Below are 42,091 nucleotides of genomic sequence, written 5' to 3' on the forward strand. Positions count from 1 at the left end.
ACGCGACGGTTGATTTCCTTGATGTCGGCCACGTCCAGATCCACTTCGGTCTGCACGTTCTGGATGCGCTTCTGCAGGCGAACAATCTCGTCAATACGCTCGGCTATGGGGGCTGCGTAAGGCTTCTTGCTCTTGGCGATCTTCTCGGCCCAGTCCAGATTGGTCTCGTTGCCCGGGAACGACTTGATGAAGTCCTTACGAGGCATTTTGCATTCGCGAACACAGATCTGCATGATCGCGCGCTCGTTCTCACGAACCAGGTCATTGGTGGAACGAACCACGTTGACCAGCTCGTCGAAGGCCTTGTTGGCGAGCTTGAACGGTGCGAAGACCTGGCCGAGCTCGTTCAGCGCTTCCTGGGTTTTCTTGTCGGAACGGCCGTGCTTGGCCAGCGCCTTGTTGGCGGCATCCAGCTTTTCGTTGAGCAGTTCGAAACGGAGACGGGTCTCTTCCGGATCCGGGCCGTTGTCGGTTTCTTCTTCCGAGGAGTCGTCGTCATCGTCAGAGGAAGAATCGGAATCGTCTGTACTCTCTGTGGTGGTGTCCTCGCCCATGAACGGCTCGGCGTCGTCCGGATCAAGGAAGCCCGTTACGATGTCGCTGATGCGACCTTCGTTTTCGAGAATACGGTCATAGGCTTGAATCACGGTGCCGGCGGTGCCCGGGAAGTGGGCAACGGCGGCCATGACATCGCGGATGCCTTCTTCGATGCGCTTGGCGATGACGATTTCGCCTTCGCGGGTCAGCAGCTCAACGGTGCCCATTTCACGCATGTACATGCGCACGGGGTCCGTGGTGCGGCCGGCATCGGTTTCTACGGCTGCCAGAGCGGCGGCGGCTTCAGCGGCAGCGGCTTCGTCGGCGGTAGAATCGCCCTCGGTCATCAGCAGGGTATCGGCGTCTGGTGTTTCTTCGCACACCTGGATACCCATGTCGTTGATCATGCGAATAATGTCTTCGACCTGATCCGGGTCAGCAATATCTTCCGGGAGGTGGTCGTTTACCTCGGCGTAAGTCAGGTAACCTTGTTCCTTGCCTCGTGCAATGAGGTCTTTCAAACGTGATTTTTGCGAATTGCCTGACATAGACACCCTGTAAACTCGCTTTTAGAAGGAAAAAAGTTAAACAGCCATTATAGCTGCCGCTTAGTTGCTCTGCCACCGAATGGTTAGATGGTGATCAGTGCGTCAAGTTTCAAGTGCTGCTAGTCCCCGGTGCCACTGCTCAGGGCTCTCAGCTCCTGTCGTTCCTCACTCGTGAGGTTGGACAGGTTTCTCAATAGTGTGGCAAGCCGCTGCTGGCGGGATGCCTCTTCGTTCGGGCTCAGGAGCTCACGAGCAGCGGCCAGTGTGCTTTCCCGCGCCGGAATATGTTCAATCCCGTCAAACAGGTGGTAAAACCGCTCCCGAGCGGTCGTATCCAGTGCCAGCGTGCGCACCAGTGTTTTCCGGTCGCGGATGTCGTTTGCCAGAATCCATTCGGCAAAGTTCCGGGCCTGGTTGAACTGCCGGGAGCTGCGGGCCAGTTCGGTCACCTCGGTGGCCAGGTCCGGTGCTTCCAGCAGGGCAAGACACAGAATGCTGTCCTTGCTGAGCTTTACGTCAATCCGGTCTTCGGAAACCCGGTCCCTTCGCTCGCCGTTCCATCGCCCTTTCTGGCCCTGCTGGCGGCTCTGCCACTGGTTCCGGCCACCGCAAAGACGGAGCATTTCGTGCCACATGGCATCCCGGAGAGTGCTTCTGGGCATCTTGTTGAGCAGAGGTTCAACCCTGGCTCTCAATTCGCCCCGGTGCTCTGGCAGCTGCAGGTCAAGCCCTTCGCTCTGTCGGTCAAACAAATACCGTGACAGAGGCGTAGCCCCTTCAACGCGCTTCTGGAACGCTTCTGGCCCCTCCTTGCGCACGAGGGTATCCGGGTCCTCGCCCTGGGGCAGCATCAGAAACTGAAGGTGCAGTCCGTCGGCCATCAGTTCCAGTGCATTCTCCATGGCCCGGTCGGCGGCACGGAAGCCAGCCTGGTCGCCATCAAAGCAGAACACAATGTGCCTCACCTGCTTTAGTAGCGCTGTCAGGCTGTCCTGGTTTGTCGCCGTGCCCAGTGTCGCAACCGCATAGTGAATGCCGTGCTGGGCGAGGGCGATCACATCCATGTAGCCCTCAACCACCAGCAGTTTGTCCAGCTGCCGGATGGCCTGTTTGGCTTCGAACAGGCCGTAGATCTCGCGGCTTTTGTGGAAAACATCCGACTCCGGAGAGTTGATGTATTTCGCCTTGTCATCTCCAAGCGTACGGCCACCGAAGGCAACGGTTCTGCCCCGGGTGTTCCGAATCGGGAACATCACCCGGTTGCGAAACAGGTCTCTCGGTCTGCCGTATTTGTCAGACACCGTCCCGGTTTCAATCAGTGGACCCTGCAGATCCTTGCTGGCGGCATCAAACAGCGCGGTACCGGTCGAGGGGGCATAGCCCACCCGGTACTGCTCGATGATGGTTTTGTCCAGGCCTCGTTGCTGCAGGTAGTCCCGGGCATAGGCGCCTTGCTGGCCTTTTAGCGATGACTGGTAGAAGCGGCTGGCAAAGTCCAGGGCGTCGGTTAATGTTCGCGCCTGCTGGATTTCCTGCTTTGCCGCCCGGTCGTAGGGCACTTCAAGCCCCACCCGTTTGGCCAGTTCCTCGACTGCCTCGGTAAATCCCAGGCCTTCAAACTCCCTGACAAAGCTGATGGCATCGCCGTGGGCGCCACAACCGAAACAATGGTAAAAGCCCTTGTCTGGCCGGACATTGAACGAGGGTGTTTTCTCGTCGTGGAACGGGCAGCAGGCCTTGTAGTTGGCCCCGGCTTTCTTGAGCGTAATGCGTGAACCGATCAGTTCCGCCAGATCGATACGATCCAGCAGGTTTTCAACAAACTGTTGAGGGATCAGTCCGCTCATGGGGGCTCCACATCAGGCCGTCATCGGAGTTGGCCAATAGCCAAAAATGCCGCCGAAGCCAGGCCTCGGCGGCATTTTTGAGTCGCTCTGTGCAGCCTGCGGCTGTACAGGCAATCAGTGCTTTGCAGTCAAGCGGCGTCAGATAAAACTTAGTACAGACGCTCGAACTTGCGCTGTTCCCGCTGAAGCTTCTTGAGATGACGCTTAACGGCAGCGGCTGCTTTGCGCTTACGAACAGCGGTCGGCTTCTCGTAGTGCTCACGACGACGTACTTCAGAAAGTACACCCGCTTTCTCGCAGGAACGCTTGAAGCGACGCAGTGCTACGTCAAACGGTTCATTCTCTTTCACTTTAACAGCTGGCATTCGAAAATCACCTACCTGATAGATTCGGTTTCAATTTTGTCCGCCTGGCGTGGCCAGACCGGTTCTCGATCCCTGGTCAGATTGGCTAAAACTCGACCAGTGCATATTTTAGGGCGGCAATGATAGCGCCTGCCTTATGGCAAGGTCAATGTTTGTTCGATGAATCTGCCAGTGGGTTTCGGGTTTCTGCTAAAATGCGCGTCGTTTTCATTTCTGCCAACCAATATGGCCCGACATTATGCTGATTCTAGGTATTGAAACCTCCTGTGATGAGACCGGCGTAGCGCTGTATGACACCGAAACGGGGTTGCTGGGGCATGCCCTGTTCAGTCAGATCGATATGCACGCAGATTACGGCGGTGTCGTGCCGGAGTTGGCGTCCCGGGATCACGTTCGCAAGCTCCTGCCCCTGTGCGATCAGGTGCTGTCAGAGGCGGGCAAGCGTCGGGTAGACATAGAAGGTATCGCCTACACGGCGGGCCCTGGCCTGGTGGGCGCCTTGATGGTGGGTGGCTCTGTGGCCCATGCGCTGGGCTTCGCATTGGGTATTCCTGTGTTGGGTGTGCACCACATGGAAGGGCACCTCCTGGCGCCCATGCTGGAGGACAATCCGCCTGCGTTTCCGTTCGTCGCATTGCTTGTCTCGGGTGGTCATACCCAGTTGGTAAGGGTTGATGGCATCGGCGAGTACAAGATGCTGGGTGAGTCGGTGGACGATGCCGCCGGTGAAGCCTTTGACAAGACCGCCAAGATGCTCGGCCTGGACTATCCCGGTGGCCCGCGGGTGGCGGCGCTGGCGGAAAAAGGTACCGAGGGCCGTTATCGATTCCCGAGGCCAATGACCGACCGGCCCGGGCTGGATTTCAGCTTCAGCGGTCTGAAAACCTTCACACTCAACACCGTCAATGCTGCCCGTGAGGCGGGCGGTCTGGATGACCAGACCCGGGCGGATATCGCCCTGGCATTCGAAGCCGCTGTGGTCGACACTCTGACCATCAAGTGCCGTCGGGCCCTGGAGCAGACAGGCTGCAAGCGTCTTGTCATTGCCGGAGGAGTCAGTGCCAACAAACGGTTACGGGCGGGCCTGGAAAAAATGACTGGCAAGCTCAAGGCCAGGGTGTTTTACGCCCGCCCGGAGTTCTGTACGGATAACGGTGCGATGATTGCCTACGCGGGCGCCCAGCGCATGAAGGCTGGCCAGCAGGACGGTGAACGTATTGTGGCGGTGCCCCGGTGGCCGATGAACACGCTGCCGCCGATCAACGAACCTCGATCCACCGGATTAGTGGACTGATAGTTAGAGTCCGGCCTCACGGCCCTGGGCGAGTCGGATCAGATTGTTGCGGTGGCGAACCACGATCAGCAGCGCGAGCAGGCCGAACAAAGGCAGGGTTTCCGGTTCAAGGAAGGCGCTGATCAGCGGGCCGCTGATGATGGCGACCAGTGAGGCGAGGGCGGAAATTCGCCAGCGCCAGATCACCAGCATCCAGATAGCCGCCATTATCAGTGTTGTGGCGGGCGCCAGGGCAAGGCCGGCGCCGAGAGCGGTTGCGACCCCTTTGCCGCCCTTGAATCGATAGAAGATCGGGATCATGTGGCCGGTGACGGCGCACAGGGCAACGACGGCCTGAACCATCACCGAAAGGCCGGCGGCATGGGCCAGCCATACCGGCAGCCAGCCTTTGGCCGCGTCCAGCGCAAGAGTCAGCAACGCCGGTGGCCAACCGCCGGTGCGGTAGACGTTGGTGGCACCGGGGTTGCCAGAGCCCTGGGCCCGCGGGTCTGGAAGCTTCCAGAGCTGGCAAACCGGCAGGGCAAACAGCACCGAGCCTGCCACATAAGCGGCGGCGCAAAGCAAAACCGTTAACACCGGGTCACTGGGAAGCATGCTGTGGGCTCGGAAGCAAAGACGACTATGGCCAATATGTGCGAAAATGCCCGCCCTGACAACGCGGGCCAGCTTACTCACAGTATCCTCTGGTTGTGCGTTGTTCAATCACCAAAGAGTGGAAGAATCCGGGAGCACCCTTGGCAGACACCGTATTGATCGAAGGCCTGGTTGTGGAAACTGTGGTTGGCGTTTACGACTGGGAGCGGGAAGTCACCCAGAGCCTGGTGATTGATCTGGAAATGGCGTGGGATAACAGCATACCGGGCAAGACAGACGATGTTGCCGACGCCCTGGATTATGCGGCTGTCAGTACCCGGGTCGAGTCCTGCCTGCAGGCGCTCAGGCCGAAACTGCTTGAGCATGGGGCGGAGGTCCTTGCCGAAACCTTGCGGGAGGAATTCGGTATCAAGTGGTTACGACTGGCGATACGCAAGCCGGGCGCCGTACCCGCGGCGCAGGCGGTGGGCGTTCGGATCCAGAGGGGAGCGCGGTAATGGCAGCGGCTGTCCGGGTTTACATCAGCATTGGCAGCAATGTGGACAGGGAGCGTTATGTCACGGCCGCGCTGGATGCCCTGTCTGCGTGGTTTGGCGAACTGCTCATCTCCCCGGTCTATGACAGCGAGGCTGTCGGATTTGACGGGTCTCCGTTTCTGAACCTGGTGGTGGGCGTGGACACATCCTTGCCGGTGGCTGAGCTTTCACAGCGTTTCAAACAACTGGAAGCCGACAACGGCCGGCGTCGGGATGTGCCGAAATTCAGCGCGCGAACCCTTGACCTGGATATTCTCACCTATGGCGATGCGGTCGGCCGGATAGAGGGTGTCGAGCTGCCCCGGGGGGAGATTCTGAAAAACGCCTTCGTGCTGCGACCTCTGGCTGACATCGCGCCGGAGGAAACGCACCCGGTGTGCGGTAAATCCTTTGGTCAGTTGTGGCGGGAATACAACACCGGCCAGAAGCTCTGGCCGGTGAATTTCAACTGGCAGGGCAGGCAGATCTCAAGCGCCGCCGGTTGAGCGGAACCGTTCAATGAGGTGATCGGTCGAGCTGTCGCTGGCCTGATTGCCGCCTTCCTCGCCAAGCAGCCGCGGCAGGATCCCCTTGCCCAATTGTTTTCCGAGCTCCACGCCCCACTGGTCAAACGAATCCACATTCCAGATCACCCCCTGCACAAAGGTGCGATGTTCGTAGAGGGCAATGAGCGCGCCAACGGTCTCCGGCGTCACCTTTTCCATGGTCAGTGTATTGCTCGGCTTGTTGCCCGGGATGACCTTGTGGGGGGCGAGCTGTTCAATCTCGGTGTCGGCTCGCCCTTCCGCTTTCAATTCCGCCCGCGCTTCCTCCAGTGATTTTCCGGCCATCATGGCTCGGGACTGGCTCAGGCAGTTGGCGAAAAGGTCTGCGTGATGAGTGGCGACCGGATTGTGGGTTTTCAGGGGGATGATGAAATCCGCCGGAATCAGACGTGTACCCTGGTGGATCAGCTGGTGATAAGCGTGCTGGCCATTGGCGCCGACCCCGCCCCAGATAACCGGTCCGGACTGCCAGGCCAGCGCGTCGCCAGCCTGGGTCACACTCTTGCCGTTACTTTCCATGTCCAGCTGCTGGAGGTGGTCCGGCAGGCTGCGCAGATAGTGATCGTAAGGCAGGATCGCGTGGGTCTCGGCACCCCAGAAATTGTTGTACCAGATGCCCAGCATGGCCATGATCACCGGCAGATTCTCCGCCAGTGGCGCTGCACGGAAGTGCTGGTCCATAGCATGGGCGCCGGCCAGCAGTGCCCGGAAGTTGGCCATGCCAACGCTCAAGGCAATGGGAAGCCCGATGGCAGACCACAGTGAATAACGACCTCCCACCCAATCCCACATCGGGAAGACATTGTCCGGATCGATGCCGAATTCCTGCGCTGCAGGCACATTTGCGGTCACCGCCATAAAGTGGTTGGCAACGGCCTGCTCGTCACCGCAGTGTTCGAGGAACCATTGCCGCGCCACCTTGCTGTTCTCCAGGGTTTCCTGGGTCCGGAACGACTTGGACTGGATCAGGAACAGGGTGGTTTCCGGGTTCACCTGGCGGAGTGTCTCGCAGATTTCGGTGCCATCAATGTTGGCTACGTAATGGCAGCGGATGCCCGCTTGGGCATAGGGCTGAAGCGCTTCGCCCGCCAGCTTGGGCCCCAGGTAGGAGCCGCCGATTCCGATGCTCACCACATCCGTGAAGGCTTGGCCGGTGTACCCGGTGCGCCGTTGCCCAAGAACGTCGTCAACCAGGATTTCCATGCGTTTGAGCGTTCGCTGAACCTCGGCGACTACGTCGTTGCCGTCCACCGTTATTTTGTCGGTTCCCGGATTGCGCAGGGCCGTGTGGAGAGCGGGGCGATCTTCGGTGACGTTTACCCGTTCCCCCTGCAGCAGTGCCTCTCGCCTGGCTTCCAGCATGCAGCTGCTGGCCAGTGCCAGCAGTGCGTCCAGCACATCATCGGTGATCCGGTTCTTGGAAAAATCCAGTGACAGCCCTGCGCCTTCGATAAAGTAACGCCTTGCCCGCCCCGGATCCTTATTGAAAAGATCCTTCATAAGAACGCCGTCCAGGCGTTTCCGGAGTTCCTTCAGTCTCTGCCATTCGGGTTTCGAGGTCAGTACTGCAGGATGTGCGGGCATCAGAGTTTCCTTTTCTGTTGGCTTATCGGGTCAGGGAAAGGTTGTCGATCAAACGAGTGGTGCCCAGGAAGGCCGCTGCCAGAAGCGTAATGTCCCGGTCCTCGGTTCTGGCCGGCTTAAGTGTCTGGCTGTTGACGATATTGAAGTAATCCGGCCTTAACCCGGCATCCCCGAGACTTTGCTCAGCTTCGCTTTCCAGGGCCTGGAAGTCTGTACGACCATCGGCGATTTTTGCGGCTGTGGCCTGCAGGGTCCGATAAACCGCTGGAGCAATTTGTCGCTCCTCGGGGGTCAGGTAGCCATTACGGGAGCTTTTTGCCAGACCGTCCTCGTCCCGCACGGTGGGCGCTCCGACCACATCCACAGGTATCATCAGGTCTCGCACCAGTTTCCGGATCACGGCGAGTTGCTGGAAGTCTTTTTCGCCGAACACCGCAAAGTCGGGCTGAACCATGTTGAACAGCATGGTGACCACCGTGGCCACGCCCTCGAAATGGCCTGGCCGGCTGGCGCCGCAATGGCCATCGCTGACCTCCGGCACAACCACCTGGGTCTGCTTTGCCAACCCTTCCGGGTAAATTTCTTCGGAGGTTGGGGCGAACACCAGGGTGTTACCGGCCGAGGCAAGCTTGTCCTGATCTTCGGCCAGGGTTCTCGGGTATTTGTCGAGGTCTTCGCCGGCGCCGAACTGCATCGGGTTCACGAATATGCTGGTAACGACAACATCCGCCATTTCGGCTGCTTTGCGAACCAGCGAAATATGACCTTCGTGCAGGTTGCCCATGGTGGGTACCAGGCCGATGGTTTTGCCCTGCTGGCGATAGCCGCGGAGGATGGTTCTCAGTTCTTTCAGGGAATGTACGGTTCTCATGCCTTGAACGTATGCTCCTCGGCGGGGAATGTGCGATCACTGACGGCCTTTACGTAGGCTTCAATGGCTTCCTGCACAGAGTTTGTTTCGGCAAGGAAGTTTTTCACAAATCGGGGCTTGCGGCCGGTGGTGATGCCCAGCATGTCGTGCAGTACAAGAATCTGTCCGTCCGTGTCCGGGCCTGCTCCTATCCCGATGACCGGTGCTCTGACGGTCTGGGCAATACGGGCCGCCAGCGGGGCCGGCACACACTCCAGCAAAATAACATCGGCGCCGGCCGCTTCCAGTTCGCAGGCATGCTCGATCATCATTTCGGCCGCTTTTTCATCGCGGCCCTGAACTTTATAGCCGCCAAACTTGTTGACGAACTGTGGCGTGAGTCCCAGGTGTGCGCACACGGGTACCGCTCGCTCCGTCAGAGCGGTAATGGTTTCTTTCATCCAGTCCGTGCCCTCAAGTTTCACCATGTGTGCGCCTGCCCGCATCAGTTCTGCGGCGTTTTCCAGGGCAGACTCGACGGTGCCGTAACTCATAAAGGGCATGTCAGCCATGATCAGCGAACCGCGGTTACCCTTGGCCACACAGCTGACGTGGTACACCATCTGATCCATGGTCACCGGCAATGTGCTGTCATGCCCCTGCAGCACCATGCCCAGGGAATCGCCGATCAGAATAACGTGAACGCCCGCTTCGCTGACCACCTGAGAGAAGGTAGCGTCGTAGGAGGTAAGGGCAGCGAAGGCTTCGCCCTTCTGCTTGAACTCACGCAGGGTATTGATGGTAACAGCCATAGAATCCTTGCCTTTTGGGTGGATGGGCCTGGGCGCGCCGGGGTGCCGGCCTTGCAGTGTTAAGGGTAATCCGCCGGCGGAAGCTTGCGCAAGCCGTTGTCGGGGCATTGGCTGCGCAATTCGGCAATGGGTGTGCCATCCGGCAGGGTCAGGTCGGCTTTCAGGTCCAGTAGAGGCTGGAGCGCAAAATCCCGCGTCCGGAGCTCCCGATGGGGAATGGTAAGCCGCTCATCGTCCAGAATCTGGTCGCCGTAAAGCAGTATGTCCAGATCGAGCGTGCGGGGGCCCCAGTGCCGGAGCCGCTCCCGACCATGGGCCTGCTCAATGGCCTGTAATTGGTCGAGCAGCTGGTGAGCTGGCAGGGATGTTCTTAGCCACACGGCACCGTTGACGAAATCTGGCTGGTCTTGTGGGCCTACCGGCCGGCTGGCGTAAAAGGCCGATTGGGCGATCAGAACCGTATCTGGCAGTGCAGCGAGCCCGGATACGGCCCGGGCCAGTTGGGCAGCCGGGTCTTTGAGATTGCTGCCGAGGCCGATAAATGTATCCGTCGTCATTGCTGAGCGGGGCGTTTGACCGGTTTGCGACGGCGCCGGCGCTTTTTCGGAGCATCGCTGCTCAACTGCGACAGCATCCGTTCCTGACCTCGTTCGTCTTCCTGCTGGAACTCGGTCCACCACTGGCCAAGGCCGGGTTCGATCTCGCCCGACGCCTCGCGAACCAGCAGAAAGTCATAGGCAGCCCGGAACCGGGGGTGGGTCATGGTGGCAAAGGCCCGCTTACCCTGTCGGCGGGGCAGGCGCATCTGAAGTTCCCAGATTTCTTTCATGGGTCCGGAGAAACGTTTGGGAATCGAGGTTGCCTGCACCTGCCGCCCAATCACCTTTCCGATAGCGCCGTGCAGTGCCGGTTGCACCGGATCACCGTTGTCCTGTCTGCGATGCCACTCGGCCTGGAGTGCCGGCCAGAGCATGGCGGCAAACAGGAAGTAAGGCGTAACCGACTTGCCCTGGGCAATTCGGGCATCGGTGTTTCTCAGGGCCTGGCGAATGAGCTCGTCCGGCTCGCCGGCCTCAATGGCCCGGACTGTCTCCGGAAACAGGGGTTCCAGCAGGTTGTACCGGGTCAGCAGGTCGTAAGTGGCTTCACCATGGCCTGCGGAAAACAGTTTGAGAACTTCATCAAACAGACGGGCCGGTGGGATATGGGTCAACAGTGGGGCCAGTTCTCGAATGGGGGCCTCGGTCTCCGGTTCAATGTCAAAGTCGAGTTTGGCCGCGAACCGAATGGCGCGGAGCATGCGTACCGGGTCTTCCCGATATCGGGTCTCTGGATCGCCAATGAGGCGCAGCTGCCGGTTGCGAAGATCCTCAATGCCGTTGGCAAAATCGATAACGGTAAAGTCACGGATGCAGTAGTACAGGGCGTTGACGGTGAAGTCACGACGCAGGGCGTCTTCTTCCTGGTTGCCGTAAACATTGTCGCGTAGCAGCAGGCCGTGTTCGCTGGTTCTGCGATCGTCATCATCCGTGTCGGTGTCCGCCTCCGCGGCGTTGCCCCGGAAGGTGGTTACCTCGATGACTTCGCGGCCAAACACGACGTGGACGATTCGGAATCGCCGTCCGATCAGGCGTGAGTTACGGAATAGGTCATGAACCTCTTCCGGCGTGGCATTGGTTGCAATGTCGAAATCCTTGGGCTGTCCGCCCAGCAGGATGTCTCTTACGCCGCCACCCACCAGGTAGGCTTCATAGCCCGATTTATTCAGGCGATGCAGGACTTTCTTGGCGGGCTCGCTGATCACCGAGCGGGAGACGTTGTGCTGGTCCCGGGGGATTTCCCGTCGCTGGTAGGTGCGGGCTTTCTTTTTTCCGTTGCCGGACATGAAGGAACGGAGTTTATCGACAAGTCGTTTAGGCATTGAAATCCGTGGTTGCGATGAGCAAAAACCGAGAGTTTAACGGTTTGAGCGGGATTTGCACACGTTTGCCGTGGATTACCGTTACGGGGCCCAGAAAATCAAAAGGCGGATCCGTTTTCACGAATCCGCCCTGAAAGCGTTGACGATCTGCATTGTTTTTATTTTTGCCGGGATTTTTCTTGGTTTTTGTACCCCACTGCATATCCCCAAAAACGGGGCATCTCAGCAGTGCAAACGGAAAGCTTTGAATACACAGAGCGGTCAGAGACATCGGGCGGGTCTGTAGTAGCTGCAGCGTCACCTGGAAGGTGATTCTTCTCTACATCTACAACTCGCACGTGCCGTGGGACCACTAAAAAGCAAAGTACCCAAAACACTCAGTTCGCTCACGTTCTATTGTTGTTTTTGTTACCGAACGTTTTCCGCAGCTTTTTGTTCTTGTTGTTGGCGCTGCCTTGTCACTCTTGTTTTTGTTGTTGTGCGCTTAATAGACTGCAGACCGTGTGCCAGTTTTTTAATTTCCTTGATTAACAGTGCCTTACGATTTTGTAGGCCATAAGTGTTACCCCGTATTCAACCTAAGTGTTACTGAGATCACGTTACTTGCACGAGGAGTGTTACCGAGAGGAACATGAGGTAACAACTGAGTGTGGGTTCAGACTTTGCTCAGGTCAGTTGCCCGAGGATTTCTTCCGGGGAATGCCGAGGCGCTGTCGCCGTTCCCATAGGGATTTCCGGCTGATGCCCAGCTTCTGGGCCAGTTCCGTCTCGCTCATACGGTCCTGGTTTTCAAGAACAAAATGCTGGAAATAATCCTCGAGGGAGAGATCGTTGGCGGAGTCCACCTCGCGCGTTCGGTTTTGCTCGTTGTTGCCTTCCACCAGGGTTTCGGGGATGTGCTCTTCACCTCCTTCGCTGTCGAGGTCCAGCAGTGCCGGTGTAATCACATCACCGTCGCAGAGGATGGTGGCCCGCTCGATGGCATTCTCCAGTTCCCGCACGTTGCCGGGCCAGCGGTGACGCTCCAGGGCTCGCATGGCCTCGGGGCTCAGGTTGAGGTCGGGCTTGCCCATTTTCTCGCCCTGACGTTTCAGGAAGCGACGGGCGAGTCCGAGAATGTCACTCTGGCGCTCACGTAAAGGCGGGATCCGGATCTGCATTACGTTTAACCGGTAGTACAGGTCTTCGCGGAATTCCCCGGTTCGTGTCATGGCTTTGAGGTTGCGGTGGGTGGCCGCAATCATTCGCACATTCACTGTGCGGCTCTGGGTTGAGCCGACTTTCCGGATCTCGCTCTCCTGCAGCACCCGCAGCAATCGGGCCTGGGCTTCTGCAGGCAATTCGCCGATTTCGTCCAGGAACAGGCTGCCGCCATCCGCGGCTTCAATCAGGCCGGTCCTTGCCGAAACCGCGCCGGTAAAGGCGCCTTTTTCGTGGCCGAACAGTTCCGATTCAATCAGGCTTTCCGGGATGGCTGCACAGTTTACCGAGATCAGCGGCTTGGCTGCGCGGGGGCTGAGCAGATGCAGGGCGCGGGCCGCCAACTCCTTACCGGTACCGGATTCGCCCTGAATCAGTACGGTGGTTTCGGTGGGTGCAACCTTCCGTATCAGGGTGAATACCCGCTGCATCGGTTCGCACTGACCGAACATGATGTTGGCGGGATCGCTGCTTTCGGGTGTTTCTGGTGACGTCGCCAGGTCATTGTCGTCGCCCCGGGCGGCGGGTTTTCGTGCCAGAATGTTTTCAACAGCGGCCAGCATTTCATCGTGGTCAAACGGTTTGGCGATGTATTCAACTGCGCCCATTTTCATGGAATCCACTGCGGAGCGCAGACTGGCATAGCTGGTCATGATCAGCACCGGGGTATTGGGTGCCCGGTTGATCAGTTCGGTGCCTGCTGCGCCCGGCAGGCGAAGATCAGAAATGATCAGATCGAACTGGTCCGGCTCGTGGTTCTGCTCGGCTTCCTCGACGGAAGAAGCGTCGGCGACCTCGTAGCCGGCATGCAACAACAGTTTGCGCACTGCCGAGCGAATAATGTCTTCGTCTTCCACGATCAGAATGCGAGGCATAACAGTCTCAAGACCTTTGGTTCTGGCTAATGGCAACGTTGCCGGTTTCCGGTTCGTAGGCTGGCAGTCTCAACCTTACGCAGGTTCCCCGGCCAGTGTCCGCGTTTGCAGGGCTGTCTACCTGGATGTTGCCATAGTGCTCTTCAATAATGCTGTACACCAGCGACAGGCCAAGGCCGGTTCCCTTGTTGGGGGCTTTGGTGGTGTAAAACGGCTCGAAGATATGATCGAGCTGATCCCCCGGAATGCCGGAGCCTTCATCAACCACTTCGATAATAGCGGAGTAGCCATCGCCCTTTCCACTGACCCGGATTGTGCCACCTTCCGGTGACGCATCCCGGGCATTGGCCAGCAGGTTCACGAACACCTGGACCAGGCGTTGTTCATCGCCGAGTATCTGCAGTGAGGGTGGGCAGTCATTGATGTAGTGAATGCCCAGCCCCTTGTCGCTCAGAGAGAGCAGATTGATCGATTCTTCAACACATCGGTGTATCGTCACCGGCTCGTACCGGTTTGCCTGGGCATGGTTACCGGTGCGGGCAAAGTTCATCAGCGATTGCAGGATGGTGGAAATGCGCCGGGTCTGTTGCTGGATCTGGTCTGCCGTGTCGAGTATATCCGGGTTGTCGGTTTCCAGCTTCAGGTTCTGGGCCAGCGAGGAGATGCCGGTCACGGGGTTCCCGATCTCGTGGGCGACACCGGCTGCCAGCCTGCCGACCGACGCCAGCCGTTCGCTGTGCATGAGCTCATCCTCCAGCAGGCGGGTTTCGGTCTGATCTTCGACCAGAATGATACTGCCGCCCTCCGTGTGGTCCGGCCCGCTCAGGGCCGCTTTGTGAAGGTTGAGCCAGTGGGGCTTGCCGCGAAGGTCCAGTCTGTGCTTGTAACGATGCAGGTCTTCGCCCCGGTTGAAATCGTCCAGCAGCACATGCCAGTGCTCCGGCAAGGCCATCAGCCTGGCGCCCACTACATCGTCGGCGGTAATGCCCGTCAGGGCCTCCATGGCGTGATTCCACATCAGGATTTCACCGTCTTCACCCACGGAACAGGCTGGAATGGGCAGGTTCTGGAGGGTCTGTCGGTAATGCCGGCGCAGGTTGTCCAGCTCACCGGCAAGGCCGGTCAGGCGGTTCTGGTAGTCGCCAAGGGCGCGTTCGACATAGCGGATATCCTGGGCGGTGCCGCCCTGGGCCATGGGCTTGAAGCCGAGATGGCGCTTGACCATATCCCGGGCGACAGAAGGGCCGAGCAGGCCGGAGAGGTTGATTTCCACCTGGTCCCGTAGTCGTCTGAGCTGGTAGGGCCGATACTCCACATTAGGCAGCTTCAGTTGGCCAAGCGCCCGCTCCACTTCCCGCCGGGCCACGCCATAGCCCAGGGGCTCTGCCAATTGGCGGACAAAGTCTGAGGAGGATGTAGCCAGCAGTTCACGGCGCTGCGGGCGTGACAGGGCGCCCAGTGAACAGGCCTGGGCTGCGCTGTTCTCTTCACTGGTACTGGTGCTGAGGATGGATATCAAGGCGAACACGGTAATGTTGGCAGTCAGGCTGACGAACGTGAAGATGTGCCAGTTGCTGTAATCCGGTATCAGCGGTGCGTCGAGCCAGGCCAGCAGGTTGGCGGTGTGTGAGAACGGCAATACCAGGGTAACCACCCAGATCGTCAGCCCGACAATCAAGCCGGCAATCAGGCCTCGGCGGTTGCCCTCCGGCCAGTAAATCACGCCCAGGGCACCCGGCAGCAGTTGCAATGTGCCCGAGAGAGAAATGGCGCCGAGAATCGACAGGTCGAGGTTCTTGCCGACGGCCTCATGAAACAGCAGCGCCAGGAAAATAATGACGGCGATCAGCAGTCGTTTGATCCACTGCAGCCAGCGATAGATATCGCCCTGGTCTTTCGGGGTTTTCAACGGCAGCACGACATGGTTCAGGGCCATGCCTGCCAGTGCCAGGGTGCTGACAATCATCAGGCCGCTGGCTGCGGACAGACCGGCGATGTACATGAGCAGCGTCAGTGCGGGGCTTTCCAGCGCCTGGGCAGCGCCGATGGCGAAGAAGCCGGGCCCTGTCGTCACGGCCAGTTCCTGGCCACCCCAGAGGATGAGGGGCACCGGCAGGCCCAAAAGTAACAGGTACATGGGCAGGCCCCAGCTGGCTTTTGCCAGAGCCTTGGGTGACGGGTTTTCGCTGAATGTCATGTGATACATGTGCGGCAGTACCAGCGCGCCGGCAAAGGACATCAGCATCAGTGCCCGCCAACTGCCGTCGTCAATGCTCAGGGTCATGGTGGTGGCTGGCGAGGTGCGGTTATCCAGCCAGCGCTCCAAGCCGCTCATGCCGTCAAAGACTCCAAACAGTATCACGCCCCCGAGCACCAGCAGCGCCACCAGCTTGACCAGCGAATCAAAGGCGATGGCCAGCACCAGCCCCTGGTGATTGTCGGAATTCTTGTCACGGCGAGCCCCGAACAGCATGGCAAACAACACCACAATCATGCTGAACATTACGCTGATCAGCTTGGGAGAGGTGTCTGGTGCGAGAATGCTGGCAGAGGTGGCGACGGCCTGAATCTGCATGCTCAGCAAGGCCAGGATCGCTCCCCCTGAACAGAGGGTGACGAGGGTTCCGGCCCATTGGCTGCGGTAGCGGTAGGCGAACAGATCGGCCAGAGAGGTTAACTGATAGGCGCGGCCGATCCTCATGACAGGGTTCAGCAACACCGGGGCCAGCAGGAAGGCGCCGCTGATGCCCAGGTAGTAGGCCAGGAAGCCGTACCCGGATTCGGCAGCCATGCCAACAGCGCCATAGACTGCCCAGATGCCGGCGTACACACCCAGGCTGAGTACGTAAACCAGGGGATGACGAACCCATCGTCGCGGAACCATGCCCCGCTCGGTAAACCAGGCAATGCCGAACAGCAGAATCAGGTAGAGCAGGCTGGCCAGTAGCAGGCCGGAGGCACTAAAACTCATTGGGGTCCCGCCGCCATTCCAGCCAGAAGCCGATGGCAATCAGCCCGGCCCAGATAATGTAGGGGCTGTACCAGACGTTTCCCGGCGATGTCCACCAGTCAAGGATGTTGGGCGAAAATATATAGATGGCCAGTACCAACAGGAAGACCAGACGGTAGATATACATCAGGCATGCTATCCGCGCTGAGGTGTGAGAAGGGCTTTATACCATGTCCCTCACCGGGATGTCAGGTGGATGGCGCCCCGGTGCCAGTTCTCCTGTCCCCACTCCAGCAGTGATTCCGGTGAGCCGTTTGCCAGATCAGCCGGCGGGTTCTGGCCAAGAGCGGCAAGTGCCTGGAACAGATTGCCTGCAGGGGTTTCATCGTTGAGTGCGGGCGCGTGGGTTTGCTTGCTGAGCTTCTGACCCTGCTCGTTGAGTATGACCGGGATGTGCAGCCAGCGCGGAGGAGTGGCGCCCAGTGCCCGGTAAATCTGCTGCTGTTGCGCCGTCATGTCCAGCAGGTCCGAGCCGCGCACCACGTCTGTGATGCCCTGGTCAATGTCGTCAACAACCACGGCAAGCTGGTAAGCGTAGAACCCTTCCTTGCGGAGGATCACCGGATCATCAAGCTCTGCCTTCACGATCTGCTGTTGTGGCCCCAGCAACAGATCCTGCCAGTGGCAATCCTCGTCTTCGAGCGCAAATCGGATGGCGTAAGGACGGTCACCGTCCAATGCTGTGCGGCTGCGGCACTGATTGGGGTGGCGGCCGTCGTTGACCTGCAACTCCTTGCGTGAGCATTGGCAACGATAGGCATAGCCGTTGTCGAGCAATCGCTCAATAGCGTCCTGATAGGCATCGTGACGTCTGGACTGAAAGCGCACTGGTTCGTCGGGAAAAAGGCCGTGGGCGTCCAGGCTGGCGAGGATCTGGCCGGTGGCTTCCGGCGGTTCTCTCAGAGGATCCAGATCTTCAACGCGGATAAACCACTGGCCACCCTGACTTCGGGCTTCCAGAAAGCTGGCAAGTGCGGTAACCAGAGAGCCGAAATGCAGCGGGCCAGTCGGAGAGGGCGCAAACCGGCCCCGGTATTGAGGGTTTTCCATGGCGATCAGTCAGCCGGCGGGGCGGAAATAGCCCATGGCCGGCAGCTGTTGAGTGGTTGGCTCAGATGCCGGTCTGGCGTTCGCGAATCTCGGCCAGCGTCTTGCAATCGATGCACAGGGTGGCAGTCGGACGCGCTTCCAGACGGCGGATGCCGATTTCCACGCCACACTGGTCGCAGAAGCCGTAATCGTCCTTGTCGATGCGGTCGATGGTCTGGTCAATCTTCTTGATCAGCTTCCGCTCCCGGTCGCGGGTACGCAGCTCCAGGCTGAACTCTTCTTCCTGGGTTGCGCGATCGCTGGGATCCGCGTAATTTGCGGCGTCTTCCTGCATGTGGTGCATGGTGCGGTCGACTTCTTCCATCAGCTCCTGCTTCCATTGCAGCAGCAGATCTTTGAAGTGCTGGAGCATTTCCGCACTCATGTACTCTTCACCCTTCTTCATTTCATAGGGGGTGAAGTTGGTAAAACGTTCGCGTGGTTGTTCTGCAGTAGTTGCCATTGAACCCGGCCTCTTGTTTGTACTTCACAAGAACGCTTTGCTTCCCTCCGCGTGAGCCCCCGTGGCTGCGCGGTTATACCCTGGATGAAGCATTCGTCCTGAAACGGGAATTTGCGGAAAATAGCAGATTAGTCACGGGGGTGCCAGCCTTGTGACATCGACTTTTGTACGGAGATCACATGAAGTTTCCAGAACCCCTTGTTGAAGGCCGGCTTATCCGCCGCTACAAACGCTTCCTGGCAGACGTGCGGTTGCCGGATGGCTCGGAGGTGACCGCCCACTGCCCGAACACCGGCTCCATGCTGGGCTGTCAGCCGGAGGATGCCCGGGTCTGGCTTAGCCGCAGTGATAACCCCAAGCGCAAACTCCAGTACACCTGGGAGCTGGTGGAAACGTCGCCTGGGCAATTGGCCTGTGTGAACACCGCCCGGCCTAACGGCCAGGCCCGGGAGGCCGTGCTGGCGGGCACTGTGGTGGAGTTGGCCGGTTATCCGGAGTGCCGCGCCGAGGTGAAATATGGCACGGAGAAAAGCCGGATTGACCTGTTGTTGTCTGGCCATGAATCCGCGGCTGACGCCTGGGTTGAAGTCAAAAATGTCACGCTGGCGGAGAATGGGCAGGGCTTCTTCCCGGATGCGGTGACCGAGCGCGGCCAGAAACACCTTCGAGAGCTGATGGCCCAGGTACGGCAGGGTGATCGCGCGGTGCTGTTCTTCGTGGTCAATCACACCGGCATTCAAACGGTGCGCCCGGCCGACCACATTGATCGCAAATACGGTGAGCTGCTTCGGGAGGCCTGCGATGCAGGTGTGGAAGTCATCGCCTACCGTGCGGACTTGAGCGAGAGCGATGGCTCCCCTACGGGCGTGCTGACACTTACCGAATCGGTGCCGATTATTCTGGAAGTCTGATCTCTATCTGGCCGTTCCGTTCACGCAGATCCAGCTGGGTGAGCGCATCCCCCTGGCAGGGGCCGGCAATGCACTCGCCGTCGGCCGGCTTGAACAGGGCGCCGTGGGTCGAGCACTGGATGAACAGGTTGTCGGAATCCATGAATCGACCCGGCATCCAGTTCAGCTCAATACCCAAATGCGGACAGATATTCAGATAGGCGCGGGGCGTGGTGCCGTCCAGGAACAGGAACCCGGTTAATGGCATGCCTTCCGGCTCCCGGGCCTTCGCCCGGAGCCGGAACTCGACGAATTGGCCCGGTGTCAGTTCCGATGCAGGGCAGACGGACTGCCACGTGTGCTGGTTGGGGCTCATTTCGGCAATATGGCGTATCGCATGCGGGTCCCGTGATTCAGGGACATGACAATTTCATCGGCCTCCAGGCGGTGCGGAAAATAGCAGCCTGAAATCTTGGCGCTGGCAATGCTGGCTCCCTCCATTCTCGATTTCGAGAAGTCCACACCCCGAAGGTCTGCGCCGCGAAAATAGGCGTGACGGAAATCCAGCCCTTTCGCATCCATTCCCCGCAGGTCCAGCCCCCGGAAATCGCCATGGGCGAAACTGGGCAGCTCAGTGAGTTTTGCCTTTTCGGTGTTGAACGCCTGCATGTCCTCGCTACGAAGGAGCTCATAGAGAGGATGGCTGATCTGGTGTACTTCGTGTTCGCTTTTTTCGTCCATCTTGAACCTCGCGCTCGCCAGTGGGAGCCTGATGTTGTTCTTAGCCGGCTTTGCCGCCGGGGATGCCCAGGTGTTGCCGGATTCGGTCGGCCACAGCCTCCGCCACATGCTCCTGATCGGTGTGCAGGTGGACGGTGTGAGTCTTTTCCTCAGTGGTCAGCGGTTCGAACCAGGCTTGCTGCACATCCAGTAGCTCCTCGGTTGCCTCCGAGGCGTCATCCCTGCGGTTGCGGATCCACTCGCGGCGGAGATCTTCCGGTGCCTCGCAGTGGATCAGGGCAAAAGGAACGCCCTGGGCTTCGGCCACCGATGCCAGCAAAGACCGTTCTCTTTCTTTCAGACTGGCGGCGTCCACAATCACCGGAAAACCGGCCGCAAGTACCTGCCCGGCGAGCTCGGCCAGCCGCTGATAGGTTTTCTCTGTCGCTTCCCCGGTGTAGAGGTTGCCACCGGTCGGTGAGCGTGAGCTCTCCAGCGGCGCCAGTCCATGCAGACGCTTGCGCTCGATGTCAGAGCGCAGCCGTATCAGTCCCAGCTCGTTTGCCATGGCAGCGCTGACGCAGGTCTTGCCGCTGGCCGACAGGCCGGTAGTCGCCAGCAGATAGTGATTCGGGATGGTGCCGTAATCCTCTGCAAGCTGAGCGTAGTCGCGATAGCGTTGCATCAGGCCGGCTTTTTCGTCGTCACTGAGTACAGGGTTAGCCATGGTAAATAGCGCGATCTTGGCGCGGACCATGGCACGGTAGGCCTTGTACAACGGAAGCAAAGGTAGCGCTTCGAAGTCGTCCCGGTGTTCCAGGTAAGTGTTCAGCACCTGATTGGCCAGAGCACTTTCCCGGCGTGATTCCAGGTCCATCAGCAGGAATGCCAGATCGTTGATAACATCGATCCAGCGGAACGGTTCGTTGAATTCAATGCAGTCGAAAACCGTTACTTCGTCCTCGAAGCGGGTGATATTCGCCAGATGCAGATCGCCGTGGCATTCCCGGACCATGCCGCTGCCGCGCCGGTGGGCAATCAGCTCCCTGTGGCGCTCGAAGGTGGATTCGGTCCAGGCCTGGAGGTTGTCCAGTTGTATCAGCAGGTCTGAATCGTCAATCAGCGGACGAATCTGGTCAAAATTCTCCTGCATGGCGGCAAATACCGCGTCCGGGGTGCCAAGCGGCTTTTCATCCGGGACGGGCGGCAACTGGTCGTGGAAGGCCGCGACCTGACGGGCAAGATCGGTCAACAAGTCGGGTGCCAGCTCCCCCTGTTCCTGCAGGCGATCAAAAAGCTGGTCCTGGCCGAACTGGCGCATTTTGATGGCATATTCGAAAGCCTCGCCCTCGCCCTCGCCACCAAGGATGGGCGCTTCCGGCGTCCCGGTGATGGGTACCACCTCCAGATACAGCTTTTCCGCCAGCCGTCTGTTGAGTCTGAGCTCCTCTTCACAGAAATGCTTTCGGCGATCAAGGGTAGAGAAGTTCAGGAAGCCGAAATCCATGGGCTTCTTGATCTTGTAGGCGTAATCGCCGGTCAGGATCACCTGTGAGATGTGCGTTTCGATGACCTGAAAACCATCGACGGGATGGTCGTACAGGTCCGGATTCTGCAGCGCCAGAATCAGATTGCCTGGGGATGTCTCACTCACGGTGTTCTCCTCGCGTTCCCTGAACCCATTGATTTTTATTGTCCTATCATAACGGGCAGATTACAGAAATAACACAAGGATGGCCTGCCTTCCTCACCGCTCCCTTCGTTATAATCGCGCCATGAAAAAATCCAAAGCGCCCTCCAGCCCCAAACGAAAGCCCTCCCGACGTTCGTCAAAAAACGGTCGCCGGCCGTGGTTCTGGCGCTTCTTCTTCCGGTTATGTGCCATCGGTCTCGTTTTGCTGGCCGGCTGGATGGTTTATCTTGATGCCGTTGTGACCTCCCGCTTTGAGGGTCGGCGTTTCGAGGTGCCGTCTCGTGTGTATGCCCGCCCCCTGGAGCTTTTCGATGGCGCCAGTGTCAGTGCCGGTGCACTTGAACGCGAGCTTGCCCTCTCCGGTTTCCGGAAAGGGGACGGCAAGAAAGCGGGCAGTTACCAGCGAAGTGGCAATCGCTTCGTCATCAGTACCCGCGGCTTTTCCTTTCCGGACGGTGATGAACCCAGGCGCAGGGTCTCTTTGACGATCTCGGGCGATCGGGTTCAGAGCTTTTCGGTGATTCAGGGCGACAGCGCACCGATTATCCGGCTTGAGCCGGCGCAGATTGGTGGTATTTACCCGGCGCACAAGGAAGATCGGGTACTGGTTCAACTGGATGAGTTGCCTGCCTTGCTGCCTGCCACCCTGATGGCGGTGGAAGATCGCAATTTTTACGATCATTTTGGTATTGCGCCGCTGTCTATCGGCCGAGCCATGCTGGTTAACCTCCAGGCCGGGCGAATCGTTCAGGGTGGTAGTACACTGACCCAGCAGCTGGTGAAGAACTTTTTCCTGACCCGGGAGCAGACATTGGTAAGAAAGGCCAACGAAGCCTTGATGTCGGTGCTGCTGGAATTGCACTACGAAAAAGATGACATCCTGGAAACCTACCTGAACGAGGTCTACCTCGGACAAGCTGGTACCCGAAGCATTCATGGTTTCGGCCTGGCCAGCCAGTTCTATTTTGGAGAGTCCCTCAAAGATCTGGAAATGCATCAGATCGCATTGTTGGTGGGCATGGTCAAGGGCCCCAGTTATTACAATCCCCGCCGGCATCCGGAGCGCGCGACAGCACGGCGTAATCTGGTTATCTCGGAGATGGAGCAGGCGGGCCTGATCGACCCCGGTCGAGCGGCCAGGGCTCGTGGATTGCCGCTGGGCGTCAGCGATCGCCCCTCGTATTCCGAGAATCGCTACCCCGCCTATATTGATCTGGTCAGAAGGCACCTGGCTCGCGATTACAAGGAAGAAGATCTCCGTAGTGAAGGCCTGCGAATCTTCACTACTCTGAACCCGGCTATTCAGTACGCGGCAGAGTATGCGGTAGCCGATACCCTACCGAGGCTGGAGGGTGGGCAGGCTGCCGAGTCGCTGGAGGCGACTCTCGTAGTCACTGCGAAGGATTCCGGGGAAGTGCTTGCTCTTGTTGGGGGCCGCGATCCGCAGTTTGCCGGTTTCAATCGGGCTCTGGACGCCAATCGCCCGATTGGCTCACTGATCAAACCGTTCATCTACCTGTCGGCATTGCAGGAGCCGGACAGGTATACCCTGACCACACCCGTGCTGGATAAGGGCTTTACGCTGGAGTTTGATGATGGCAAGCGTTGGCAACCCAAGAATTATGATCGCGAGGAACGGGGCGAGGTGCCCTTGCATCAGGCCCTTTCGCGCTCCTATAACCTGCCGGCTGTTCGCGTCGGGCTCGATATGGGCGTGGACACAGTACGTGAGACACTGACAGCGTTTGGCGTAGATACACCCATTTCCCGTTACCCGTCCATGCTCCTGGGATCGGTGTCCATGAGCCCCGTGACGGTTGCTCAGATCTATCAGGGGCTGGCGACGTCTGGCTTCAATACCCCGCTGCGGACGATCCGGGAAGTGACCGATGCCGGCGGTGACGCGTTATCCCGATACAGCCTCGAAGTTGAGCAGGTTGCCGATCCCGCCGTCGTTCATCTGGTGCAATATGCCATGCAGGAAACCATGCAGGAGGGGACTGGGCGCTCTGTCTATAACACCGTGCCCAATCAACTGACTCTGGCGGGCAAGACCGGCACCACAGACGATGGCCGGGATTCCTGGTTTGCCGGGTTCAGTGGCGACTTGCTCACGGTGGCCTGGGTCGGGCGCGATGATAACGGCCCCACCTCACTGACCGGGGCCACGGGTGCGCTTCCTGTGTGGTCAGCCTTTATGGCCCAGGTGCCCCAGCATGGCTTTTCGCCGGTGGTGCCCGACGGTGTCAATTATCACTGGGTCAATGCACGGCAACAGGCGCTGACAGATGAATACTGCGATAATGCCCGCTTGCTGCCGTACATTGCGGGCAGCGAGCCCACACAGACAATTTCATGCTCCGGAAATCTTGAACGTCGTATCCGGGGCTGGTTTGAAGGACTGTTTCAATGATGAACCGTTTTCCGTTCAGAGTGACTCTGATTACCGTCCTGCTTTCTTTCGCCGGCTGTGCATCCGGCCCGGGCGGGGGCATCTATGTGCCGGTGGGTGGTGAGCCAGCCAAGGCGCCTGAGCCGCCCGAAACCAGTGCTGAGGATGAACAGCGCGATTCCCGGGTCTGGCGGAAGAGCGAGCAGCCTGAAGCAGAATCTTCCAGGGAAGAACCTGCCCGCTCCAGTTCCCCCAGTTATCGTGAGACCGGAGATGGCCTCTCGCCAGCAGCGCTCAGCCTGGTGCGTGAGGCCGAACAGTTGTTGAAGCAGGATAATGTTTCCGGCGCTATCGCCCGTCTGGAACGGGCTCAGAGGATAGCGCCCCGGTCTGCGGAGGTGTATTTCAAACTGTCCGAAGCCTACGTTGCGGGTAACCAGTTGGGCTCTGCCGAGCAATTCACGTTGAAGGGCCTTTCCCTGTCGGGAAGTGACGCGCGGTTGCAGAGAGCAGGTTGGCTGTTGCTGGCGGATATTCGTCGGGCACGCGGCAATGTGGCAGGTGCGGACCAGGCGGAAGCAAGAGCCGCCGCGCTCTGAATATGCTTCGTCCGGCAGAGGTCCCCGGCGTTAGGAGACCGCCTGCCGGAACAGAGGCTTATTCGGCGACAGGAATCAGTTCTGCTTCGGTTGTCTGATTGGCAACAACCTCCAGGCTTTGGGTTCCCTCGAAATCGATGTCGTCATCCTGCTCGTTGTTGTCCTCCTGGCAACTGTAACTGATGGTGTAGTTGCCCTCGGGCAGGAAGGCTGCCGTGTAGCTGTAGAGGCTTGATTCATCGTCCGGTTTGACGGGTACGATCATCAGAGGATTGCCTTCTTCGTTGTTTACATTCAGATCCGAGGGTTCGACACCTGCGCCGGAGAACACGTAAACAGCACCGTTGTACTGACAATCGGCTACATTTTCGTCTGCAATACGGGTAGAGCTGATCTGCGCCACATCCACCTGGCCACTGATCGAGCCGACCTCAAGGTTATTCACCAGTCGAAGGGAGGGCTTCAGCATGTAGTCCGCAAGGGCCACGCCCTGAGGGTTTACGATGGACTTGCGCACGTCAAAATCGATGGTGAAATTGGTGGTTGTGTCTGCTGCTACCAGGAAATCTCCCTTCAGCTTGAGGCCACTCTGCTCACCAGATGGTACCGCTAATGAATACTCGCTATCACCGGTGGACTCGCGCTTCACGAAGGAATTCTCCGTGTTGACGATCAAACGCAGTTCGGTATAGGCGCCCGCAGGTACCTCTTTATCTGTTATCAGTGGTTCACTCAGTCCACCTTGAAGATCCAGCAGGTTTACCTGTTCGAACCCTTCAAGGGGGAATTCCACCCATTGGCCGTTCTCGGGTTTCAGGCGTATCTCCGTGAAAGCAATGGTGACATTGCTCAGGTCCATGGCCGGGGCGTCAGTAATGCCAAACGAAACTGTGCCAGTGCCAGATGGGTCTGAGCTGTCGCTGCCACTACCGCCGCACGCCGCAATTCCCGTGGCGAGGGTGGAAATGGCAAGAATTTGGATTGAACGTTTCATATAAACCTCCATGGTTTATTTTCTGGAATCATAGCGAAGCAGCATCGCTACCTGACTCTTCCCTCACGCTGCGATGGAGGGCAGAGTTCCGGAAATTTTGTTAACGTTCCCTAATGTCCTGGAACTCATTGAATGGCCAGATCGGGAACTCGGCAAATGCATCGGCACGGCGACTTGATATAGACTGCGCCGCTGGCATGAACCCACGCAGGTAAAAAACGGCTTTGGCAATTTTTCCTTTCAAGCCCTCGAAGTCCCGGCGTTTTGACGCCCTGGTGCAGCCCCACCTGGACGCCATGTACCGGTTTGCCTACCGTCTGGCGGGTCAGCAACAGGATGCCGAGGATTTGGTTCAGGATGTCGTGGTCAAGCTATTCCCAAAGCTTGATGAGCTGGAAAGCGTTGACCAGTTACGGCCCTGGTTAAACCGGGTGCTCTACCGGCAGTTCATCGACCAGGTCCGGCGAAAGAATCGTCAAGGCGACCGCCCGCTGACCGAGTTGGTCGGTACGGAAAGCCAGGCTGACTGGCTGGACAGCCTCGAATCGGACAGCGTTGGCCCGGATCTGCAGCTGGAGCAGTCTCGCCTGGGGCCGGTGTTGGACCGGGTGATGATGACTCTGACACCCGATCAGCGAACTCTGTTGTTGCTTCATGATGTGGACGGCTGGCGCCAGGAAGACATCGCGGAGGTGCTGGACATCCCGCTGGGAACCGTAAAATCGCGGCTACACCGGTGCCGGGCGGCCCTGCGAAAGAAATTGCAGCGGGAGCTGGAACCAACTGAGCCAGCTGGGCGTGTGGGGGAGTGAGGTGAAGACAATGTCCTGCAACGAAATCCGGGTGGATTTACCCGCTTACATCAACAACCAGCTTTCTGCCCCCGCCCATGACCGGGTGGAAGCGCATATTGCTGACTGCCCGGCGTGCCGCGAGTGGCTTGCCTCGGAGCGTGCTCTGAACCGGGCTTTGCAGGAGCAATTCAGCGTCCCTGCGCCTTCTCCTGATTTTCACAACCGTGTTTTGTCCTCTGCCCGAGGCGCAGTCAATCCGAAGTCTGGATGGAGTCACGGTGCGCTGGGTGGTGCCATTGCAGCGGCTCTGGCCCTGGGTATCGGCCTGGGTTTTCTGTTCCAGCCCGATAGAGTGACTGACAACGTCGAGCCTGTTGTCACGTCGTCGGAAAATGCCCCTGAAACCCCGGCATCCGCGATTGCTGAACCTGTTGAGAAAACCGTGCGCCTTGCCTTCCGTTCGGGTGAAGCCCTGGAAAACGTTACGCTTACCCTGGAGCTGCCACCCAATGTGGAATTGGCCTCTTGGCCAGGGCATCGTGAGCTTAGCTGGAAGGTAAGCCTTAATGCCGGGGAGAACGTCTTGTCGCTGCCTCTGAAGCTCCTTTTTCCCGGTGCCGGTGAGTTGGTGGCGCGACTGGACACCGGAAATCGCCAGAAAACCTTCAGGGCCCCGGTTCCCGAATACCCACAACGCCCGATTGAGGATCCCGAATCATGACAGGTGAAAGGTTTGCAATGAGCGTAAGGCTGGTCGGGTTGCTGATGGTCGGGTTTTGGGTCCCGGTGACAACACTGGCTAATGACGATCTGGATGTTACCATGCGAATGGTGACTGACGACGCAGAGCTCACCGATTCAGTGGTGCGGGAAATCGAGCTGCCCCGCGCTATCGAAAGACCCGACAATCCGGGCAAGTCTGGGTCCCGTGGGCTGGATGCGGCGAGTGAAGCCCGAGAAAGGGGGCGCGAGTTCGGCGAATCCATGTCCGAAAAAGCCAGGCAATCCCGCGAGCTCATCAAGGGTAAGCCCGAGCGGCCGGAACGCCCGGAGCTACCGGATGCACCCGGGCTGGATCGCTGAAGCCGGATATGTAACCGGTCCTGCCCCGCGTGAATTAATCCGGAGAAACCTGTTTGCTGGTATTTTGGCGCGCCCTGTCCCTGTTCCTTTTGTTAATGCCCACAATGATTCTTCAGGCGGCGGAAACGGACGCCGGCATGGAGGATTTCCATGCCGGCGTTGAAGCCTTTGAGGCAGGAGACCTGAGCGCTGCGAAACAGCGCTTCCAGAGTGCCGCTGATGCAGGCCTGGCATCTCCGTCGCTTTTCTACAATCTCGGTGTTGTCTGCTATCAGCTGGGTGACTATGTCGCCGCTGAATCGGCCTTCCGTGCCTTGCTGGACGGCTCCAATGGTGCCCTGGCGAGTTATAACCTTGGTCTGGTCGCGCTTGCCAGGGAAGCGCCTGTCGAAGCCCGCCACTGGTTCGAACAGGCCTCATCGGAGAAGGCGCCGGATAAAGTCCGTACCTTGGCCCGGGCCCAGCTGAATAAACTGGCCGACGGAGTTCCGCCAAGTGCCGGCCAGCCTTCCATTCGCGGCTATCTAGGTATCTCCGGCGGATACGATTCCAATATTGCCGGCTTGCCCGAGGATACGGTGTCCAGCGAGGGTGGGGGCTTTCTCGAAGCACTGGCTGCCGGAACCTTCGAGCGGCCAGTCGGCACGCGCTCCCGGATCGCCCTCGACGCGGCCGCTTATTCCCGCGAACACCCGTCGGATGACGAATACGATACTCAGGTGTTGCAGGGACGAATCACCTGGTCTGAGACTCTGGCCGCAGGTGAGCGTGGGGCACTGGTATCTTTGGTGAAATCCTGGTTCGACAGTCAATCCCTTGAAACCCGGTCCGGCATTGAGGGGTTTTATCGTTGGCGGCAGTGTCCGCTACCGGCAGCGCCTGACCAGTGTGGAATATCCCTGGCCGCCGCTACCGTGAACGGTGGCTCCGGGTTCGAGGCTTATGATGGCCAGTGGTATCGGGCCCGCCTCCATGGGCTCAAGTACCTTGGATCCTGGCGGTTCGACGGCGAATACTCACTGGAGATCAATGACCGACGGGATCTGCGAACAGCCGATGAATTTGTCAGTGTCTCTCCCACCCACCACACCCTGAAGGTTGCCAGTCGCTATCGCTGGCAGCCCGACCTGGCTCTCGGCGCAACAGGCTCGGTTCGCCACAGCCGATACCAGGATGACCATCAATTGGTGACCGCAGCTGGTGAGAGCGGCCGCCGGGAGGATAACCGTCTGGAGATCGGATTGCTGGTGGAAAGGTCTCTGGACAGCCGGTGGCTGGTCCGGGGGGAGTGGCTGGTTCGGAACACCAGAAGCAGTCTGTCGCAGTACGAGTATCAGCGCCAGACGCTGATGTTGACCCTGGAAGGGGCCTTCTAGCTCTGCACTGCAAAGCCAGAAGGCCGGCTAGCCTTTTACAGTCCGGCGTTCCTTAACCGGTTGGCGTGTTGCTTGAAGACCGCTTTTGGGTCTGTTTCGAACAGGCTGTGCAGGCCCAATGCCTGGTTCACTTCGTCCAGGTGGTTCATGAAGTAATTGTCCCGGATAACCTTGCCAAACCGACTGCTGCAGCGACCAACCAAACCATCGTTCTGGCTGAAGCCGAAGGCGAGGCTGGTCGTGCCCAGCAAGGCGTCGGACGGATCCAGTACATTGGTAAGAACGCCGGTGCCGCCCCAGGAGTAGAAGCGGACTCCATTCGCGGAGTAGGCCCCTTCACCGCAGGCGGTTGCCGGAATGCCAGCGGGTGCAAAGTTGTTGAACTCGGCGCTGCCCTGGGTGGTCAGTGATTTCAGGCTGGAACGCAGGTCCTGGTTATAACCGCCTCCGGACAGCAGGTCGATCAGCCCGCCGAGGGCATTGCCCAGGCTCGCTGCGAGGCTTTCGGCCGGGGAGCCGTAGATCAGGTCCGCAACCGGCGAACCTTTGTGCGGCGAGCCGACGGACGTCACCGAGGCGACCAGATCGGGCCGTACCCTGGCAATGTAGCGGGCGGTGGGGCCGCCATGGCTGTGGCCAATCAGGTTGACCTTGCCATGCACGGCTGCGATGGCCTGTACCTGTGGTAGCAGGGCTTCACCGCGGGCGATGGTGCTGTCCAGGGCAGGCACCTGGGTAGTGTAGACATCGGCGCCGTATTTACGGAGATCTTCCGCCACGCCGTACCAGTAGTCCACGCCGGCAATGGAGTCAAAGCCGAACATGCCGTGCACCAGCACAACCGGGTAACGGGTATCGGTGTAGTTAGAAGGCGTCGAGTCCCACCACCAGGCGGCAGAGGGGGCGGACCAGGCCACAGTCAGGGCCAGGGCCATTGCTTGGATCCAGAGTTTCATTGTCGTTCCTACAGTTTGATGTTGTGTTTGTTATTCAAACTGCGGCGCAACCTAACGGGCTGTTCCAGAGACGTCTTTCTCTTACTGCATCTGCCTATGGGCAGATCGAGTGCTTCCGTGCGCTGACTTGATTCTTATGCTTGTTAGATTGGTGCCGTCAGAGCATCTCGGTAGAGATTAGATCAACATTTAATCAGTCGGGATGGTAAGTCAACGGCGAAAGAGGCCAGGTGAGTGTGTTCGCCGCAGAAGTGTGACGTCGATCACGTCGATGGCCCCGCGGGACATGCTGTGACATGCGGGGCCATCGATGGGAAAGGGACGAAATATCAGAGCGTTGCCATGACCTTTTTCGCCGCCGCTATGGTATCGGCGATGTCTTGTTCTGACAGCGCAGCCGTAGTGAAGCCGGCCTCGAACGCAGAAGGGGCAAGATAGATTCCCTCTTTCAACATGCCCTGGAAGAATTTCTTGAATCGCTCAACATTACAGGCCATCACCTGGTCAAAGCGGGTGACAGAGTTTTCCTCGGTGAAGAAGAAACCGAACATGGCACCCGCGCTCTGTACCGTCAACGGAATGCCGGTGGCGTCCGCGGCTTCTTTCAGGCCATCGCGGACGGCATTGGTTTTTTCGGTCAGTCGATCGTGGAAGCCTGGCTCGGAGATTGCGTTCAGCGTCGTCAGGCCGGCGCACATGGCAAGCGGGTTGCCGCTCAGGGTGCCTGCCTGATAGACCGGACCGAGCGGTGAAATGTGCTCCATGATTTCCCGTTTACCGCCAAAAGCACCAACAGGAAGCCCTCCACCGATCACCTTGCCCAACGCCGTGAGGTCCGGCGTAACGCCGTAGAGCCCCTGAGCACCGCCGAGGGAAACCCGGAACCCGGTCATCACCTCGTCGAAGATCAGAACAGTACCGTGTTCGTTACACACTTCCCGCAGGGCCTCGAGGAAACCTGGAACGGGGGGAATGCAATTCATGTTGCCAGCCACGGGCTCTACGATAATGGCGGCAATCTGGTCGCCCATCTCTTCGAAGCATTCCCGAACGCTGTCTATGTCGTTGTAGGTCAGCGTGATGGTGTGCTCTGCAAGGCTGGCGGGAATACCCGGTGAATTCGGTACCCCAAGGGTGAGGGCGCCGGAGCCGGCTTTGACCAGCAGAGAGTCCACATGGCCGTGGTAGCAGCCCTCAAATTTCACGATCTTGTCGCGGCCGGTGTATCCCCGGGCCAGGCGGATAGTGCTCATGGTGGCTTCGGTGCCGGAATTCACCATGCGGACCAGCTCGATGGATGGCACCAGTTCGCACACTTTTTTGGCCATCTCGGTTTCTAGGGCCGTGGGCGCGCCGTAACCAACCCCCAGATCAACCTGCGCGTGCAGGGCATCCTTGATGCGCTGGTCCCCGTGGCCAAGAATCATGGGGCCCCAGGAACCGATGTAATCGATGTAGCGCTGGTCGTCTTCATCGTACAGATAGGCGCCCTGGGCGTGCTTGAAGAAGATGGGCGTGCCGCCGACGCCCCGAAAGGCCCGAACCGGAGAATTCACGCCACCGGGAATGTATTTTTGGGCCTGCTCGAACAGGGTTTCGGAGTGCGTCATGGGTCTGGGCTCCTGTTATTCCGGAATTGAAAAAAGTGGGTGATGTTCTGCGAACGAACGCTCAAAGGCCCTTGCCCGTTGCTCAATGTCGTCAGCGCTACCGCCAAACAGGCCGCCAACCACGGCAAGCATATCGGCACCGGCCCGAATCAAGGACTCAGCGTTTTCGACAGTGACACCTCCAATGGCGGTGAGTGGGCGCTGGAAATATTTTGCCTCGGTTAGCACAGTTGGCGATGCGGCCGGTGCTCCGGGCTTGGTCGAGGACGTGTAAAAGCGGCCGAATGCCAGATAGTCAGCGCCTGCTTCCAGGCCGGCCCGAGCCAATGCCAGGTCAGCGTGGCAGGTTATACCGAGAATGGCCTGATCCCCGAGCAGACGGCGAGCCGCTACCAGTGAGCCATCTGTCTGCCCCAGATGGGCCCCGGCTGCCCCGACCCGTTTTGCCAGTTCCGGGTCGTCATTGATCAACAACGGCACGCGGGCATTCCGGCAGAGAGCCTGCAAGTTTCTGGCCTGGGAAAGTCTCTCGGCCATTGGCGCGTTCTTCTCGCGATATTGTACCATGGCGGCGCCACCCCGAAGCGCGGCCTCTACCGACTCAATCAGGCTTTCCGGGGGTGTGAGCAAGCTGTCGGTGATGGCGTACAGGCCTGGGCGAAGTCCTTTGCTTACCGTTCCCACAGAATACCCCGGTCCGGGACTGGCTGGCCTTTGCCGACTTCCAGAGCGTGCAATATGGCGCGATGGACGTAGTTCTGGGCCTGGGAAATAGCGGCGCGCTGAGACAGGCCGGAGGCTCGTCCGGCAGCAATGGCTGCAGCCAGCGTGCAGCCGGTGCCGTGGTACTCGCCGCCGATACGCTCAACCTCCCAGCGCATGGGTTCTGGCGCGTGGTTATAGAGCGTGTTGATAATGTGAACGCCAGTGCCGTGCCCCCCCGTGGCCAATACCGATTCGCACCCGCCTCCCAACAGCCTGGCTGCGGCCTGGTCAGGGTCATCGCTGCCCCCGAGTAGTGCCAGCTCGATACCATTCGGGGTAATCATCTCTGCCAGCGGAAACAGCTTCTCTTTCATGGCGCTAACCAATTCGTCGTCGGCCAGGTCACCACCGCCTGCGGCCTTGATCACGGGGTCAGTAATCACTGGTATGCCGGGGTGTTCGCGAACAAAATCCACAAGTACATCCACAACGGCGGCATTGCCCAGAGCGCCGGTTTTGATGGCGTGAATGGGGGTGTCCTCAGCCAGGCACTGGAGTTGCTGGCGAATCAGGTCAGCCGATACGGCTTCGGCGCCATACACGTTGCGGGTATCCTGAACAGTGAGGCAGGAGAGAACCGGCAAGGGGTGGCAACCCAGAGAGGTGACTGCCTGAATGTCGGCCTGAATGCCCGCACCGCCGGAGGGGTCGAGGCCGGAAAGAATCAGAACCTGGGGTCGGGTATAGCGTTTAATGGCTCAGCTCCTCAAAACGGTTTGACAACAGCCAGGATAACCACGGCGAGCAGGATCAGCACCGGCAGTTCATTGAACCACCGGTAAAACACATGGCTTCTGGTGTTCTGGTCGTCCCGGAACACCTTTACAAGGTGTCCGCAGTAAAAATGGTAAACAATCAGGATTGCCACCAGTAACAGCTTGGCATGCATCCAGCCCTGGCTGAAATAGCCGGACACATTGTAACTGATCAGCCATACCCCGAAGACAACCGTCGCGATCATTGAGGGGGTGGTGATGCCCCGATAAAGCTTGCGCTCCATGATTTTGAACCTTTCCCGCCCCGGCTCGTCGTTGCACGCGGCATGGTAGACGAACAGTCTGGGCAGATAGAAGATGCCTGCGAACCAGCACACCAGTGAAATAATATGGAAGGCTTTCACCCACAGCATTCGTCAGCTCCGTCGGTATTGGTAGTAACTCTCGATATCGGCTTTCAGTACCACGCCATAAACCCGCTGGATCATGGGCGCCACGTGACGTTGTACGTAGAGAGCCTCGGCATTGGTTGCATCGAACTGGTTTAACGCTTCCTCCAGGGTTGCCTGATACTGCACGGGGGCAACGTCTCGACGGTTCGCGGGGATGTCCATCAGATCAATGGACTCTGGCGGTTCGATCTCCTCTTCGGCTACCAGCTTTTCCGTATCCTCCAGGTATCTCGCCAGGTCCACCGCCGGCAACAGTGCAGTGGGGCCGCTACTGCCTTCAACCACCAGCCACTTTGGCTCGGATTTCAGGACCTTGCGGGCCTCTTCCTCCGTCAGGTGCCGTTCAGTTCGCAGTATGCTGCGGTCCATGATGGCTCCAACCGACACCCGTCGCAGTGCCTGTATAACCGGGGAATTCTGGTAGCTCAGCCCCTGGTTCTTGAGAATCGTCAGGAACAATGACTTCTTACCGAAGGCTTCGCTGGTGACCAGACTCGAGGTGGTAATAATAAGCATGCCCGGAAGAATGATGTTGGGGTTTCGCGTGAGTTCCATCAATGCCATCAGGGCAGCGAGCGGAGCCTGAAGCACGGCGCCCATCATGGCGCCCATTCCGAGCATGGCGTAAAAGCCAACGGATGATGCCTGTTCGGGCGCCATCTGGGCGCCGATCAAGCCCATGGCGCCTCCCAGGGTTGCCCCCATGAACAGGGTAGGGCCTATCACCCCGCTTGGCATCCCCAGCCCGATTGAGAGAGAGGTTATGACCAGCTTGGCGACGCCAGCTCCCAGTAACAGCCAGAAGCCCAGTTGGCCGTTGATGGTCTCGTTCACCGTGTCGTAGCCGATTCCCATGGTTTCCGGAACCAGGATGGCGAAGGGCACCATCAGCAAGCCCGCAATGGTAATACGTAATAGCACCGGGCGGTGGTGGTGTTTGCCCATGGTATCAACCAGTTGGATAAACAATGCCGCGGCAATGCCGATAATGACGGCAATCGCCAGAATCCAGGGTATCTCCAGTAACGAATTCATGGTGAGCGCCGGAACACTGAACGCCGGTTCCGCACCATACACCGCCTGGGTAACGATTGCGGCGCTCACAGCCGCCAGAATGATCGGGGTAAAGCCGGCAATGGTGTACTCCATCATCACGACTTCCATGGCGAAAATGACACCCGAGATCGGAGTGTTGAACGAAGCCGAGATGGCTGCAGCACAGCCGCACGCCACAAGTGTACGGATACTGTTGTTTGGGAGGCGCATCCACTGCCCCATCAAACTGGAGAAGGCCGCGCCCAGGTGAACGGCAGGGCCCTCCCGACCCGCCGACTGGCCGCTGACAACCGTCGCTACGCCTGAGATGAACTGCACAATCGCACTTCGGATGGATATGTAACCCTGATGATAGTTCAGGCGTTCCATGACATGAACGATGCCGACCTTGCGGTCGTGGGTGGCCAGGCGGTGCATTAACAAACCCAGACTCAGAGCGCCGGCAAGGGGAAGAAGCCCTCGGGTTAGCAGGTCGAGTTGCTCGAATGACTCGGAGCCTTCTCCGGGAAGAAAATGCTCCAATGGCCATTCAATGGCAAGACGGAACACCAGAATTACACCGCCGGTGACGATTCCTGAAAGCAGGCCCAGAACGGCCAGTTGCGGCAATGCATCAACACCCGACAACCGGCGCCGGAAAACAGGAATCAGATGCTCGGTAATCTGGTGCCAGATTTTCTGCATGGGGCCAGCGTTCCGGTGAATTTGGATGGACTGCCAGAGGGTTTCTGACAACATTGTAACGGTCGCCCTGAGGGCTGCAATAAGTCATTGGTTTATCATGGTAGACTACGGCGTTAAAGCTCATAATTCTGATACCGCGTCGCTGGAGAAAATGGTGATTAAAGTAGGCATCGTTGGTGGCACTGGTTATACCGGTGTGGAACTGTTGAGAATTCTCGCGGTTCACCCTGAAGTTTCGGTCAGTTGCATTACATCCCGCTCCGAAGCCGGCATGCCGGTTGCGGATATGTACCCGAATTTGCGTGGCCACTATGACCTGGCGTTTTCAGAGCCGGATGTCGGCGTGCTCGGAGCGTGCGATCTGGTTTTCTTTGCCACGCCCCACGGTGTGGCCATGAGAATGGTTCCGGAACTGATGGCCGCCGGCGTTCGTGTAGTGGACCTGTCTGCCGATTTTCGCCTGAAGGACCTTGATGTTTGGGCCAACTGGTACGGTATGGCTCACGAGAGCCCGGAATGGGCGGATAAAGCCGTTTACGGGCTGCCGGAAGTTGTCCGTGAAGAAATTCGCACGGCACAACTGGTTGCCAACCCGGGCTGCTACCCGACCGCTGTCCAGCTGGGTTTTCTGCCTTTGCTCGAGCAGGGATTGGTGGATCCGGCCCGTTTGATTGCGGATGCCAAATCCGGTGCCAGTGGTGCGGGCCGTCAGGGCAAGATCGGCATGCTGCATGGTGAGATCGGGGAAAGTTTCAAGGCCTATGGCGCATCCGGCCATCGCCATTTGCCAGAGATCCGTCAGGGTTTGTCTGCCGCAGCTGGCGGAAATGTGGGCGTAACGTTTGTCCCCCACCTGATTCCGATGATCCGCGGCATTGAGGCGACGCTCTACGCCGAGCTGAAAAATCCGGCCAATTTTGATCGGCTGCAGGCGCTGTTCGAAGAGCGTTTCGCCGAAGAGCCCTTTGTCGACGTCATGCCCTTCGGCAGCCATCCGGAAACCCGTAGTGTGCGTGGGGCAAACCAGTGTCGTATGGCGTTGCACAGGCAAGAGCAGAGCAACATTGTGATTGTCTCTTCTGTCATCGATAACCTGGTCAAAGGTGCTGCAGGTCAGGCGGTCCAGAACATGAACATTATGTTCGGCCTGAAAGAAACCATGGGGCTTGAGGCTCCGGCACTTTTGCCTTGATGCCCTAAGGGAACACTGTGAGCGAACAGCGAAAGCCGGCTGAAGAATATGTGGTCATTCGTCATCGCCCGGGCTACCGCCTGCGAAGAACGGCCATCCTGCTGGTGTTCACCATTGTTGCCGCGGTTGCCGGTTATGCAACGGGCCTGGCCCAGGGTGGTTTTCGGTTCTCCAGTGCTGAGGAGTCAAATCAGGTACTTGAGAATGAGGTTCAGACACTCCGGGCGGATTACCGTGAGGCACGGCAGCAGTTGATTAACCTGGAACGTGGGCGGGCTATTGATGAGCAGGCCCTGAATCAGGCACGAAAAACCATCGTTGATCTGGAAACCCGGATTGCGTCGCTGCAATCGGACCTGACGTTCTATAAAAATATTATGGCGCCGTCGGAGACCAGCAAAGGCCTCCAGGTCGACAGTTTCACGCTGGCCCGTGCCCGGAACCAGGGCACCTATGACTTCAAGCTGGTGCTGACTCAGGTCGGTAACAACAAGAGCTACATTTCCGGTGTGGTGGCGGTGAACGTCATTGGTTTAAGAGATGAAGAGAAAGAGGTCATCGCGCTGCGGGACCTTTCCGATGATATTGCGGATCTCGGGGTGAAATTCCGCTTCCGCTATTTCCAGGATGTCGAAGGTTCCCTGGAGTTGCCGGACGAATTTGAACCGCTCGAGATTCAGGTGGTAGCCCAGGCGGAAGGGAAAAAATCCTCGCAAGCCGAGCGTACTTTTAACTGGGATGACTTAACGGAGAATTGACATGCTTGGCAAGAAAAAGCAGAAGCCGCGCCGGCCCACTGGCCATTTCGACACCCTGATTTCCTCGCGAACGACGGTGGAAGGGGATGTACACTTTTCTGGCGGTCTGCATGTGGATGGTCGGATTCGCGGCAAGGTTGTTGCCGATGAAGGGACGGATGCGGTACTCAGGGTTTCGGAAGTTGGCGAAGTGACTGGCGACATCAACGCGCCTCACGTCATTATCAATGGGACTGTGCACGGAGATGTCTATGCCTCGGCACACCTTGAGCTGGCGGAAAAAGCCTCTATCAATGGCAGCGTTTATTATAATCTCATTGAGATGGCGATGGGTGCGTCGGTGAATGGCAACCTGGTACATCAAAGGGAGCCAGTCGGGTTACTTGGGCAGGATAGTCACTCTGCCGGGGCCAACAAAGGCAAGGCCCCTGCAGGCGACGAAGCGTCAGAATCCGAAGCAACGTCCGATGGTGGAAAGTCCGAATAGTTGATTGTTTTAGTCAGGAATACCATAATCGCCTGAGTTGTTCACGATAATCCGGAGGCGAACTTGAGCGCAGTTCAGCAACAAATGGCCACACCGCTGTTCTTCAGTGACAGCGCCGTTGCCAAAGTACGTGAGTTGATCGAGGAAGAGGAGAACCCCGAGCTCAAACTCCGCGTCTTTGTCACGGGCGGGGGCTGCTCCGGATTCCAGTACGGCTTCTCATTTGACGAAAACCAGGATGAAGAGGACACCGTCATTGAGCGAGACGGCGTATGTCTTCTGGTGGATCCGATGAGTTACCAGTATCTCGTGGGCGCAACTATCGATTATCAGGAAGGCCTTCAGGGTTCGCAGTTCGTCGTCCAGAATCCGAATGCCAGCTCCACCTGTGGGTGTGGCAGTTCGTTCTCTATCTGACCAGGGAGAGCTTCAGGCAGGGTAAATGGCGCCCAGGATGCGCGGGCCGGCTGCTCCAGTCACATCCGGTAAGTTACCCGGCTTCCCCTCAATCGCCTGCTTTGCAAGCCAGGCAAATGCAACAGGCTCCACCATTTGCGGGTCTACGCCCAGCTCCGATGTGAGGGTGAGTCGGGCTTGGGGCAGTGCTTTGCCAAGCTCCGACATCAGGAGTGGGTTTCGTGCGCCACCGCCGCACACGTAAATTCCAAGGTCGCCAGTCTGAGGCAACTGCTTCACCACGCTGGCAACAGTCAGTTGCAGCAGGGTTCGCTGAATATCCTCGGTAGCAATGTCCGGGTGGCGGCTCACCAGTGTTTTCACCCACTCAAGATTGAACCGTTCCTTCCCGGTACTCTTTGGCGGCGCCTTGGCAAAGTAGGCATCCGAGAGCATGTCGTTGAGTAGATCCTGGTTGACATGGCCCTCGCTGGCCCAATGGCCATCGCTGTCGAAAGGAAGCCCGGTCTGGTCCAGGCACCAGGCATCCATCAGTGCGTTGGCCGGGCCGGTATCGAACCCGGTTGCTGGTAGGTTACCGCTTGCGGGAAGCCAGGTGATGTTGGCGATACCACCGAGATTGAGAATGCATCGGTTCTCTGTCTCCGAGCTGAAAAAAGCCTTGTGGAAGGCAGGAACCAGCGGGGCTCCCTGGCCTCCAGCTGCCATATCCCGCCTCCGGAAGTCGGCAACCGTCGTAATTCCGGTGGCCTCAGAAACCACTGAGGGATTGCCAATCTGGATCGAAAAAGGCGCTGGTCCGGATGGCTGATGGCGCAGTGTTTGCCCATGGCTGCCTATGCCCCGAATGGCAGCCGGGTTAAAACCAGAAGCGCTTATGACTTCGTCTGCGACCTGGGCGAACAATGTGCCAACCAGAGTGTCCAGTTCACCGATTTCATCGGGGTCGGCCTGGTTCTGGCTGGCGGCCAGAAGGCGGTGTCGGACCGGGTCGGGATAGGGAGCTGTGCGAGAGGTGTGAATCTGTACGGAGTTGTTCTGAAAGGACACCAGCACGGCGTCAATACCGTCCATGCTGGTGCCGGACATTATTCCTATCCAGGCTTCCATTGCGCTCAGTCGTCTGAAGCCAGTGCGAGTTGCTGGTAGCTCTCGCGGAATACGTCAAACTGTGCGATACGCTGTTCGGTGAATTGCTTGAACCGCGCCATCTCGGAAGACGGAATGGGCTTCGCGTCTGGCAGCTTTACGGTGCGAGAGTTACGTGGAGCGCCGTTCACCCTGAACTCATAGTGCAGGTGCGGACCGGTTACCATGCCGGAAGAGCCGACATAGCCGATGGTTTCGCCCTGTTTCACTCGCGTGCCGTTCTTGATGCCTTTTCCCAGGCGGCTCATGTGAGCGTACAGGGTGGTAATGTTGTCGCCATGCTGCAGGATTACGGTGCGGCCGTAGCCTCCTTTCCAGCCGGCAAATTTCACACGCCCAACACCCGCTGCCTTGATGGGGGTTCCCGGAGGCGCTGCGTAGTCGGTGCCCTCGTGCGGCCTAACTACGTCCAGCACGGGATGGCGGCGCTGCATGTTGAACGGGGAAGAGACCCGGGCGTTGATCGGTGTTCTCAGGAAGGCTTTGCGCATGCTCTTGCCGTTGGGCGCGTAATAGTCGCTGTCGCCATCGCTGTTGGTGTAAAGCAGGGCAAGGTTTTCTTCGCCGCGGTTAACGAACCTGGCAGACAGGATGCGGCCAGTGTCGAACTTTTGGCCGTCCAGATAGAGCTCTTCGTAAACGACTTCAAACTGATCGCCCTTGCGGACATCGTATACAAAATCGATGTCCCAGCCGAAAATGCCGGCCAGCTCCATGGTAAGGCGATCGTTGAGCCCAGCCTCGCGTGCAGACAGATAAAGGGAGCCGTCAATGGTGCCGGATGCGAAGGCTGGCCGTGCTTCAGGCTTGCGAACTTCGGTCTCGCCGAAAAAGTTATCGCCTTCCTTCCGGATCTTCAGCATTTCCAGGAGATTCCGTTGCAGCTCAATGGCTGCAAGTGACCCATCATCGGTTGTTGCGAAACGGATGGTCTCGCCGGAGTACAACCGCTGAAGTTTGTCCGCTTCACCGTCACCGTGGATAACGGCAAGCATGATGCCATCATTGAAACCGGCTTTTTTGAACAGGGAGGAAAGCGTGTCACCGGATTTGATTGAGAAGGTCTGCCAGTCGAGTTCCGGTTCCCTGGGCGTCGTCGGTTGTTCCGGCTCAGACAGGCTCGCTTGCTGGCTGACAGGCGTTGCGATGTCTTCTGCCTCCAGTGGCTCTGGCTGGCTTTCTGTCCGGCTTTCAGCCGGCTGTGCTTCTTGCTCCGAGGACGGGGTATTTGTCTTGGAAGCGGTGCCTTCCTCCAGATCGAGAGAGTAGGACATTCTCTTGGCTTCAACGTTGCTGCTCGGGCTCATGAGAATGGCGCTGGTGACAACAAGGGTCGCCGCGGCAGCAATGGTAATGTGTGTTTTTGGAAACATTTTCAGCACGTGTCACACCCGTTTTAATCGGTATTCCGGCAGCTTGTATTACCTAATTAAAGCTGTAGTTCAAGTATAGTCCAACAGATTACCGTATAAAATGCATGCGGGACAGCGTGGAACATTACGGTTACTGTCCCAACCTCCGGATTTCTTTTGACAGCGTTGTTATAATACGCCGCCCTGCGATATCGGCATTGATCAAAATCTGGTCAGCCTACTTTAGCAGGGGATCAGGTAACTCACAGATTTCTTTTGTTGAGCTCTGTAACTGGCAGGGCTTTTTCAGGATCAAAGCGGAGACGTGTTGTTCATGGCATCCATTGATGAAGCGTTGGCGATAATCAAGCGAGGCGTAGACGAACTCATTCCGGAGGATGAGCTTATCGAGAAGCTGAAGGAAGGTCGTCCGCTCCGGATCAAGGCGGGTTTCGATCCCACCGCACCAGATCTTCATCTTGGGCACACGGTTCTCATCAACAAGCTTCGGCAATTCCAGGATCTCGGTCACGAAGTGATGTTTCTGATTGGTGATTTCACCGGAATGATCGGTGATCCTACTGGTAAGAGTGCCACGCGCCCTCCATTAACAGAGCGGCAGGTTGCCGAGAATGCCGTTAGCTATAAAGAGCAGGTGTTCAAGATCCTGGACCCTGCAAAAACCCGTGTCATGTTCAATTCCGATTGGATGGGCAAAATGAGCGCCGCCGACATGATCAAGTTGGCAGGGCAGTACACCGTTGCCCGGATGCTGGAGCGGGATGATTTTACCAAGCGCTACCGCGCTGAGCAGGCGATCGCAATTCACGAGTTCCTTTACCCGTTGGTTCAGGGTTACGACTCGGTGGCCATGGAAGCCGATGTTGAGTTGGGCGGGACCGACCAGAAGTTCAACCTGCTAATGGGGCGCATTCTCCAGAAGCACTACGGCCAGTCGCCCCAGGTAATCCTTACCATGCCGATTCTGGAAGGGCTCGATGGTGTCCAGAAGATGTCCAAATCTCTGGGTAACTACGTGGGGGTAAATGACTCGCCGGGTGAAATGTATACCAAGCTGTTGTCTATGCCTGATGAGCTTCTTTGGCGTTACTTCGAGCTGTTGAGCTTCCGGCCGCTTGCGGAGGTGGAGGAGTTCCGTAAGGCTGTCGCCGATGGTGCCAACCCCCAGGACTATAAGAAGTTGCTGGCGGAAGAGATTATTACCCGGTTTCACGACGAAGAAGCGGCGCGTACGGCCCACAAGTCTGCCGGTAATCGCGTGGCCCTTGGCGAGATTCCTGACAATGTGCCGACTGTAGAGGTGCCTCTGGAGGGGCAGTCAGAGATTCCGATGGCGTCCGTGCTTCGCCTGGCGGGTTTGGTGAAAAATGGCGCGGCAGCGAGAGATGTTCTGGGTCGCGGTGCCGTCTTTTTGGATGGCCAGAAATTTGAAGGCGATCGGATGTTTGTAGAAGGTGATGATTGCGTGATCCAGGCAGGCAAGAAGAAGATTGCCCGGGTTCTGATCACTGCATAATCGATTTTGGGCGATTTTGAGTTTTTTTCAAAATCGCCGTTGACACCCTTCAGCAGGTCTGTAGAATGCGCATCTCTTTCGAGGGGAGCACCGCTGAGGCGGCTCAGAAATCGAAAGGTAACTGTTTGAAAGTTTTGAAGAAAATGAGTTTTTAAATTCTTCAGAAAGCAGTTGACAGGCAAGCGATTCAATGTAGAATGCGCGCCTCGAAACAAGCAGTAAGCCGGGTCATTTTTCGGCGCTTTCCGGAGACGGAAAACATCGAAAAATAAACGGTTGACAAGGCAGCGGAACGATGTAGAATACGCGGCCTTGATTGAGCAACAGCTCAAACGCTCTTTAAAAAGTT

At 58.2% G+C, this 42,091-nt stretch carries 42 protein-coding genes; 15 read left to right on the top strand and 27 right to left on the bottom strand.

Features of this window, described 5'->3' with window-relative positions; genetic code table 11:
* The 3 genes from ACESMK_RS18800 to rpsU all read right to left on the bottom strand — a co-directional run.
* Positions 1-1,085: RNA polymerase sigma factor region1.1 domain-containing protein (locus ACESMK_RS18800; protein WP_373001919.1), on the bottom strand; the 1,085-nt coding region annotated here is incomplete at its 3' end.
* 119 nt (positions 1,086-1,204) lie between these two features.
* Positions 1,205-2,932, bottom strand: a complete 1,728-nt coding sequence (gene dnaG, locus ACESMK_RS18805; RefSeq protein ID WP_373001921.1) for a DNA primase — start codon at positions 2,930-2,932, stop codon at positions 1,205-1,207.
* Between the two features lie 149 nt (positions 2,933-3,081).
* The gene (gene rpsU / locus ACESMK_RS18810) at positions 3,082-3,297 is read right to left on the bottom strand and encodes a 30S ribosomal protein S21 (protein ID WP_007153483.1); all 216 of its coding nucleotides are present in this window, start codon (positions 3,295-3,297) and stop codon (positions 3,082-3,084) included.
* 238 nt (positions 3,298-3,535) lie between these two features.
* On the opposite strand from rpsU, the gene tsaD reads away from it, so the two are divergent.
* Complete coding sequence (gene tsaD, locus ACESMK_RS18815) at positions 3,536-4,591, top strand: tRNA (adenosine(37)-N6)-threonylcarbamoyltransferase complex transferase subunit TsaD (protein WP_373001923.1); 1,056 nt, start codon at positions 3,536-3,538, stop codon at positions 4,589-4,591.
* A gap of 3 nt (positions 4,592-4,594) precedes the next feature.
* On the opposite strand, the gene plsY is transcribed toward tsaD, so the two are convergent.
* Positions 4,595-5,185 carry a glycerol-3-phosphate 1-O-acyltransferase PlsY gene (gene plsY / locus ACESMK_RS18820; RefSeq protein WP_373001985.1) on the bottom strand — a complete coding sequence of 197 codons (591 nt, stop codon included), beginning with the start codon at positions 5,183-5,185 and terminating at the stop codon, positions 4,595-4,597.
* A gap of 140 nt (positions 5,186-5,325) precedes the next feature.
* On the opposite strand from plsY, the gene folB reads away from it, so the two are divergent.
* Both folB and folK (ACESMK_RS18830) read left to right on the top strand, forming a co-directional pair.
* The gene (gene folB, locus ACESMK_RS18825) at positions 5,326-5,682 is read left to right on the top strand and encodes a dihydroneopterin aldolase (protein WP_373001925.1); all 357 of its coding nucleotides are present in this window, start codon (positions 5,326-5,328) and stop codon (positions 5,680-5,682) included.
* Positions 5,682-6,206, top strand: coding sequence for a 2-amino-4-hydroxy-6-hydroxymethyldihydropteridine diphosphokinase (folK, locus tag ACESMK_RS18830; protein WP_373001926.1), 525 nt, complete (start codon positions 5,682-5,684; stop codon positions 6,204-6,206). The genes folB and folK (ACESMK_RS18830) overlap by 1 nt, the downstream gene beginning before the upstream one ends.
* Here folK (ACESMK_RS18830) and pgi read toward each other — a convergent pair.
* The 11 genes from pgi to dksA all read right to left on the bottom strand — a co-directional run bounded on the left by pgi (position 6,189) and on the right by dksA (position 18,070).
* The gene (gene pgi, locus ACESMK_RS18835) at positions 6,189-7,850 is read right to left on the bottom strand and encodes a glucose-6-phosphate isomerase (RefSeq protein ID WP_373001928.1); all 1,662 of its coding nucleotides are present in this window, start codon (positions 7,848-7,850) and stop codon (positions 6,189-6,191) included. The two genes, folK (ACESMK_RS18830) and pgi, sit on opposite strands and share 18 nt — an antisense overlap.
* Positions 7,851-7,872: 22 nt before the next feature.
* Entirely contained in the window at positions 7,873-8,721 is an 849-nt protein-coding gene (panC, locus tag ACESMK_RS18840) for a pantoate--beta-alanine ligase (protein ID WP_373001930.1), read from the bottom strand.
* Positions 8,718-9,512: a 3-methyl-2-oxobutanoate hydroxymethyltransferase gene (gene panB, locus ACESMK_RS18845; protein ID WP_373001932.1), complete on the bottom strand. Its 795-nt coding sequence runs from the start codon at positions 9,510-9,512 to the stop codon at positions 8,718-8,720. The genes panC and panB overlap by 4 nt, the downstream gene beginning before the upstream one ends.
* A 59-nt stretch (positions 9,513-9,571) precedes the next feature.
* The gene (gene folK, locus ACESMK_RS18850; RefSeq protein WP_373001934.1) at positions 9,572-10,069 is read right to left on the bottom strand and encodes a 2-amino-4-hydroxy-6-hydroxymethyldihydropteridine diphosphokinase; all 498 of its coding nucleotides are present in this window, start codon (positions 10,067-10,069) and stop codon (positions 9,572-9,574) included.
* Entirely contained in the window at positions 10,066-11,433 is a 1,368-nt protein-coding gene (gene pcnB / locus ACESMK_RS18855) for a polynucleotide adenylyltransferase PcnB (RefSeq protein WP_373001936.1), read from the bottom strand. The genes folK (ACESMK_RS18850) and pcnB overlap by 4 nt, the downstream gene beginning before the upstream one ends.
* Positions 11,426-11,734, bottom strand: coding sequence for a hypothetical protein (locus ACESMK_RS18860; RefSeq protein WP_373001938.1), 309 nt, complete (start codon positions 11,732-11,734; stop codon positions 11,426-11,428). The genes pcnB and ACESMK_RS18860 overlap by 8 nt, the downstream gene beginning before the upstream one ends.
* A gap of 370 nt (positions 11,735-12,104) precedes the next feature.
* On the bottom strand, positions 12,105-13,508 hold the full coding sequence (locus ACESMK_RS18865; protein WP_373001940.1) for a sigma-54-dependent transcriptional regulator: 1,404 nt from the start codon (positions 13,506-13,508) through the stop codon (positions 12,105-12,107).
* A 7-nt stretch (positions 13,509-13,515) separates the two neighbouring features.
* Positions 13,516-16,479, bottom strand: coding sequence for an ATP-binding protein (locus ACESMK_RS18870; protein ID WP_373001942.1), 2,964 nt, complete (start codon positions 16,477-16,479; stop codon positions 13,516-13,518).
* Complete coding sequence (locus tag ACESMK_RS18875) at positions 16,469-16,645, bottom strand: hypothetical protein (protein ID WP_048497702.1); 177 nt, start codon at positions 16,643-16,645, stop codon at positions 16,469-16,471. The genes ACESMK_RS18870 and ACESMK_RS18875 overlap by 11 nt, the downstream gene beginning before the upstream one ends.
* A 50-nt stretch (positions 16,646-16,695) precedes the next feature.
* A complete protein-coding gene (gene gluQRS, locus ACESMK_RS18880; RefSeq protein ID WP_373001944.1) occupies positions 16,696-17,568 on the bottom strand; it encodes a tRNA glutamyl-Q(34) synthetase GluQRS in 873 nt (290 codons plus the stop codon).
* Positions 17,569-17,629: 61 nt separating this feature from the next.
* The gene (gene dksA, locus ACESMK_RS18885; RefSeq protein ID WP_008173182.1) at positions 17,630-18,070 is read right to left on the bottom strand and encodes an RNA polymerase-binding protein DksA; all 441 of its coding nucleotides are present in this window, start codon (positions 18,068-18,070) and stop codon (positions 17,630-17,632) included.
* A gap of 179 nt (positions 18,071-18,249) precedes the next feature.
* On the opposite strand from dksA, the gene sfsA reads away from it, so the two are divergent.
* On the top strand, positions 18,250-18,981 hold the full coding sequence (gene sfsA / locus ACESMK_RS18890) for a DNA/RNA nuclease SfsA (RefSeq protein WP_373001946.1): 732 nt from the start codon (positions 18,250-18,252) through the stop codon (positions 18,979-18,981).
* On the opposite strand, the gene ACESMK_RS18895 is transcribed toward sfsA, so the two are convergent.
* The 3 genes from ACESMK_RS18895 to ACESMK_RS18905 are packed head-to-tail and all read right to left on the bottom strand — an operon-like array spanning position 18,965 to position 21,334.
* Entirely contained in the window at positions 18,965-19,336 is a 372-nt protein-coding gene (locus ACESMK_RS18895) for a Rieske (2Fe-2S) protein (RefSeq protein WP_373001948.1), read from the bottom strand. The two genes, sfsA and ACESMK_RS18895, sit on opposite strands and share 17 nt — an antisense overlap.
* Positions 19,333-19,701, bottom strand: a complete 369-nt coding sequence (locus ACESMK_RS18900; protein WP_373001950.1) for a pentapeptide repeat-containing protein — start codon at positions 19,699-19,701, stop codon at positions 19,333-19,335. The genes ACESMK_RS18895 and ACESMK_RS18900 overlap by 4 nt, the downstream gene beginning before the upstream one ends.
* Positions 19,702-19,741: 40 nt before the next feature.
* On the bottom strand, positions 19,742-21,334 hold the full coding sequence (locus ACESMK_RS18905; protein WP_373001952.1) for an AAA family ATPase: 1,593 nt from the start codon (positions 21,332-21,334) through the stop codon (positions 19,742-19,744).
* Between the two features lie 121 nt (positions 21,335-21,455).
* On the opposite strand from ACESMK_RS18905, the gene mrcB reads away from it, so the two are divergent.
* Positions 21,456-23,786, top strand: coding sequence for a penicillin-binding protein 1B (gene mrcB, locus ACESMK_RS18910; RefSeq protein ID WP_373001954.1), 2,331 nt, complete (start codon positions 21,456-21,458; stop codon positions 23,784-23,786).
* Positions 23,783-24,364 (top strand): tetratricopeptide repeat protein, encoded by a 582-nt coding sequence (locus tag ACESMK_RS18915; RefSeq protein ID WP_373001956.1) that lies wholly within the window; start codon positions 23,783-23,785, stop codon positions 24,362-24,364. The genes mrcB and ACESMK_RS18915 overlap by 4 nt, the downstream gene beginning before the upstream one ends.
* Before the next feature lie 58 nt (positions 24,365-24,422).
* Here the strand turns inward: ACESMK_RS18915 and ACESMK_RS18920 are convergent, their stop codons facing one another.
* The gene (locus ACESMK_RS18920; protein ID WP_373001957.1) at positions 24,423-25,358 is read right to left on the bottom strand and encodes a DUF4382 domain-containing protein; all 936 of its coding nucleotides are present in this window, start codon (positions 25,356-25,358) and stop codon (positions 24,423-24,425) included.
* A 224-nt stretch (positions 25,359-25,582) separates the two neighbouring features.
* Between ACESMK_RS18920 and ACESMK_RS18925 the strand changes: the two genes are divergently transcribed.
* From ACESMK_RS18925 to ACESMK_RS18940, 4 genes are read left to right on the top strand one after another with little or no spacing between them, the layout of a single operon-like run.
* The gene (locus tag ACESMK_RS18925) at positions 25,583-26,170 is read left to right on the top strand and encodes an RNA polymerase sigma factor (RefSeq protein WP_373001959.1); all 588 of its coding nucleotides are present in this window, start codon (positions 25,583-25,585) and stop codon (positions 26,168-26,170) included.
* A 10-nt stretch (positions 26,171-26,180) separates the two neighbouring features.
* On the top strand, positions 26,181-26,873 hold the full coding sequence (locus ACESMK_RS18930) for an anti-sigma factor family protein (protein ID WP_373001961.1): 693 nt from the start codon (positions 26,181-26,183) through the stop codon (positions 26,871-26,873).
* A complete protein-coding gene (locus ACESMK_RS18935; RefSeq protein WP_373001963.1) occupies positions 26,870-27,235 on the top strand; it encodes a hypothetical protein in 366 nt (121 codons plus the stop codon). The genes ACESMK_RS18930 and ACESMK_RS18935 overlap by 4 nt, the downstream gene beginning before the upstream one ends.
* 53 nt (positions 27,236-27,288) lie before the next feature.
* The gene (locus ACESMK_RS18940; RefSeq protein ID WP_373001965.1) at positions 27,289-28,611 is read left to right on the top strand and encodes a tetratricopeptide repeat protein; all 1,323 of its coding nucleotides are present in this window, start codon (positions 27,289-27,291) and stop codon (positions 28,609-28,611) included.
* A gap of 35 nt (positions 28,612-28,646) precedes the next feature.
* On the opposite strand, the gene ACESMK_RS18945 is transcribed toward ACESMK_RS18940, so the two are convergent.
* From ACESMK_RS18945 to ACESMK_RS18970, 6 genes are all read right to left on the bottom strand, one after another.
* Positions 28,647-29,567, bottom strand: a complete 921-nt coding sequence (locus tag ACESMK_RS18945) for a lipase family alpha/beta hydrolase (RefSeq protein WP_373001967.1) — start codon at positions 29,565-29,567, stop codon at positions 28,647-28,649.
* Positions 29,568-29,896: 329 nt separating this feature from the next.
* Complete coding sequence (gene hemL, locus ACESMK_RS18950; RefSeq protein WP_373001969.1) at positions 29,897-31,177, bottom strand: glutamate-1-semialdehyde 2,1-aminomutase; 1,281 nt, start codon at positions 31,175-31,177, stop codon at positions 29,897-29,899.
* 15 nt (positions 31,178-31,192) lie between these two features.
* Positions 31,193-31,861 carry a thiamine phosphate synthase gene (gene thiE, locus ACESMK_RS18955; protein ID WP_373001971.1) on the bottom strand — a complete coding sequence of 223 codons (669 nt, stop codon included), beginning with the start codon at positions 31,859-31,861 and terminating at the stop codon, positions 31,193-31,195.
* Positions 31,849-32,607, bottom strand: a complete 759-nt coding sequence (locus ACESMK_RS18960) for a hydroxymethylpyrimidine/phosphomethylpyrimidine kinase (protein WP_373001987.1) — start codon at positions 32,605-32,607, stop codon at positions 31,849-31,851. Before ACESMK_RS18960 ends, thiE begins: the two co-directional genes overlap by 13 nt.
* 41 nt (positions 32,608-32,648) lie before the next feature.
* A complete protein-coding gene (gene hemJ, locus ACESMK_RS18965; RefSeq protein WP_373001973.1) occupies positions 32,649-33,071 on the bottom strand; it encodes a protoporphyrinogen oxidase HemJ in 423 nt (140 codons plus the stop codon).
* A 3-nt stretch (positions 33,072-33,074) separates the two neighbouring features.
* Entirely contained in the window at positions 33,075-34,850 is a 1,776-nt protein-coding gene (locus ACESMK_RS18970) for a chloride channel protein (RefSeq protein ID WP_373001989.1), read from the bottom strand.
* 154 nt (positions 34,851-35,004) lie between these two features.
* Here ACESMK_RS18970 and argC point away from each other — a divergent pair, with 154 nt between their 5' ends.
* The 4 genes from argC to erpA all read left to right on the top strand — a co-directional run bounded on the left by argC (position 35,005) and on the right by erpA (position 37,704).
* Entirely contained in the window at positions 35,005-36,042 is a 1,038-nt protein-coding gene (argC, locus tag ACESMK_RS18975; RefSeq protein WP_373001991.1) for an N-acetyl-gamma-glutamyl-phosphate reductase, read from the top strand.
* 17 nt (positions 36,043-36,059) lie between these two features.
* Positions 36,060-36,800: a DUF6776 family protein gene (locus ACESMK_RS18980; protein WP_373001975.1), complete on the top strand. Its 741-nt coding sequence runs from the start codon at positions 36,060-36,062 to the stop codon at positions 36,798-36,800.
* A 1-nt stretch (position 36,801) separates the two neighbouring features.
* On the top strand, positions 36,802-37,287 hold the full coding sequence (locus tag ACESMK_RS18985) for a polymer-forming cytoskeletal protein (protein ID WP_373001977.1): 486 nt from the start codon (positions 36,802-36,804) through the stop codon (positions 37,285-37,287).
* Between the two features lie 84 nt (positions 37,288-37,371).
* On the top strand, positions 37,372-37,704 hold the full coding sequence (gene erpA / locus ACESMK_RS18990; protein WP_373001993.1) for an iron-sulfur cluster insertion protein ErpA: 333 nt from the start codon (positions 37,372-37,374) through the stop codon (positions 37,702-37,704).
* Between the two features lie 12 nt (positions 37,705-37,716).
* Here the strand turns inward: erpA and ACESMK_RS18995 are convergent, their stop codons facing one another.
* Together ACESMK_RS18995 and ACESMK_RS19000 are read right to left on the bottom strand one after the other, a co-directional pair.
* Positions 37,717-38,814: an anhydro-N-acetylmuramic acid kinase gene (locus ACESMK_RS18995; protein WP_373001979.1), complete on the bottom strand. Its 1,098-nt coding sequence runs from the start codon at positions 38,812-38,814 to the stop codon at positions 37,717-37,719.
* Positions 38,815-38,819: 5 nt separating this feature from the next.
* A complete protein-coding gene (locus ACESMK_RS19000; RefSeq protein WP_373001981.1) occupies positions 38,820-40,235 on the bottom strand; it encodes an OapA family protein in 1,416 nt (471 codons plus the stop codon).
* 304 nt (positions 40,236-40,539) lie between these two features.
* Between ACESMK_RS19000 and tyrS the strand changes: the two genes are divergently transcribed.
* Positions 40,540-41,742, top strand: a complete 1,203-nt coding sequence (tyrS, locus tag ACESMK_RS19005; protein WP_373001983.1) for a tyrosine--tRNA ligase — start codon at positions 40,540-40,542, stop codon at positions 41,740-41,742.
* Positions 41,743-42,091 lie beyond the last annotated feature (349 nt).

Origin of the sequence: Marinobacter sp., assembly GCF_041687235.1 — a bacterium.
GTDB lineage: Bacteria > Pseudomonadota > Gammaproteobacteria > Pseudomonadales > Oleiphilaceae > Marinobacter.

What these genes read in the sequence shown, in the direction of transcription:
- ACESMK_RS18930 (WP_373001961.1), top strand. Translation starts at nt 26,181, where the DNA reads ATGTCCTGCAACGAAATCCGGGTGGATTTACCCGCTTACATCAACAAC.
- ACESMK_RS18865 (WP_373001940.1), bottom strand. Translation starts at nt 13,508, where the DNA reads ATGCCTCGCATTCTGATCGTGGAAGACGAAGACATTATTCGCTCGGCA.
- tyrS (WP_373001983.1), top strand. Translation starts at nt 40,540, where the DNA reads ATGGCATCCATTGATGAAGCGTTGGCGATAATCAAGCGAGGCGTAGAC.
- hemL (WP_373001969.1), bottom strand. Translation starts at nt 31,177, where the DNA reads ATGACGCACTCCGAAACCCTGTTCGAGCAGGCCCAAAAATACATTCCC.
- tsaD (WP_373001923.1), top strand. Translation starts at nt 3,536, where the DNA reads ATGCTGATTCTAGGTATTGAAACCTCCTGTGATGAGACCGGCGTAGCG.
- ACESMK_RS18935 (WP_373001963.1), top strand. Translation starts at nt 26,870, where the DNA reads ATGACAGGTGAAAGGTTTGCAATGAGCGTAAGGCTGGTCGGGTTGCTG.
- ACESMK_RS18945 (WP_373001967.1), bottom strand. Translation starts at nt 29,567, where the DNA reads ATGAAACTCTGGATCCAAGCAATGGCCCTGGCCCTGACTGTGGCCTGG.
- ACESMK_RS18870 (WP_373001942.1), bottom strand. Translation starts at nt 16,479, where the DNA reads ATGAGTTTTAGTGCCTCCGGCCTGCTACTGGCCAGCCTGCTCTACCTG.
- ACESMK_RS18915 (WP_373001956.1), top strand. Translation starts at nt 23,783, where the DNA reads ATGATGAACCGTTTTCCGTTCAGAGTGACTCTGATTACCGTCCTGCTT.
- ACESMK_RS18970 (WP_373001989.1), bottom strand. Translation starts at nt 34,850, where the DNA reads ATGCAGAAAATCTGGCACCAGATTACCGAGCATCTGATTCCTGTTTTC.
- ACESMK_RS18900 (WP_373001950.1), bottom strand. Translation starts at nt 19,701, where the DNA reads ATGGACGAAAAAAGCGAACACGAAGTACACCAGATCAGCCATCCTCTC.
- ACESMK_RS18895 (WP_373001948.1), bottom strand. Translation starts at nt 19,336, where the DNA reads ATGAGCCCCAACCAGCACACGTGGCAGTCCGTCTGCCCTGCATCGGAA.
- plsY (WP_373001985.1), bottom strand. Translation starts at nt 5,185, where the DNA reads ATGCTTCCCAGTGACCCGGTGTTAACGGTTTTGCTTTGCGCCGCCGCT.
- pcnB (WP_373001936.1), bottom strand. Translation starts at nt 11,433, where the DNA reads ATGCCTAAACGACTTGTCGATAAACTCCGTTCCTTCATGTCCGGCAAC.
- hemJ (WP_373001973.1), bottom strand. Translation starts at nt 33,071, where the DNA reads ATGCTGTGGGTGAAAGCCTTCCATATTATTTCACTGGTGTGCTGGTTC.
- folK (WP_373001926.1), top strand. Translation starts at nt 5,682, where the DNA reads ATGGCAGCGGCTGTCCGGGTTTACATCAGCATTGGCAGCAATGTGGAC.
- gluQRS (WP_373001944.1), bottom strand. Translation starts at nt 17,568, where the DNA reads ATGGAAAACCCTCAATACCGGGGCCGGTTTGCGCCCTCTCCGACTGGC.
- mrcB (WP_373001954.1), top strand. Translation starts at nt 21,456, where the DNA reads ATGAAAAAATCCAAAGCGCCCTCCAGCCCCAAACGAAAGCCCTCCCGA.
- panC (WP_373001930.1), bottom strand. Translation starts at nt 8,721, where the DNA reads ATGAGAACCGTACATTCCCTGAAAGAACTGAGAACCATCCTCCGCGGC.
- dksA (WP_008173182.1), bottom strand. Translation starts at nt 18,070, where the DNA reads ATGGCAACTACTGCAGAACAACCACGCGAACGTTTTACCAACTTCACC.
- folK (WP_373001934.1), bottom strand. Translation starts at nt 10,069, where the DNA reads ATGACGACGGATACATTTATCGGCCTCGGCAGCAATCTCAAAGACCCG.
- erpA (WP_373001993.1), top strand. Translation starts at nt 37,372, where the DNA reads ATGGCCACACCGCTGTTCTTCAGTGACAGCGCCGTTGCCAAAGTACGT.
- sfsA (WP_373001946.1), top strand. Translation starts at nt 18,250, where the DNA reads ATGAAGTTTCCAGAACCCCTTGTTGAAGGCCGGCTTATCCGCCGCTAC.
- ACESMK_RS18985 (WP_373001977.1), top strand. Translation starts at nt 36,802, where the DNA reads ATGCTTGGCAAGAAAAAGCAGAAGCCGCGCCGGCCCACTGGCCATTTC.
- pgi (WP_373001928.1), bottom strand. Translation starts at nt 7,850, where the DNA reads ATGCCCGCACATCCTGCAGTACTGACCTCGAAACCCGAATGGCAGAGA.
- ACESMK_RS18875 (WP_048497702.1), bottom strand. Translation starts at nt 16,645, where the DNA reads ATGTATATCTACCGTCTGGTCTTCCTGTTGGTACTGGCCATCTATATA.
- ACESMK_RS18920 (WP_373001957.1), bottom strand. Translation starts at nt 25,358, where the DNA reads ATGAAACGTTCAATCCAAATTCTTGCCATTTCCACCCTCGCCACGGGA.
- panB (WP_373001932.1), bottom strand. Translation starts at nt 9,512, where the DNA reads ATGGCTGTTACCATCAATACCCTGCGTGAGTTCAAGCAGAAGGGCGAA.
- dnaG (WP_373001921.1), bottom strand. Translation starts at nt 2,932, where the DNA reads ATGAGCGGACTGATCCCTCAACAGTTTGTTGAAAACCTGCTGGATCGT.
- ACESMK_RS18995 (WP_373001979.1), bottom strand. Translation starts at nt 38,814, where the DNA reads ATGGAAGCCTGGATAGGAATAATGTCCGGCACCAGCATGGACGGTATT.
- rpsU (WP_007153483.1), bottom strand. Translation starts at nt 3,297, where the DNA reads ATGCCAGCTGTTAAAGTGAAAGAGAATGAACCGTTTGACGTAGCACTG.